Raw genomic sequence first — 57,671 nt, 5'->3', positions numbered from 1 at the left:
GCCACTGTGACTTGTTGTTTGGCCAGCGCCGCCACCAGACAAGTTGGGATCTGCGAAGCATCGGCAAAAGGCTCGTCATAAATACTGGCGAGTTTAGGCACCATATCCAGCGCATCCCGGCCAGACAAATACCACTCGGTGTGTTCTGTGCCCAGGTGCGCCGCCACAGCTTTAGCGAACTGTGCTTCGTTATAGGCCGGATCATCAAAACCTATCGAAAAAGTGCGCACTTTACGGCTGGACTGTGCCTGCATTAACGCCACTATGGTGCTTGAATCTATACCACCCGATAAAAATGCCCCAAGCGGCACATCGGCTACCATCTGTTGCCCTACAGCGTCTGACAACAAAGCATCAAGCTCATTCACCACTGCCGATGCCGGCGCTTTATTGGGGCTATTGATGCCCTCTGCACTGATGGCTGTCAGATCCCAATAGACTTTCTGTTGTTGTTTTCCCGTTGCCAGATCAAGTTCCAGCATGCTGCCGGGCGCCAGTTTGCTAATGCCCTGATAGATGGAATAAGGTGCCGGAATATAGTTGTGACGGAAATACAACACCAATGCATCGCGGTCGAGCTGGTGCAAAAAGCCCGGGTGACATTTCAGGGCTTTTAATTCAGAGCCAAACAAAAAGCTGTTGCCCTGCCAGCCGGCATAAAGTGGTTTTTCACCCAAACGGTCACGGGCCAGAATTAATTTTTGTCCGTTGTTGTCAAACACTGCCAGGGCAAACATGCCAATAGCACGCTTTAAGGTCTCTTCAACCCCCCAGTGTTCAAAACCCGCCAGCAGAGTTTCAGTGTCAGAATGGCCACGCCAGGCCGGTGCAGCACCAGCCTGCAACAGCGCCTGTCGCATCTGCAGATGGTTGTAGACTTCGCCGTTATACACCAACACATAACGACCAGCGTCTGATGTCATCGGCTGGTGCCCGGCGGCGGATAAATCAACGATGGCAAGTCGCCTGTGGCTTAAGCCCAGTCTTTTGCCGGGATCAATCCATACACCGCCATCATCTGGCCCCCGGTGCAAAATGGCGTCAGACATGCGTTGCAATATGTCTTCACTGGCCTGTTCGCCTGACCCCAGAGTGAAATAACCGGCAAATCCGCACAAAAGACTACAACTCCTGTAATTGTTGATAAAAAGCGTCATACCGTTGCCGGATCGCCGCTATAGAAAAATTGTCCATCACACGCTGGCGATTCGCCAACCCAATGGCATGGCGCCTTTCAGCGCTTTCATCGAGCATCACTTCCAGCTGTGCCGCTAAAGCTTCGGCATTATTGGCAGGAACCAGAGTCATACTGTCACCAGCCAGCAAAGCAACATCTCCGACATTTGTTGCCACTGCAGGCAGCGCCGCTGTCATAGCTTCCGCCAGCACATTGGGAAAACCTTCAGTACGTGAAGGCAAACAAAAAATATCTAAAGCGGCCAGACAAGCCGGAATATCATCACGTTCCCCCAACAACAACACATCATGTTGTAATTGTCCTTGCACCAGCAAGCTGGCAAGCTGCGGATTATGCTGGTCGCAGCCGCGGCCAATGATAACAAAGCGTGCGGCGGATGTCCGTTGCTTTAACAAAGTTGCAGCCTGTAATAACAAATCCTGACCTTTATCCGGATGATAACGGCCAACACAACCAATCAGCAGATCTTCTGCTGACCAGCCCGCCTCTGCCCTGAAGTCTATGTTTTGTTGTCTGGCCTTATCAAAGGCCTGAAAATCAAGGCCATTTGGGATCACCAGCATTTTGTCAGCCGCATAACCATAAGCGATATGACTGGCTTTGGCAGCCTCTGCCACACAGAGGATTTTATCGGGCACCCAAGCTGACAACCAGGCACAAAGTTTCATCACTCTGTGGGTCCAGGGGCGGCCAATAGGGGTAAAGGTGCCACGGATACCCCACACCAGCTTAGGGACACCAGCCAAACGTGCCGCAATACCCCCCAATAAATCGGCGTGGTACATCCAGGTTTGCACTACATCAGGTTTTATTTGTTTTAACAGCCTGACGAGACGAAATAACACAGTCAGACTACGCAGATTGGCGCCCATTTCCAGAGCTTCAACCCGCACGCCGTGACGTTTTAATTCAGCGCCAATAGGGCCAACCGTCTTGAGCGAAATGACTATCTGGCCTTCTGCCGGCTGGCTTTTGGCCAACAGCAGCCGGCACAACATGGTTTCAGCGCCACCGACATCTAATCCGGTAATGATATGTACAATCACGATACGACCACTTTTCCTGGCTGATGCAATTTTGAATATAAAAAACCGCAGAAATTAACAAAGATCAGTGGCACCAGCACCCAGGAAAATAACATCACCCTGTCGTAATAAGGAAAACCACTGCATAACAAACCAGCACCATTTGCCACAAAAAATATCTTCAGAATTTCGAACATCTGTTTGTCAGCAGCAACATAATAATAATAAGGCCGCAGCAACATCAGGAAAAACGGGATCACAGACAATAATAAAAACAAAGGTTTAAAACCTACAACATAATCGTCATTCACCATGTTAAAAGCGCGCACCATACTGGATAAATCACCTGGCAATAACTCCACAAAAGCGTTTGGCACTTCGAGCACATACAACATGACAATGCCACACCAGAAAAATACCAGTAGTTTTAGACTGGAAATCATCCGGTTCACCACCAGTACAGGAACATAAAACAATAACGACAAATGAAATAACGCTGCCAGACAAATCTTTAAGGTCGACATCAAAAAACGATGAGAGTTGAAATAAAAACCACTGAACATTAAAAACGCAAAACCCATGCCCTGGCGCAATACTAACGAACTTAACGACTGGTACATCGGATAATAAATCATCACAATAAACAGCAACACCACCAACAACTTAGCCTCGGACAGGTGATAAAAGGGCCTGATCAATGACAGATAAAACACAAAAAAACAGCTGGTCACAAAAAGCTCAAAACTCAGATATTTTGTATAAAACATCATCAGATAATAAAAACCAGGATCGGTGTTGTTCTGTAAGCCGTTGTATTTAATTATGTTTGCGAACTGTATTTGGTATATGCCCAGATCACCAAGTCCAAGGTTACCCAGATTACTACTCAGATAAAGGTAAAAAAACAGCGTATGGATACAAACGATCATCAGCATAACCGCTTTTACCAGACTGATTTTTAATGGTTCAGCTGTCGTCATTGCAACGGAATTCAAGCTTAACGACCTTTTAATTTGTTGAGTAAAAACCAAAAGCCATAATAGCCAATTCTCAGAAACCAGCCCAGCGCTGTTTTGACACTGGCCTGTGGTAAATAACACAACAAACACAGATTATGCAGACATAAAGCGCCTGCTCTTTTTCGAAGGCCGGCTCTGGAACTCAGACGTTCCAAGGCGGCGTCTTCATATTCGCGCACCACCAAATCAGATAAATGAATACAACCGCCGGCTTTGAGGATCTGCAGATAAGTCAGACCTTCACTGCCCCTTAACCGCGTTGGATAAGGGTGGGCAAGCATGGTTTGGCGTTTTACCACAGGTAAACATTCACCCGGTGTGCCGCCATTCAGCAAGGTTTTGAGGCTTATGTCTGTTGCCGGCACTTCAGCCCCAATCAGCTGTTGTTGCTTTTGATCCTGACAACGGAAAAACACCACATCATAGTGCTGTTGTTGCCGCAGCACTTCTATCATGGCCGGCACTGCGTCTTTGACAAACCAGTCGTCAGAATCCATAAAAATCAGCCAATCACCAGTTGCCAAAGCAGCACCGGCATTTTTCGCGCCGGCCACCCCCAGGTTGACTGGCAAGGTGCTGAATTTTATCCTGCCATCCTTGATCTCAGCTGAATAAGCCTGTTGTAACTGCTGCACAGTATCGTCAGTAGACGCATCGTCAATCACCACCAGCTCAGCTGCAATACCGGCATTTACCAGCGCCAGACTGCTTTGTAACGATTTATGCATCAAAGTTGCACGGTTAAACACAGGTGTCACAATAGAAATCTTCATCTGACCAACTCTTGCAAAACGTGCGCAGGGCCAAAGTTAACTTCGGCACAGGCCAGCGCCTTTGGATAATAAAGTTTTGCCAGCGCTTCGTCGGTCAGCGCCAGCAGATGATCAAAAATCTGTTGTTCATTGCAGGCCTGAAACAGCGGTAAAGGCGGTAAATGGCGAAGGTTGGCCGCATTCACAATCAGCGGTTTACCAAAATACAACGCATAAATGCCAACGGCCCCCATCCAGTGATTACCAACCTGATCAAAACAAATATCTGCCTGCTGATACAGTGCCAGCAGCTCTGGTAAGCTCATTTGTTGATGCCACACTACATAAGGGCTCAACCCCAGCTCGTCGCAGAGCGCCCGGCCATTCTGCACATCCGGGCCTTTCTCAAAAAAATGGATTTGCACTTGCGGGTATTGCTGCACAAAACGGGCAAGGGCCCGGATGATCAGATCATTGCCTTTGTTTTCACCACAAGCCTGCGCCGAAATGTCCTGATAATGAAAACGAACCGGACACAAAATTTGCAAAGCGCCTTGACGCGGCTTGTAACTGCGGTCAAAACCCTGCAGCGGTGTAAAAGAAACGTCCAGCCGCGGTATATAGTGCAAACCATGCTGCTGCAGTTGTTGCACCATCAGATCACCGGTTTGACTAAAACCAGGCGGGAAAAACAACAGCGTCTGACACTGAAGTGCACCCAGATAATTGCGCTGTACAATACGATTTATCAAACCATGTCTGAGCCAGGCCGGCAAATATTGCAAAAAGGACTTGGCTTTAAATTCTTCCGCCAGTGCATCAACCCTTTGTGGATTACAAAACCACTCCAGATCTGCCCCATAAGACAATAATAATTTTTGGGTTTGTGCACCAAACAGCGGCGCTAACGCAATAAACTGCCCACCCAAAAACACCGCTTTAATGTTCTGCCCCTGCAGTTGTGGTTTTAACCTGGTTTTTAACCACAATAAAAACAGTGACGGCAACAGCGACACCAATAACTGGCTTGGTAACACCATTTCTACTATCCAGTCCGGATAGGGGTAACTGATTTGCCGGTACTGATGTTCAGGTCTGGATAATTTATCTGTTGCAGGCACATCAACCAGATACAACACCTGCTGGCCCATTTCTTTTAAAGCCAGCGCATACATCATTGGCATTGCATTCATGGTGCCTAAAAACAACACGGCACCGGGCTTTGCCAGATCAATTTTTTCCATATTAAATTCCGAACCTATAACGCAGACGTGATCTGAGATCCGACGAACTGACACTGGCAACAACAATAGTCAGACACCACAACAGCACCACATAACCAAAATTCAGCACCCTGCTTCGCAGCTCAGGCTGAAGGTGTTGCAACAACACATTCAACAGCAGAGCCGGTAATAAAATGACGACAATATCCCGCCACAACCAGCTTTGATGCAAACCAGGTTTGTAACAACGATGCACCAGCGGTGTATAAACTAAAAACAGCAAAAACTGAATCACACACCAGGCGATGGCTGCGGCTTGTGCGCCGGCCTGACTTAAAGTCAGATAAAGGGCCAAAACCCACACCAGCACCATAATAAGTTGGGCACGCAGGTGAAGTTTCAACTCACCTCTGGCGTACTGCAGATAATAAACCTGACCGTTGAGCAGCATCAGAAAACTGCCCAGACAATACCATGGCAACAAATCCAGCATCAGCTGCGATAGCTCAGCTTCGCCTATCCAACTGAATAACAAAGGTTTGGCGGCAAAAATAATCACCAGCGCAGTACTGCCGGCCAGCACTGTCAGCCACTGTGTCATATTGCGGTATAAACGAAAATGTCCATCCAGATCATGCTGACAATAAGTTGCGGTTAAACGCGGTAAAATGGCCCCACTGAACATCACCCCCACCATCAATAAGCCTGAAGCCAAGGTTGCCGCCACTGTGACATCACCATAATCTCTAAGCGCCAGCATGGATGAAAGCGCCAGTTTATCCAGTTGCGTCATGGCCACACCTAACAACGACAACAAGGCAACAGACAACGAAAACCTTAAGGTTTGTTGTAAAGGTTGCCAGCTGAATGTCCAGTCGGTCATGCCCGACCACACCAGTTGGCGGGATTTTGCCAGCATCAGCACATACTCAACCACTGCGGCCAGCACCTGAACCACAAAAAACACCAGAATATTAAAACCAAACAGCATCATGATGGGGATAACCAGCACAAAACGCAGTGTGACTGCCAGACTATTCACCAGATTCAGCCACAACAAACGTTCAGCGCCAGTGATAATGCCGCGCATCAGACCATTGTTCCAGCGCAGCGCCAAAGCTATCGCCATACATTGCACAGCTGCAACCAGATCGTCTTTTGCCAGCGAAGAGTCCTGTAACCAATGCTCCACCACAAACCGGGCATTAAAAAATAACAACAAGCCGGCCAGCAAAGACACCAACACAAAAAACACCAGTACAGGCATTAACAACGAATAAAAATGATCTCTGGAAGAACTGGCGGTTAAAAACCGGGTGGTTTCGCGGCTGAGGGTGGGTGTGATGCCCATGTCCAGCAAATTAAACCAGAACATCAGCATGGTATAAAAGCCAATTAAACCAACACTTTCAGCGCCCAGCACATTTTCTGAATAAAACACCGGCAACATCAGAATGCCAAGCATGGCGCTGTACATCTGCCCCAGGGTATTAGCCACCAGGTTCAGACGAAGGGACACTTGTGTCATTGCTGGCTGGTCCGCTGTTTCAGCTGTTGTTCCAGTTGCAGCAAATCACGGGAGCGGGCTTTGATTCTGCGGGCAGGTTGACCGGCATAAACAGCAAAGGGCTCACAGTCGCGATTCACCAAACTTAAAGCTCCCACTGCTGCGCCTTCATGCAAGGTCACGCCGGGCAACACCACAGTGCCACAACCGATGATCACATGCTTGCCAATCACAACATCGGCGTGCTGCACAGCTTTAAACTCGTCAGGCACCATAGGGTTGGTCATAGTGGCGCCGGAATAATCGTCACTGGAGCTATAAATCGCAACGCGGGATGAAATATTGGCAAAATCAGCCAGATGGATACGGCCAGCACCTATCAGGCTGCTAAAAACCGCAATATGAATATAATCACCAAGTTCAATGCCGCCCTGACCTGCCGACAGCACCACAAAATCGTCTATCCGTACATTGTTGCCAATCCGGATACGGCCACAACCATAAAAACTGGCTTTGTCGGAAATAAACACATTGTCGCCGACAGCTGCAAAACCCATAGCGACAAGTTGTTCACGACTTAACAACGCCATCTCAGAGGCACTCCAGCACAAGTTTGGCGACAAAGTTAATTTCAGTTTCAGTTAAGTCGTAATAAAGCGGCAGACATAAAGTCCGGTTGGCGTAATCTTCCGACACAGGGCAAGACTGATAGCCTAAGGTCTGATATGTGGCTAACGTATTGATGGATGGTGCAAAATAACGCCGTGCTGTCACCTGATGTGCCGCCAGATGTTGCATCACCTTGCTTGCTGCCGCAGCAGTTGGGCACAAAATAGGGAAATAAGCACCATTGCTACTGGCGTTTTCGGCCCATAAGGGCGTTTGTAGATAAGGCGACAACAAACGCAGATATTGCTGATAATTTTGCTGCCGTTTTTCCAGAATTTGGTCAATATTATCCAGCACTGCCAGCCCCATGGCGGCATGCACTTCACTCATTTTGCAGTTAATGCCGGGGCCGGAAATAGTGCCGTCTTTGTTATCAATACCAAAATTAATCATCCGCTCAGCACGTTGATATGCATCAGCATCCCGGAAAATAACAGCACCACCTTCGACAGTGTGAAACACCTTGGTGGCATGAAAACTTAAAGTAGCAGCGTCACCAAAACTCAGCACACTGCGACCTGCCAGCTGAATACCAAAAGCATGAGCAGCGTCATAAATCACTTTCAGCTGGTGTTTTGCGCCTATCTGCTCAAAAGCATGCACATCACAAGGATTGCCATACACATGCACCGGCACTATAGCGCTGACCTCTGCACTCAGATCACTGCTCAGCATAGCGGCGGTTGCCGCCGGACTCAGATTAAAACTCTGGGCATCAATGTCGGCAAAACGTGGGGTAATACCTTCCCATAACAAAGAACTGCTGCTGGCAATAAAGGTAAAAGGCGTGGTAATAGCCTGCCCTTTGACATCCAGCGCGCGGTACGCCAGCTGCATCGCGAGCGTGCCGTTGGCCACCAACAATAAATTTTTAACACCAAGGTACTCTTCCAGCCGCACTTTTAATAACTGGCACAAAGGACCATTATTGGTCAGCCAGTTGCGATCAAAAGCCTGCTGTAAATACTGCTGATACTGCGCAAAAGGTGGCTGATAAGGCCGGTTTACCGGAATAGTCATTATTTCACCAACTCAGACAAGTACTGGCCATAACTGTTTTTTTGCATAGTCGCAGCCCTTGATAATAAAAACTCAGCACTGATCCAGCCCTGGTTGTAGGCAATTTCTTCCAGCGCCGCTATTTTAAAACCCTGACGGTGTTCAATGGTTTGCACAAACATACTGGCATCCAGCAAGCTCTCGTGTGTGCCGGTATCCAACCAGGCAAAACCACGGCCGAGCATCTCCATCTGCAAACTGCCTTGCTCCAGATACACCTGATTGACAGTGGTAATTTCCAGTTCACCCCGTGCCGACGGCTGAATGGACTTGGCAATTGCCGTCACCTGGTTGTCATAAAAATACAAACCTGTGGCTGCATAGTTAGATTTGGGTTTGGCTGGTTTTTCTTCAATAGATAATACTTTTTGGTTGGCATCAAACTCGACCACACCAAAACGTTCCGGATCTTTCACCTGATAACCAAAAATAGTGGCGCCATGGCTGCGCGATGCGGCTTTTTTCAGCTTGGGACTAAAACCCTGACCATAAAAAATATTGTCACCCAGCACCAGACAGACAGAATCATTGCCGATAAAGTCTTCACCCAGAATAAAAGCCTGGGCCAGACCGTCGGGGCTCGGTTGTACGGCGTAAGTTAAATGGATGCCAAAATTAGCACCATCACCAAGCAAACGCTGAAAACCGGCCTGATCTTCAGGTGTGGTAATAATTAAAATATCGCGGATGCCGGCCAGCATCAGCACCGACAACGGATAATAAATCATCGGCTTGTCGTAAATAGGTAACAGCTGTTTCGACACGCCCAGTGTAATTGGATATAAACGGCTGCCTGAGCCGCCTGCTAATACGATACCTTTCATTTGTTGCTCCCTGCCCCTAGTCGTTCCAGCTGATAACTACCATCCAGCACCGCCTGCCACCAACTCTGGTTATTTAAATACCACAACACAGTTTTACGCAGTCCGCTGTCGAAACTTTCTTCTGGTTTCCAACCAAGCTCGCGCTCAATTTTGCCGGCGTCTATGGCATAACGCAGATCATGGCCAGGTCTGTCCTGCACATAAGTGATGAGATCGCGATAATGCAACACACCGGCCGGCTTTTCTGGTGCCAGCTCTTCGAGCAGAGCACAGATACTCTGTACCACTTCGATATTCTGTTTTTCGTTATGGCCACCAATATTGTAGGTTTCGCCAACAACACCCCGGGTCACCACCTGATAAAGCGCTCTGGCATGATCTTCGACAAAAAGCCAATCACGCACCTGATTGCCTTTGCCATACACCGGCAATGCCTTGCCGGACAAAGCATTTAAAATCATCAGCGGGATCAGTTTTTCCGGAAAATGATAAGGCCCGTAGTTATTCGAACAGTTGGTCAGCACCACCGGCAAACCATAGGTGCGGTGCCAGGCCCGCACTAAATGGTCGCTGGCCGCTTTAGAGGCTGAATAAGGGCTGCTTGGGGCATAAGGTGTTTGTTCGGTAAACAAATCGTCGGTGCCGTGCAAATCGCCATAAACTTCGTCGGTGGAAATATGATGAAAACGAAAAACGTCTTTTTGCGGCTGTGGCAACTGTTGCCAATAATGACGGCAGGCTTCAAGTAAGGTATAGGTGCCGACAATATTGGTCTGAATAAAAGCAGAAGGTCCGTCAATAGAGCGGTCTACATGGCTTTCGGCCGCCAGATGCATCACCAGATCTGGCTGATGTTGCTCCAGCGCAGCCTGAACACCGGCCGCATCATTAATATCCAGCTGCACAAACTGATACCTTGGACTAGACGCAACAGTGTTCACCGACTCCAGATTGCCTGCATAAGTCAGTTTGTCGAGATTAATCACACTATCCGCTGTGTGTTCAATAATGTAACGGACCAAAGCCGATCCAATAAAGCCGGCTCCGCCGGTGACCAAAATTTTCATCATGTCTCTGTTTTATATCAGTATTAAGTTGGAATTCAGCCCGAAAATCACTCAGAGCCGCAGATCGCTGTCTTGTTGTGGCAGCAGATATTTTAAATCATAAAGAACATGCGACTTTTTACCAAAACTGCGGATGCCGGCCGCGCCAAGCTGTTTAAACTGCTGATGCGCTACGGCGAGGATCACCGCATCATAAGCACCTTGTTCGGGTGTGGATACTGGCGTCAGTTGATATTCGTGCTGAGCTTCTGCCGGGTCAATCCATGGGTCGTAAACATCAGCGGACATACCGTATTCGGTTAATTCGCTCAGAATATCAACCACTTTGGTATTACGGATATCAGGGCAGTTTTCTTTAAAAGTTAAACCCAGCACCAGCACTCTGGCTCCTGACACATTGATCTGCTGTTTGATCATTTGTTTCACAAGCTGAGCCACCACATATTTGCTCATACCATCATTGATACGGCGACCAGCAAGTATCACTTCCGGATGATAACCAATGGCTTGTGCTTTGTGCGTCAGGTAATAAGGGTCAACACCAATACAATGGCCACCAACCAGACCAGGTCTGAACGGCAGGAAATTCCACTTGGTGCCGGCTGCCAGCAACACTTCTTCAGTGTCGATGCCGAGTTTATTAAAAATCACCGCCAGTTCGTTAATTAACGCAATGTTTAAATCACGTTGGGTGTTTTCAATAACCTTGGCTGCTTCTGCCACTTTAATGCTGGATGCTTTATAAGTGCCGGCCAGAATAATGCTGCGATAGACAGAATCGACAAACTCAGCAATGTCAGGGGTTGAACCTGAGGTCACTTTTTTAATGCTGGTGACCCGGTGTTCTTTATCACCGGGGTTGATACGCTCCGGGCTGTAACCGGCAAAAAAATCGCGGTTAAACTTCAGACCGGAAATACGCTCAATCACCGGAATACAGTCTTCTTCAGTGGCACCAGGGTAAACAGTCGATTCATACACCACTATGTCGCCCGGCTTGATCACTTTACCCAGAGTTTCAGAGGCCTTCACCAGCGGTGTTAAATCAGGTTGGCGATGCTCATCAATAGGGGTTGGCACTGTCACTATATAAAAATTGGCTTGTTTTAACTGCTCCAGTTCACAACTGTAACTTAACAGTGCGGCAGCGCGCAGCTCGTCCGGGCTGACTTCGAGTGTGTGGTCTTGTCCACTTTTTAACTCGTCAATCCGGGCTTTATTAATATCAAAACCCAAAGTCGGGTATTTTTTACCAAACTCAACCGCCAGCGGCAAACCGACATAACCCAGGCCGATAACGGCAATTTTGACTTCTTTTATGGTATGCGTCATTCATAACATCCTATTTTGAAGTTGACTGATTAGCCCTACGCAACACCATCGACGACAGGACAACAATACAAAACAACATAAAACTGCCCAAAACTGAACCTAACACGATCACTGATCGCATAGGACCAGCTTTCAGATCAGGCCGGTAAGGTGGATCTATCAGTTTAAATACATAATCAGGCCGGACTGTTGCCATGGTCAACGTTTTGGTATTTTCTTCCAGCAAACCGAATAATAATTCACGAACTTCTGTCACCTGCGTTTCCTGCAGCTTCTTATCAAGATAAGCAATAGTGCTGGTTGCTTCTTTGATGTCATTTCGCCGCATAGCTTCATTTACTTCTGTCACAAAAGCCTGCAGCCATTGCTGAGCTAAATCCGGTGAAACAAATTCAAGCGAAACAGTAATAACGCCTGTTTGTTTTTCCTGAAAAATCACCAAACGTTTCATAAACTGATCGTAAATTTCGTTATTACCAGGCTCAGCGGCCCTCAGTTCCTTGGGTTCACGCACCCAACTTTTGGTTTTAATATCGTAAATCTCTTCGTCATAACTCAGCTCACCCGTTGTTGGGTTCCAGCCATTAGCGGCCATCAAAGCCACAGTCAGATTGTGTTTTTGATTAAACTCGGCGAAAAACTCACGGGATTTCATCAGTTGCAAAGCAATTTGCGATTTTTTCTCGCCACCACCACCCAGACTTAATCCGGCAATAGCCCCCAGGCTGCCAAGCTGCGACGACAGGCCACCACTTTTACCAACGGTTTCGTTGGCCGGCAGTAAAATGGTTTCTGAACGATACTGGTTGGGTAACTGCAAACTAAACCAAATAGCCAGTGCAGCTGCCAGACCACAACAAAATATCACCCACCACTTCAGGCGGAACATCACAGTCACAAACTGTCCCAGCTCCACCTGATCATTTTGTATATGCTGATTCAAAGATACTTTCCTTTGCCGTTAATTCGTCAGGTTATTGACTGCAGCCAACGCCACCACACTTTGCGAGATAATGGCTGTGACTTTGGTCCACAACGACAATCTGGTGGTGTAGTCAGTATCCAGCGGCACTACTATCGTATCGCCTGGCAACAGGGTCTGGTCGGCAACTGCAAACCAGGCGCCTCTGTTGGGTACAAAAACTGAACCATCGGCACGAATCACATAAACACGTTCATCATCCGCACGTTTACGGAAACCACCTGCAAGCTGCAGGTAATCATCCACAGTCATGCCGGCTTTAAATCTGTGACTGGAAGCATGCTGCACTTCACCAACCACTGATACTGTGGTCTGAATATAAGGCACAAAAAGCTCATCCCCTTCTTCCACCAGCAAATCAAATTGTGGTTCGGCGTTGGCAACGGCTTCCAAATCAATAACCAGACGGCCAATAGGTTTGGTTTTTTCAATTTCAGCAATCATCATAATGGCGTCTTCAGGTTTGGTTTGCGCCGTTTCTTCTTCTGCCGACAGGTTCTTGGCAGCAATATCTGAACGCAGTTGTTGCATCAGTTTGTTCAGCTGCATGGTTTCCTGCTCACGAATTTGCGCTCTGGTAAAAATAGCGCCGGAGGCATAAGCATCTGCGGTTAAACCACCGGCTCTTGCCATCACAGAAGATAATTTTTCACCTTGTTGAATGGTATAGGTACCAGGGAAACGAACCTGGCCTGAAATACGGATAGTACGTTCCACATTCCAGTCCGGTACTGCAAACACAGTTAACCTGTCCCGGCTTTGCATTGTTTGTTGTGTTACACCTTGCAACTGGTCAGCCAGATTGACCGAAATATGCTCAATACGCATACCGGACTGGTTTTCTTTTTGACTCATAGCCCTGGTGATCTCAGCTCTTTCCAGATAAGCACCATCATTCAGACCACCTGCAGCCAGAATGGCCTGCACTACAGTGCCATTTTGCACCAGTGGATATTCACCAGGCACCTTTACTTCACCATTCACTGTCAGCAGCTGAGTGGCAGCATTAAATTTGGCTTGTTGTTTTAAGCGTTGCAGCAACGGGTACAATAACTCGGTGCGGGTCAGATGAGCCGACATCTTTAACGCGTCAGCATCAACATAAAGTTTTTTAAACAAGTCAGACAGAATAAATTTCAGATAAGCCCTATGAGCCTCTTTCTGAGGTATTTTTTTCACTTCCGGTGCAACACCGGGTTTGGTTACCTGAGTTTCAATTTTCTCTGACAAAGCGGCAAAAGCCTGACTGCTGATATTAGCCACATCCAGCGCAAATGGCGGTGGTGCATTTTCATCCAGTTCACTTTCAGGCTTGGCAAACAGTTCTTTTTCTTTGTACTGCTTTTTCAGCTTGGTAAACACATAGGTATCCAGCTCAGGCCGGGCATAAGTTTCTTCACCATAATGAAACACCAGCACCAAATCGCGCGCCGATAAGGTCAGGTTGTCAGCACTGCCCGGATCGGTAATGGCTTTACCAAGGTTAAACTGCAATACTTTCAGTTCACCTAAGTCTGACGTTTCCCGCACTACCAGGGCATAATCCAGATCCACAGTTAAATGTAAATCTGACCACAGTGAATTTAACAGGTTGCTGACGCGCATGCCTTCATACCAGGCATATTGACCTGGCCGCACCACAGCACCAGCCATAGTGACCATGTTCTCTACCCTGTTGGAGGTCTGGCCAATACGCAATACATCACCATTTCGTACCAATACCTGCTGATCGGCAGCTTTGGTCAGGTCAAGATTTAATAAGGTGCGTACATTCATGTCGTTAAAGCGTTCAAGCACCACAGAGCGCGGGAAAGCGCCGGCCTTGCTGCCACCGGCCATCTCGACCAGTTGACCCACAGTGTCGCCACTTTTCACTTCATAAAGCGCCGGACGTTGGACCTCACCTGACACTTCTGCCATGGCCTTTACCGGTGCAATAAAAATAACATCACCACTTTGCAGTGGCACATCGGCTCTGGAATCACCACGCAATAACAAACTGTATAAATCAAACTGCGCCACTTCCACACCGGCACGTTTGACACTGATTTCGCGCAAGCTACCAATATCGCTGACACCGCCGGCGACAAAAAGCGCCTGAGTGACACTGGACAAAGCGGAAATGGTATAGCTGCCCGGATATTTGGCTTCACCTGAAACAAACACATTAATAGTACGGAGTTTGCCCATGCTGATTGCGGCTTCCACACCGATATTCTGCTGACTTAACCTGTCAGAAATCAGTGCTTTGGCTTTTTTAAAGGTTAAACCCGCCACATTAAGCGGTGTAAAACCAGGAATATGCACAGAGCCATCTCTGTTGATGGTGACTGTTTCTTCGGAACTTTGTTTGCCATACAGCTGGATCAATAACTCATCGTCCGGCCCCAGAATATAACTGTCCGGCACAGGCACATTATCCACGGGGGCAAAAGTGCTGATGGTAGAGTCAAAGAGTTTCAGACCATAACGCTCTGGTTTGTTTGGATCTTTTTCGTCTTGTTGGTCTTTGTCTTCTTCGTCAAAACGTTCAACAGGCTCAAGAGGATCCGGGATACTGTTTTTATCTTCGGCTTCCTGAAAGGTTTTGCTTTTACTGTCTTTGTTGTCCAGCACAGATAAATCAAAACCATATTGTTTGGCGATTTTTTGTTGTTCAGCTCTTGGCAATTTTTTTAATTGCGCCAGCATGGCAGGCGAAGGGGTCGCCGCAGCAGCCGGCAAAGTAAAAGCCGCCAACATCAAACATAACACCAGTTTTTTCACGAAATCCAACACTGTTTTACTCCAGCTTTTTTATATCCGTATGAGCGCACTATCGGTCTGAATAAATCAGTTTAAGGTGCGTGTCACAAGGGTTTACTGCACACAGGCAAGCTCAGAAAGGCCGCATATTCTACACAGGTTGTAAACCGTTAGGCGAGCCTTTTCCATGTTACTCTTTGTTATTGCGCATCAATTGTTAACACCAATTTAACCCACCCGACAGTTTGTTGTGTCATGCCACCACAACTACTGCGGATACTGCCGGACGCTGTCACCGCGCCCAATGGCGTAATAAGAAAAGCCCAGTTGTTGCATTTTGACCGGATCAAACAGATTACGGCCATCCACTATCACCGGCTGGCGCAAATTCTGTTTTAACTGGTCAAAATCCGGAGATCTGAAGGTTTTCCATTCGGTACAAATCACCAACACATCGGCTTGATGCAAGGCTGCCTCTTTGGTGCCAACCAGCTTTAAATCCGGCCTGATGCCATAAATGCGTTGGGTTTCTTCCATAGCTTCAGGGTCAAAAGCCTGTACCTTAGCGCCGGCAGCCCATAAAGCGTCCATCAGCTCCCGGCTTGGCGCTTCGCGCATATCATCGGTATTTGGTTTAAAACTTAAACCCCAGAGTGCAATAGTTTTCCCGGACAAATCGGCGCCAAAATGCTGTTGAAGTTTCTGAAACAACTTATGTTTCTGTTGGTTGTTCACCGCTTCGACCGACTTTAACAGCGTGGTGTTATAACCTGTTTGTTCCGCAGTACGGATTAATGCCTGTACGTCTTTTGGAAAACAAGAACCGCCATAACCACAACCAGGGTAAATAAAGTGGTAACCAATGCGGGGATCAGAACCAATACCATGGCGAACCTGCTCAATATCAGCACCAAGCAGCTCTGCCAGATTGGCCATTTCGTTCATAAAACTAATTTTGGTCGCCAACATACAGTTGGCGGCATATTTGGTCAGTTCTGCGCTGCGTACATCCATCACAATAATTTTGTCGTGATTACGGTTAAATGGTGCGTACAACTCACGTAAACTTTGTTCTGCCCATGGGTTATCTGTGCCCAGAATAATACGATCCGGCCGCTGACAATCTGCCACTGCAGCGCCTTCTTTTAAAAACTCCGGATTAGACACTACTGCAAACTGAATGTCGGCCTGGCGTTTTGCCAGACTGGCAGCTATCACCGCCTTGACTTTGTCACCCGTGCCCACAGGAACAGTCGATTTATTAATCACAATCTTCGGGCTGGTCATATGTTCGGCAATGCTAGAGGCCACTTTCAGCACATATTGCAGATCAGCAGAGCCATCTTCGTCCGGTGGTGTACCCACAGCAATAAACTGTAACTCGCCAAATTCCACACCAACAGCAGCATCAGTGGTGAACTCAAGTTGTCCTTGTGCCACGCCCTGTTGCACCAGTGCTGATAAACCAGGTTCAAAAATCGGAATAATGCCGGCTTTTAAATCGGCCACCCGTTTTGGATTCACATCAACACAACAAACTTTATGACCGGCTTCGGCCAGCACTGCGGCCTGCACCAAACCCACATACCCAATGCCAAAAACTGTGACTTTCATTCAATATCCCTTTTTGTGAGCTGTACAGAACCGAAGTGGCGGATCATTTTGTGTTATTGCGGATATACCAAGGCATTGCAATGGCAAGACCAGCAGTCAGTGTATGGCCTGGTACATACCCCAGCAGCCTTTCTGCTTTGCTGACATCTGCCTGAGAATGGCGTACATCACCGGCACGAAAATCGCGATACAGGGGTTCTTTGCCATAGTTGGCACCATTGGCGCTGAGCGTTTGCTGAATGGCCTGAAATAAATCATTTAATGTGGTTCTGTCACCCACTGCGACGTTAAACACTTCGCTTTTGCCAAGGGCTGTGGTGGCTGCCAGAATATTGGCCTGAACCGCATTGGCGACAAAACAAAAATCGCGGCTGGTTTCACCATCACCATTGATCGCAACATCTTCGTTCGCCAGCATGGCAGCTGTCCATTTGGGGATCACAGCGGCATAAGCGCCATTGGGGTCCTGCCTTGGGCCAAACACATTAAAATAACGCAGGCCTGTACTGTGAAAACCATAACAACGGGAAAATACATCGGCGTATAACTCATTCACATACTTGGTCACGGCATAAGGTGACAAAGGGTTGCCAATATTTTCTTCTACTTTGGGCAAAGCCGGATGATCGCCATAAGTAGAACTGGATGCAGCATAAACAAAACCTTGTACACCCGCTTCTTTGGCTGCCTGCAACATATTAAGAAAGCCGTTGATATTGGTGTTATTAGTGGCCAGCGGGTCGTTGATCGAACGTGGTACTGAACCTAAAGCCGCCTGGTGCAACACATAATCGACGCCGGCAACAGCAGCCTGACAGTCACTCAGTTCGCGGATGTCGCCTTCAATAAAACGAAACCCCTGCCACTGCGCCGGGCTGACTAAAGCCTGCACCTGCTGCAGATTATGTCTGTGGCCGGTGGCAAAATTATCAAGTCCAACGACCTTCTGATCCAGTTTTAATAATGTTTCTAATAAGTTAGAGCCAATAAAACCGGCACACCCCGTCACCAGCCAGGTTTTTGGCGTTGCTATCAGTTGCTGCTGACGTTGTTCAAATGTATTCATAACTCTCTCTGCTGTCCTTGTTGCTGTGCATTCAGTTGCTGTTTTTTTACCACATGAAGCTGAACACCCGGCACAGATAAACACAGTGGTGGCAAAACCACTGTGTCCTGCTCCACTGTAATTAATTATTTCACAAAATAAGCTTTGATAGCCTCAACAATGCGGCTACAAGCCTGACCATCACCATATGGATTATGGGCAAAACTCATGGTCTGATAATAATGACTATCGGTCATCAGTTTACTGACTTCATTAACAATTTTGTCTTTGTCAGTACCCACAAGTTTAACTGTGCCTGCGGCAACAGCTTCAGGCCGCTCTGTGGTGTCGCGCATCACCAGCACAGGTTTACCTAAAGAAGGCGCTTCCTCCTGAATACCACCTGAGTCGGTCAGTACCAGATAACTGCGGCTCATTAAATAGACAAAAGGTAAATAATCCTGAGGTTCGATCAGATGCACATTTGAAGCGTTGCTGAGTAAACGGAATACAGGTTCACGAACATTCGGGTTTAAATGTACCGGATACACAATGTCGGCATCAGGGAATTGTTCAGCAATAGCTTTTAGCGCAGCGCAGATGTTTTCAAAACCAGCACCAAAACTCTCACGGCGATGGCCTGTGACCAGAATCAGCCTGCGACCATCCTGACCATACGGAAATTTGCTGGCAAAATCGCCCGACAGCTGCGGGTCGGCATCAATTTTAGCGACCACCTGATGTAATGCGTCAATAACAGTATTGCCTGTGACAAAAACTTTAACCGGATCGACATTTTCAGCAAGCAGGTTATGCTGTGAGGTGGCGGTAGGGGCAAAGTGTAAAGTGGTAATAGCACCGGTTAAACGGCGGTTAGCCTCTTCCGGCCATGGGCTGTAAATATTGCCGGTACGCAAACCTGCTTCCACATGACCTACCGCTGTTTTTTCATAATAACAAGCCAGGGCAGCAGCAAAAGTGGTGCTGGTGTCGCCATGCACCAGAACTATGTCAGGCTGGAAATCTCGCAGCACAGGTTTGATGTTTAATAAAATACTGGTAGAGACATCATATAAATCCTGACCAGCTTTCATAATGGCCAAATCATATTCAGGCACAATATGAAACAGCTTCAGCACCTGGTCGAGCATTTCACGGTGTTGTCCTGTTACACAAACACGGCTGTCGATGGCGGGGTCTTGTTTTAATAAATTCACCAGCGGCGCCATTTTAATGGCTTCAGGCCGGGTTCCAAACACACTGAGTACCTTTAACATAAGCAGATTCCGTAGCTTAGCCGTAAATAATTTGCAGCTTATCAAACCTCAGCTGAAAGTAACAGCATTGTGCTCGCCGATACTGCAGCTAAACACAGCATTGGCAAGGCTTTTCAGCACAATAGCGGGGACAAAAGTTGGCATGGCATTGCCGGCAGACAGATAAAAGCTAAAGCTTAGGGATAAAAACAAATGGGCGACTGGCGGCGTAGTTTCGTATCTACAACTTTCGCTAAATTAGTCTCGACTTGATTTGACACAACAAGCGCAGGCATCAGCCATTTTGCTGACGATGCAGATTGAGTAATAACTCAGCTTCGGCACGCGGCAATTCACATTCCTGCATAATTTCTTCAAGGCCGGCGCCTAATTGCACCATTTTCATCGCCCTGCTATAGAGTTTGGATTCGGGATCCGCCAACTGAATTTTTTGCTGATGTTCTGACAACTGCTCAAGTTCGGATGCCAGCGTCTGCTGATGCAACTGCATTTGTTGTAACAGCCGTTCGGCAGTCAGAATACGTTGCCCCACACCAATAACACCATTTCTGAGTTCTTCTACTTCTGCACGGCTCAGATTCAGCGCTTGCTGCAACTCTTCCATGCGTGCGACCAACAACAGATGCTGTTGTTGTTGTATTCTGTGTTGCCAAAAAACAACAAAAACCAGCAGTATTGCTACTGCCGGTACTACGGCGAGAGTTAACCATTCGATAGGAAAAGACACGGGGAGGACCTGATTAAATACTGGTAATTTCGTCCCACTCTTCATCAGTCAGTAGTTTGTTCAGGTCAACCAGGATCAGCAATTCGCCATCGCGGTTTGATACACCCTGAATAAACTTAGCGCTTTCATCAGTGCCTACATTAGGTGCCGTGTCAATTTCTGAACCACGCAGATAAACAACTTCAGCCACGCTGTCGACCAAAATACCAATCACTTGTTTATCGGCTTCAATAATTACAATACGGCTGTTTTCAGTCACGTCTGTTGGCGGTAAACCAAAACGTGAACGGGTGTCAATGACTGTCACCACATTACCGCGCAGGTTGATAATACCAAGTACATAAGAAGGCGCACCAGGTACCGGAGCTATATCGGTGTAGCGCAATACTTCCTGCACCTGCATCACATTAATACCGTAGGTTTCTTCCTGCAGCTTAAAAGTCACCCATTGCAGCACGACATCATTCTGTTCTTTGGTATTGCCTGCTTGCGCCATTAAATTGCTCATGAATCGCTCCTCTCGCTTGGTCCGTGCTTAGTCTGAACTGCCTGCGCCCTGCGCGAGCAACGCAATCAAGGCATCTACATCTAACAAAGCACACATATGTTGTTTAATCAATCCGGCTAACCATGGGCGTTTCCCTTGCGCGGCGCGCCATTTTACGTCTTCTTGTTCTAAGGCCACTGTGTTGATCAAAGACTCACAGGCAATACCCCATGAACTTTTGCCCAGCATAATAACATATTGATAGTTTAGACTTTCTGCCAGTTGTTGGTCATACTTTTCTGGCATGACCCACATAGCGGTATCAACAACGTTGATTTTCTGCTCGCGGTATAACATCACGCCTTTATACCAAACAGGTTTACCAGGCAAAGTGTTGATACTGGTGATCTGATGGATGCCACCAAGCTCTTTTAGCGGTAATGCCACTTTTAAGCCGGCCACTTCAAAAAATAATGCCTGAAAACGCCCCTGCCGGTATTCTTTTACCACGGCTTGCACTGGCGGCATTGGCGGTGGAACTTCTTTTTTTGGTAACAACACCGGCGCCACTTTTGCCACTGGGACAACTGCGGCAGGTTTAACAATTTCAGCGGTAACTTTTGCTTCAGCTCTGGCTTTGGCCACTGCCGGAGCTACCTGCGCAGGTGCAGTAGTGACTGTCGACAACAGCTGATTCAGCTGCTGTTTTTTCACATCAACAACAGCAGTTTTTACCTCAGGCTCCTGCTCTTCCGTCAGCAGAGCAGCCAGATAATTGCGCATCACTTTATGACTGGCAACCAGATCACTCATGCACGGACTCCGGGCTCAGCTGCAATAAATAAGTCAGCAATGTATTGTAAGCAAAAACCCCACGGGATTTTGGCGCATACACTGGTGGCGGCGTTTGCGCCAGACTGGCATCACGCATCTTGGTGTCTATCGGAATAACTGCTGACCAAACCAAATCATGGTATTTGGCTTTCAGTTCTTTATATGCTTCCAATGACGCCTTGGTGCGCTTGTCGTACATGGTCGGCACTATGGTGAACTGGTAACCCGGCTGATTACTGCTTTGCATCAACTGCATCGTTGCCAGCATGCGATCCAGACCTTTCAGCGCCAAAAATTCGGTTTGCACCGGTATCAGAATTCTGTCGCAGGCCGCCATCGCATTGACCATCAACACCCCAATCACCGGCGGACAGTCAATTAACACATAATCATATTCGTCAGCAATTTTCGCCAGCGCCTTTTTTAAAATAAGGCCCATACCACCTTTATCACCTAACGATCTGTCGAGTGTGGCAAGCGCCATAGAAGATGGCAGAATATCCAGATTATTCATGCCACTTGGGCATAACGACTGCATAATTTCTTCTTTGCTGATCGTTTTGCCCCGGATAAAAATGTCATACACACTGTTTTCCAGCTCTTCAGCGTCAATACCAAAATAATAGGTTAACGAAGCATGTGGATCTGTGTCGATCAATAATACCCTGTTGCCACGCTCAGCCAGCAGCGCGCCTAAAGTGACAGTGGTGGTAGTTTTACCTACACCACCTTTTTGATTTGCAATAGTCCAAACGACCAATTAATTATTCCCGCTTTTTTGTTCAGTGTCGTCCGCCTTGGTTGGCGGCGCAGATGTAATTCTAATTCCACCATGAGGCAAACGAATGACATGGATGGTGCCATCTTCGGCCGGCAAAGTTGTGGCCTGTTGCAGCACTTTTTGCAGTTCAGCCGGCGTTGCCTCTGACGGTAACTGTTGTTGTACTTTGAGCGGCCTTGCTGCAAATTTGGAAATTGCAATCACCACCTTGCGGTTCTCTGCCCGCCCTTGTTCAGTGCTGTTGTCGGCAAAAGGAGCAAATTCACCATAACCTTCAGCGGCCAGCCGCTCAGGGCGCACGCCCAAACGTTGTAACTCGCGTAAAATGGCCGTTGCACGCGCCATCGACAGTTCCCAGTTTGACGGGAAAATCTCATTGCTCATCGGCTGATTGTCGGTATAACCGCGCACCCGCACTACATTAACGGTCTGGTTCAGAATACCCACAATCTCTTTTAATAACACTTCTGCGGTTGATGTTTGCACTGCACTGCCGCTTGGAAATAACAAACCGCTGTTAAGCTGAATGGTCAGCCAGTCTTCATCGTTTTCAACCTTGGCAACCCCCTGCTCTATCAGATTTGCCAGCGATTGAGTCAACTGTTCCTGTAGCGATACCAGCGGATTTCCAAACTTTGGATCCTGTTGGGTGGTCTGCTCTTTGGCATCAGCAACAATCTCAGGGCCTGTCGCAGTTTCTAATGATGAACCAAACTTCTGATAATCACTGCGCGGTTTGTTATCCGTTAGCACATCCGGCCCTTTCACGCCGGTTTCTGCCACTGGCGCTTTTTCAAATACCTGAGATAAGGTGGTAGAAATTGTTTTAAATTTTTCTTCTTTGGCAATAGCCAGTGAATACAACACCACAAAAAGCGCAAACATCAGCGTGACGTAATCTGCATACGAAACCAGCCAGCGGTCAAGCGGCTCCTGGTCCATTTGCTGATGACGCTCACGATAACGATACATAAATTCAACCAACCCGGTAAGCGGCAAGTTTGCGTTCAATTACCCGCGGATTTTCGCCATTGGCGATAGACACTACCCCTTCAACAATCAGCTCCTGATAGAGGGTGCGCTGAATAACCACGCTCTTGAGTTTGTTGGCAATAGGGATAAACACCAGATTAGCAAAGCCCACACCGTAGACTGTTGCGACAAAAGCAGTGGCAATACCATTGCCCAATAACTCTGGTTTGTCGATGTTTTGCATTGCCTGAATAAGGCCAAGCACAGCACCCAGTATGCCGATGGTTGGGCTATAACCGCCCATAGCTTCATAAATACGCGCCGAACGCATTAAACGTTCACGTTCAAGTGTTAATTCGGCATCCAGTGCATCTTGCAAAATGGCTGGCTCTACACCATCAACCAATAAATTCAATGCATTGTGTAAAAATGGGTCAGTTTCCTGCAGCGCTTCAGCTTCCAGTGATAAAAAACCATTACTGCGTGCTGCAGTACCCCAGTTGATCAAGCGCTCCACCGTGGCATTAAGCGGCACATACTGTGCACGGAACACCCAGGACAACATTTTGATCCCCACGGTAAACTGTGGCAAAGGTGTCTGAAATAGCACAGCACCTAAGGTTCCACCCAGCACTATGACCAGCGCAGGCATATCAAATAAGGTTGATAACTCACCACCATGCAAGGTATAGCCGCTGGCAATAGCTGCCAGGCCTAAAATCAGACCAGCAACAGAAAGTTTATCCATGACCTACTTCCGCCATTATTTTACCGGCGACATCAGGCAGACTTACTTCTACATCTGTTAAACCTGCGCTGGTAACAGCCTGCGGCATGCCATACACCACACAGCTGGCTTCGTCCTGCGCCCAGATTTTAGAACCAAATTGTTTCAGCAGACGACAGCCATCACGGCCATCCGAGCCCATGCCGGTCAGTACTATAGCAAGTACCTTGTCACTGAATACTTTTGCTGCGGTGCCAAAGGTGATGTCCACACTGGGTTTAAAAGTAATACGCGGTGAATCATCATCTTTAATACGTAATTTGGCCTGATTTTCCGAGCCTTCCACCAGCATTTGTTTACCACCTGGGGCCAGATAAGCAACACCTGGTTTTAACAGGTCGCCATCAACGGCTTCACGCACTTCAATTTTTGCCAGCGAATTTAACCGGCTGGCAAAAGCCCCGGTAAAAGCCGCAGGCATATGTTGTACCAAGACTATTGGCAATGGGAAATTGGCAGGAAGTGCGGTAATAATAGTCTGCAGCGCAACCGGACCTCCGGTGGAGGTGCCAATTGCCAACAATTTGTAATTTTTACCTGAAGCTTTAAAGGGCCGTTCCGGTGTTGCCTCTGAGCTTTCGTTACGTTCCGGACTTCTCAGTAACTCAGCGCGGGCTAATGGCGTACGGGCAAGCGGAGCCGGCGTAGTTCTTGCGGCAGGTGCGGCAGCAGGCGTTGTCGCTGCAGTTGTCGGGCGAACAAATAACCGCCGGCGTGCAACAGCCTTCACCCTTTGCCGCAGTACCTCAATGGCTTCGCCTTTGTCACGGGCAATATCTTCAAACTTTTTCGGCAGAAAATCGACAGCGCCAGCGTCCAATGCATCCAGTGTTGCTTTAGCGCCAGCATGGGTCAAAGAAGAGAACATCAGGATAGGCACCCTTTGTTGCTTCAGAATTTCCCGTACCGCCGCAATGCCGTCCATCACCGGCATCTCGACATCCATAGTGATAACGTCTGGTTTTAACTCCATCGCCTTTTCGACTGCTTCTTTACCGTTATTGGCTGTGCCAATCACGGTAATTTCCATGTCACCTGCCAGAATTTCAGTCAGACGACGACGGAAAAAGCTCGAATCATCTACCACTAATACCTTGATCGACATAGATGACTCGCTTATGAAGTTAAATTGTTAAACCGGTCAAACTTTATCTTTGATTTTTTCGCGTAATGTTTGAGTAAGTTTGGTACGTCAAGAATTAATGCAATACCACCGTCTGAGGTAATGGTTGCACCTGCCATGCCTGGTGTGCCTTGCAATAAAGCATCCAAAGGTTTAATAACCACTTCTTCCTGACCAACCAGAGAGTCCACGACAAAACCTACTTGTTGGGTACCCAGCTGCACTATCACTACATGACCCTGTTCCCTGCGTAGTTTCTGGTTTGAACCTCGCACCAGCCAGTGCTCGAGATAAAACAGCGGTATGGCTTTATTACGCACCACAATCGTCAGCTGACCATCCACAATATTTGTTTTGGATAAATCGAGGTGGAATATCTCGTTGACTGTTGCCAGCGGTAACGCAAAGGGTTGTTTTCCAACAATAACCATTAAAGTTGGCAGTATCGCCAGCGTTAAAGGCACTTTAATTTCCAGCAAGGTGCCCTGACCCAGCTTGGAATGAATATGCACTGTACCGTTTAATTGGTTGATTTTGGTTTTCACCACATCCATACCAACACCACGGCCGGAAATATCTGAAATTTGCTCTTTAGTAGAGAACCCAGGCGCAAAAATCAGGTTAAAAGCTTCGGTATCCGACATCCGTGCTGCTGCATCCGGATCTAACACCCCACGTTTGATGGCGATAGACTTCAGTTTTTCCGGATCCATACCAGCACCATCATCCTGAATGGTTAACAGTATATGGTCACCTGCCTGCTGCGCCGCCAGTTTGACCAAACCAGTACGGGGTTTGCCATTTTTGGCACGCACATCAGGCATTTCAATACCATGGTCAACCGAGTTACGCACTAAGTGCACCAGCGGATCGGCTAAGGCTTCAACCAGGTTTTTATCTAAATCTGTTTCTTCACCTTCAAGCTCAAGGTTAATTTCTTTTTGTAACGAACGGGCTAAATCACGCACAACCCTGGGGAAACGACCAAACACCTTTTTGATAGGCTGCATCCGGGTTTTCATTACAGCGCCTTGCAGATCGGCTGTCACTACATCCAGATTTGAAATGGCTTTGCTCATTTCTTCATTCTGAGCAACAGTTGACAGACTAACCAGACGGTTACGCACCAGCACCAGCTCACCAACCATGTTCATGATTTGGTCAAGACGTTTGGTGTCAACCCGCACTGTAGTGTCAGCGGCTGCGCCTTTGCTGTCGTCACCATCTTTGTCTTTTGCAATCACAGGTGGCGCTTTTACTACTTCGGCAGCCTTGGCAGGCTCAACAGCTTTAGCAACAGGCGCTGCAGCTTTTGCAACTGGCGCAGCTGTTGGCGCTGCAGCCTTAGCGATATCAACGGAGCCTACCGGCGCTTTGCCTTTGCCATGTAATTCGTCTAATAAAGATTCAAACTCATCATCACTAATGTCATCTGCAGCTTTGGCAGCTGCAGGTTGTGCCGGCGCAGCTGCCGGCGCTTTTGCCGCAGGCGCAACATCATGGCTGGCTGGCACAAAAGACCCCTTGCCGTGCAGCTGATCCAGAATGGCCTCAAATTCATCATCAGTGATGTCATCAGACGCCGAAGCAGTAATGACAGGCGCTGCAACAGGTTTTGCTACAACCGGCTCTGAGCGGCCTGGAGCTGCAGTGCCATGCAGTTCGTCGAGCAGACGTTCAAATTCGTCTTCAGAAATATCATCAATAGCATCGGATGCTGTTTCTGCGCCGCCTTCAACTTCAAGTGAGACTGCAGCGTCAAATGTATCCATGCTCATTTCAGGTTCAGCCACAGCGACCACAGGTGCTGCAACTGCATCTTCCGACTCAGGTTCACTCAGACGGTGTAAGGCATGCAATAATTCAGGAGAAGCAGGTTCGAGCGGTTGCCGGTTCTGTACATTGGCAAACATTTCATTAATAGCATCCAATGCCTGCAGAATGACATCCATCAGTTCGGATGTGACACGTCTTTTACCGGTACGCAAAATATCAAATACGTTTTCCGCACCATGACATGCATCCACCAGTTCTGTCAGCGACAAAAATCCGGCACCACCTTTTACCGTATGAAAACCACGAAATATTGCATTTAATAAGCTGGCATCGTCGGGATTATTTTCTAGTTCGACCAACTGCTCCTGCAACAGCTCAAGGATCTCGCCGGCTTCGACTAGGAAATCCTGTAAAATGTCCTCATCTAAATCAAAGCCCATGCTACCGCACCTCTCTTAAAAACCTAAACTCGATAATAAATCATCAACGTCGTCCTGGCCGTGCACCACATCGTCACGCAACTGGGCGTCAATAATAGGGCCTTCAGCTTCATGGCCTGCTTTTGGTTTTTTCGCAACCACAGGAGCAGGTTTGTCCAGTACAGGTAAATTTTGATGACCAAATGCAGTTAACAGCCCAATCAGACTGTCTTCGACTTCACGAACCAGCTCAATAACACGACGTAATATTTGTCCGGTCAGGTCCTGATAATCCTGAGCCATCAATACTTCCGTCAAGGATGTTTGTAAGGCTGTGGCATCCGCAGAAGCTTGATTCAAAAAACCGTTTAGACTATGACATAACTCTTTGAATTCACCAACTTTCATATCCCGACTCATCAGTCGTTGCCAGCCTGGCAGTATGTGCGAAATACCGGAATTCAATTTATCGGCAATAGGAAGACAAGACTCGACTGCATCCATGGTTTTATTGGCGGCCTGCTCTGTCATGTCAATCACATGATTCAGGCGGCGTTTTGCATCAGGAATGTCTTCGGTGAGTAAATTATCAATGGCAGGGTCAACCTGAAAACTTTTCAGGGAATCATGTAACTGACGGGTAAGTTTACCCACTTCGGCGAACAACTCGGAGGAGCCGGGCACTGCAAGCCCCTGCACAAGTTCATTTGCAGCTTCCTGCTGCTCCATTTCCAACAACTGCACAAGCTCACGAGCCTGTTCCAAGGTGATCATAGGTGCCGTAATTGCAGACATGGCGCCACTCCTTTGTCAGATACGGTTAACCTAAGCGTTCAAAAACTTTCGACAACTTCTCTTGTAAAGTGGCTGCAGTAAATGGTTTGACGATATAACCGTTCACACCGGCCTGGGCGGCTGCAATAATTTGTTCTTTTTTTGCTTCCGCAGTCACCATCAGCACCGGGATATGTTTCAGTCGGGCATCGGCTCGAATAGCTCGCAGCAAATCAATACCTTGCATGCCCGGCATATTCCAGTCAGTCACGACAAAATCGAAATCGCCGTTTTGCAACATAGGAAGTGCAGTGCTGCCATCATCTGCTTCCGAAACATTGGTAAAGCCAAGATCGCGTAACAGATTTTTGATGATGCGTCTCATAGTAGAAAAATCGTCTACCACAAGAATTTTCATATTCTTATCCAAAATCCCCTCCGACGAGATACCTCAATGGTTATTCTCAAGTATTACAACCAGTCTTGCATCCGGGCTCTTAACCGCACCAGCGCCTGACTATGGATTTGACTGACACGAGATTCGCTGACGCTTAACACTTCGCCAATCTCTTTCAGATTAAGTTCGTCATTATAATATAGCGACAATACTATTGCTTCCCGCTCAGGTAAGCTACTGATATTTTTTATTAAAGCCTGCTGAAACGAATCATTAGCCTGCTCTTCATATAAATGATCATTTTCACGATCATCTGCAGTCACTAATGCATCGTCGGTGATACCTAAATCTTCGATACCAATGATGCGACCACTGCTGACGTCACTCAGCATGTGGTGGTATTCATCTAAAGTTATATCAAGTTTTTCAGCAACTTCAACATCTTTTACGTCTCGTCCGAGTTCTGCTTCGAGTTCGGCTATTGTTTCAGCAATCAGACGCGCATTACGGTGCACTGAACGGGGCGTCCAATCGCCACGGCGAATTTCATCAAGCATAGAACCGCGGATACGGATACCGGCAAAGGTTTCAAAACTGGCACCTTTAGTGCCATCAAAATTTTTGGCCGCCTCAATCAAACCTATCATACCGGCCTGAATTAAATCATCTACCTGAACACTGGCGGGTAACCGCGCCAACAGGTGGTATGCAATACGTTTAACCAGCGGAGCGTGCTTCTCCACCAGCAGTTGCATCTGATTAGCAGCACCGTAGGCTGCGAGGCGATTATTCACGCCATACCCCGTGGTTCATGTTGCGATTGCACAAGTTGCTCAAGGAAAAACTCCAGATGACCCGAAGCACTTGGTGGCACAGGCCACTGCACGGCACGGGTGGCCAGTGTTTTGACTGCCAGCGATGCCGGCGTTTTTGGAAAGGCTTCAATAAAGGCTTTTTGTTTTCTGGCGGCTTTTCGCACATTTTCATCAAATGGAATAGTAGCCACCAGCTCAAGAGTGACATCAAGAAACCTATCTGTCACCCGGCTTAATTTGGCAAAAAGCTCCTGCCCTTCTTTTAAACTGCGCACCATATTGGCGACAATTTTAAACTTTTGCACTGCGTGCTCCCGGCTCAGGATTTTCATCAAGGCATAAGCATCAGTGATAGAAGAAGGTTCGTCACAAACCACCACCAACACATCCTGCGAAGCGCGGGAAAAACTTAACACCATATCTGAGATACCGGCAGCAGTGTCCACCAACAACACATCAAAAGAAGTTTTTAATTCACTAAAAGCGCGGATAAGGCCAGCATGCTCGGCCGGGCTGAGCTCCGTCATCGACTGAGTACCCGAAGTGGCAGGCACAATTTTGATGCCAAAAGGTCCGGTTACCAAAATATCGTCAAGTTCAGCTTCACCGGATAACACGTGGGATAAATTGCGTTCGACTCTCAGGCCAAGCATGACGTCACAATTGGCTAAACCAAGGTCGGCGTCCAGCACCAACACTTTTTTACCCATTTGTGCCATTGCCATGGCAAGGTTCAGTGTGACGTTGGTTTTACCCACCCCACCTTTACCGCCAGTGACCGCTATTACTTTGACCATACGCTGTTTCATTCTTCTCAGGCCACTGGCTTGATCGTAAGTTAATTCATGATTATGCATAGGTTGCTTCCGTCCGGGTCAAACCATCCTGATACCACTGATGTCCCGAACAATTGTGGGCCATGCGTAATTGTTCTGCCTGCGTCACCATTGCTGTTGCTTCAGCAATATCGATATCTTCCGGAACCCGTTGACCGTTGGTCAAATAACTGACAGGTAACGCATTTTGAATAGCAACGTTGATAATTTCACCCAGACTTAAGCATTCATCAAGTTTGGTGAAAATACAACCTGCCAGTGAAATTCGTTTAAAGTGGTCAACAGTTTCCTGCATAACCCTTGCTTGTGATGTTGCTGACAATACCAGATAACTCTTTATTTTGACACGCGAATTATGTACCAGAGCCGACAGATTTTCCGCCAGACGAACGTCACGCTGACTCATGCCTGCGGTGTCGATTAAAATTAACTTACGTTGTTGTAACTGAGTTAACAATAATGTCAGCTCTTCGTGATCTTTGGCCTGTTTCACCGGACAACCGATAATACGGCCAAAAGTAGCTAACTGTTCAAAAGCGCCAATACGGAAAGTATCAGTGGTAATCAGCGCCACCTGGTCTGCACCATGACGTTTGGCAAACTGAGCAGCCAGTTTGGCAACAGTGGTGGTTTTACCAACACCTGTCGGACCGACCAAAGCTATGACACCGCCACGACGCATAATGTCGTCGTTGGTGGTCGTCAGTTGACCGGCCAGCAATTCCAGCGCACAGCTCCATGCGTCACGGTCGCTGATATCTTCCGGCATAAAACAGGCAAGCTGGTCAGCCATGGCTTCAGATAAACCCAGCTGCATCAGCTGTTCAATCACTAAAGCCCGCACCGGCTCGCGTCTTGCGAGGTCTTGCCACATCAAACCTGACACCTGATGCTGCAGCAATTGTTTCATCGACTGCATTTCCTGGCGCATCACGTCAAATTGTTGCTGCATCAGACTGGCTTGTTGTTTTTGTTGTGCTGATAATTCCTGCAGATTTGGCCCTGGAACGACAGAATTCTGACGTTCAGCAGCAAGTACAGTTGGTTTTATCGAGTTTTGACGTTGCGGCTGTGTCATACCAGCCCGATGTTGCGCCAGCGGATTGACGCTGGCTGACTGTGCTTCCGGCGCTGCTTTTTGTTGTTTAATCATCTGGCGGGCCAATAAAGCGCGCAGCGAGTCGGCAGGTTCGGCTTCTTCTTCATCATCACCGACCCGGATATCCAGGCGGGGGCTGCCGGCAACTTTAACGGCGGCAATAGCTTCTGGTGCTGCGGCCTGCGCTTTGGCTGGCGCGGCTTCCGGGTCAACAGCTGCAACAATTTCAACACCACCTGCCACTTTTTTGTTGGACAAAATAATGGCATCCGGACCCAGAAACTCTTTAACCTCAGTTAAAGCTGTCCGCATATCTTTGGCTACAAAACGTTTAATTTTCATCTTTTAACTCCTAACCCGCCTGTCCTACCACACTGACGATCCGGACCTGTTTGTCATCCGGAATTTCCTGATAGGACAATACCCGCAGTCCTGGAATAGTGTATTTCACAAATCGTGCCATCACTGAGCGCAGTATGCCGGAAGTTAATAAAACCGCTGGTTCACCACTCAGCTCCTGCTGCTGACTGGCTTCTTTAAGCGAATTCTGGATACGTTCAGCAAGGCCAGGTTCAATACCGGAACCGTCATTACCAGCCGCCTGCATCGACTGATGTAACATCTGTTCAAGCTCAGGAGCAAAAGTCATCACAGCAATTTCAGTCGCTGAACCTGCCACTTCCTGCACTATTAAACGACGCAGCGCTATACGACAGGCGGCAGTCAACACGTCGATATCCTGACTGCGGGCGCCATAATCGACCAGCGTCTGCACTATGGTACGCATATCGCGAATAGGCACACCTTCATGCAACAGGTTTTGCAACACTTTCACCACTGCTGTCAGTGGCATGGTATCCGGCACCAGTCCTTCCACCAACTTGGGAGAGGTTTTTGCCAGCATATCCAGCAGATTCTGTACTTCTTCATGGCCCAGTAAACTGGCGGCATTGTTACTTAAAATCTGACTTAAATGAGTTGCCACTACAGTTGCGGCATCCACCACTGTATAACCCAGAGTTTGTGCATGCTCGCGCTGATTTTTCGGGATCCAGACCGCTTCCAGGCCAAAGGCCGGGTCGCGGGTAGCTATGCCTTTGACTGTGCCAAACACCTGCCCCGGGTTAATGGCCAGCTCGTTGTCATGGCGAAGCTCAGAACTACCACTGGTGACTCCCATTAAAGTAACCCTGTAGGTGTTGGGTTCCAGGTCCAGATTGTCGCGGATATGCACCGCAGGCACCAGAAAACCCAGTTCTTGTGATAGTTTTTTTCTAACCCCTTTAATACGGGTCAACAGCTCCCCGCCCTGAGATTTATCCACCAGCGGAATTAAGCGGTAACCCACTTCGAGGCCGATAATATCGACCGGCTGGACATCGTCCCAGCTGATTTCTTTTTGCGGCTGAATATCTGCACCAGCACCAGGCACCAGTTCGGCTTTGCCGCGGCCGACCAATTCACTTGCAGGGTTTTTCTTCTGATGTTGCAGGAAATACGCAGCGCCACCGACAACAGCAGCCAGAGACAGGAAGGCAAAATGCGGCATACCTGGCACTATGCCCATAATAAATAACAAAGTCGCAGCAACAGTCAGCACTTTAATATTGCCAAGCTGACCCGACATCTGCTCGCCCATATTGGTGTCTTTATTCTGGCGCGTCACAATAATGGCGGTACCAATAGACAACAATAAACCAGGGATCTGTGCCACTAAACCATCACCTATGGTCAGCAAGGTGTAAATTTCTAAAGATTCACTAAAAGGCAAATCGTGTTGGATCATGCCGATAAACAAACCACCAATCAGGTTGATACCCACAATAACTAAACCTGCAATGGCATCACCCTTCACAAACTTGGTGGCACCGTCCATAGAACCATAAAAGTCCGCTTCAGCCGTCACTTCATCCCGGCGTTTACGCGCCTGATCCTGATCGATAAAACCTGAGTTTAAATCGGCATCTATCGCCATTTGTTTACCTGGCATAGCGTCCAGCGTAAAACGGGCCGTCACTTCAGCAATACGGCCTGCACCTTTGGTCACCACCACAAAGTTGATGATAATAAGGATTAAAAACACCACAATACCGACTGCAAAGTTGCCGCCGATCACCACGTGACCAAAAGATTCAATGACAGCACCGGCCGCGCCAGGGCCATTATGACCTTCCAGCAATACCACCCTGGTACTGGCCACGTTCAGTGCCAGCCGCAAAATAGTGGCCACCAACAAAACAGAAGGGAAAATGGCAAATTCCAGCGGTTTTCTGACGTAAATAGTCACCAGTAACACCACCAGCGCCAGCGCAATATTAAAAGAGAACAACACATCAAGCAGTATCGGTGGCATTGGCAATACCACCATGGCCAGTGCCGCCATAATTAACAGGGGGGTGGCAATGCCTTTGGCATGTTGCAGGTGACTGCGGTCAAATTTGCTGAACGCTGAAGGTAGTTGCATAAAAAGCCTGATAAAAAATTGACGCTATAGCAGGCTTAGGCAAAAACTGTTCCAGTTGCTCTGGTTTTGCAGTGAATACGGAATAACAGATGATAAAACAGCCGTTTAATGGCGGTATCCTTCCGGAATTGGCAAATCTTTTGCCAGTGGTTTTGGTTTTTGGCCTTTACCACGTTTGTATACTTTGAGCTGGAACACATAAGCCAGCACCTGAGCAACGGCAGCAAAGAGTTGATCCGGGATCGGATGATCCAGTTCAGTGGTGAAATAAATGGAACGGGCCAGTGCCGGTGACTGCACTATCGGCACCTTGTTGGCGTCAGCAATCTGACGGATATAAAGCGCAACGTCATCAACACCTTTAGCAACTACAACGGGGGCACGATGTTTACCATGTTCGTATTTAAGCGCCACTGAATAGTGAGTCGGGTTCGTAACGACCACATCGGCTGTTGGCACGGCCTGCATCATACGACGACGTGACATCTGAATTTGCATGCGGCGAATACGGCCTTTAATTTCCGGATTACCTTCAGAGTTTTTAAATTCGTCTTTCACTTCCTGCTTGGTCATCATCATTTGTTTATGATGATTCCAGCTTTGATAAGGGGCATCGACAACAGCAATAATGATCATGCTGGCGCAAAGTCCAAAAAACATCCAGCCCAGCAGATACATAGCGTCCGACATATCGTCGTAATCACTCATCAGTGACAACGCCATAATGTCGTCAAAATAAATATTCAGCAGCATATAAGCAAAACCTGCCACCACCGCCACTTTCAGAATACTTTTTAACAGTTCAACCAAAGATTGCAGACCAAACATGCGTTTTAAACCCGCCATAGGGTTCATTTTGGCGGGTCTGAAACTGGCACCATACCAGGTAAAATTAAAACCACCCAACAAAGTGTTGCCAATAAAAGCAGCAATAACGATGACCACAAACAATTTTAACAAAGGGGGGGCCACTGCAAACAAAGCAGCGCTCATAGCGGTAAACATCGAATTGGGTTCAAACATATCTTTGGCATCCAGCGACAACAAGCGCCGGCACACCTGCAGTGTGGTATTGGCAAGTTCGCTGCCAAAAATCAGAATACCCAGACTAGACCCCATCAGCACAAATGCAGTACCAAGTTCTTTGGAGCGGGCTATGTTGCCTTTTTTCGCCGCATCCTCGAGCTTTTTACTCGTGGGGTCTTCGGTTTTTTCCATATCGGTATCAGCTGCCATCTGTCCTCCTAGCAGCCAATCAGCTTGCAGGTATATTCAATACCATGCTGCCATTGCAGGTTAAAGTGATAAGCAAAGGTGTCCATGGTCAGCCACATGATCAGCAAACCTGAAATCATAGTGACCGGAAAACCAATAGAAAAAATATTTAGCTGAGGGGCTGCGCGCGTCATAATGCCAAAAGCCAGATTCACCAGCAGCATGGCCGTGACAGGCGCCAGCACTATGGCAAGCGATGCCGAAAAAATCCACATGCCAAATTCGGCCACAGTCCAATAATGCGACACATCCCACCAGCCCCCATCAATAGGTAAAGAGGTGAAGCTGAACACCACCATCTGAAACATAATAAGATGGCCGTCGTACACCCAAAATAACAAAGTCGCCAGAATAAGGTAAAACTGACCAATAGAGGGCACACTGACACCACTGGAAGGGTCGATCATCGACGCAAAGGCAAGACCGGTCTGAGTGGCCAGAATTTGACCTGCCTGAATAAAGGTTGTGATAAACATCAAAGAGATAAAGCCAATCGCCATGCCAATAATCATTTGCTGCAACACCTGAATGATGGTGTTAAAGGACATTAAATTCACGTCCGTTGCAGGCGGGATCACCGGCATAATAATCAGCGTAAACATCACCGCCAGGCCCATTTTTATCCGGGTTGGCACAGTTTTAGCGCCCAAACCTGCCATCAATGAAAACATCGCCGCTATCCGGGTCAGCGGCAGCAGAAAATCTGCGATAGCCTGCATCAGCGTTTGCAGCGGAAATTCCATCTCAGCTCACCACTGTCGGAATACTGAGAAACAAACCTGTGGTGTAGTCCATCAAAGTTTGTGTCATCCAGTGACCGCCGTACATCAGCGCCAGCAAAGTCACAATCAGACGGGGCAAAAAACTTAAGGTTTGTTCGTTAATGGACGTTGCCGCCTGAAACACCGCCACCACCAAACCTATCGCCAGCGACGGCAGAATAATGACGCTGACCATCAGAATCACCATATAAAGTGCATCGTTTAGCACATCAACAAATATTTCCGGTGTCATATTAAGTCCCTACCCCATAACTGGTGGCTAAAGTGCCCATCACCAACAACCAGCCATCAACCAATACAAACATCATCAGTTTGAACGGCAGCGCCACTATCATTGGTGACAACATCATCATACCCATGGCCATCAGCACACTGGCAACCACCAGATCGATGATCAAAAACGGGATAAAAATCATAAAACCAATCTGGAAGGCGGTTTTCAGCTCACTGGTAACAAAAGCCGGAATAACGATGGTAATGGGATAATCTTTGTTATTTGCCACCGGCGGATGGCCGGCAATATCGGCAAAGGTTTCCAAATCTTTTATCCTGGTTTGTTGCAGCATAAAGGCTTTCACCGGAATAATTGCGGCATCCAACGCCTGTAATGAAGTGATATTTTCCGCCAGATAAGGTTGCACTGCAGTGTCGTTCACCTGCTTAAACACCGGCGCCATAATAAAAAAGGTCATAAACATGGTGATGCCAATCAACACCTGATTCGACGGGCTTTGCATCAAACCCATGGCCTGACGCAAAATGGCCAGCACAATAATAATACGGGTGAAACAGGTCATCATAATGATCATCGACGGCAGGAAACTCAGCGCCGTCATCATCGCCAGGACCTGCAGCGTTACGCTGTACTCCTGCGACCCATCGGGATTGGTGGTAATTTGCAGCGCCGACATAGCACCATTGTCAGCAAAAGCTGCCGGGCTTAGCAGCACCAGCAGCAGAACAAAACATCTGAACATGACATCAATCTATTTTTTCAGGAACGACTGTAACTGCGTATGAAAGTCTGATGCCAACTTTTCTTCGGGGAGTGGATTTTCTAATTCAAACAGGAAGTTTACGTTGTTTGGCGTGACGCCAATCACCCGTTGTTTTCCTTGTATTTCAATAACTAAGATGCGTTCTCTTGGACCAACACTCAAGGTAGAAACAATACGAAAATGTTTTGCCCCAGGTAACCTGAACTGCATTTTTTTATAGGCAAAAGCCAGCATCAGCACCAGGCCTATCACCAGCGCCAAAGAAATGACGATCTGGCCAACACCGGGTAAATTGGCTGACGCTTTGCTGACTTCTTTGGTTGCTGCAGCTGCTGCCGGTGCCTGCTCTGCCACCTGTGCCAGCAACTGCAAAGGCAATAACGATGCGCCTACAACCAGTGCGGTATAACAACAGCGCATTAGCGTAACTTCTTAATCCGTTCAATCTGACTGATCACGTCAGTTAAACGAATACCAAATTTGTCGTTGACCACAACAACTTCACCGTGGGCAATCAGAGTACCGTTCACCAGCACATCCAAAGGCTCACCGGCCACCCGTTCCAGCTCTACCACTGAACCCTGGTTTAACTGCAGCAGGTTACGGATACTGATTTTGGCGCGGCCCACTTCCATCGAAATGGTGACAGGAATATCTAAAATAGTATCCAGTTTGCGTTTTTCATCAGCCGAAATCGGCGCCCTTTCTTCCTGTAACTCTTCCAGCTCAACCGGCAGAGCACCATCACCTTCTGTCGTGCCTTCGGCTTCGGCTAAAGCCGCAGCCCATTCGTCCATGGTGTCTTTATCGTCAGCCATTACCATCTGTCCTCTGGTTGTTCAGATAAGATCAAATCTGCTTCTAATTCACTGATATCAGCGTCGCTGTCTAAACGGCGACCGCCTTTGGTAAATACATGCATTTCAGATTTAACCGACTCTGGTCGTTTAATTTTTTCAATTATTTTTAATGCCACATTGTCACGGGAGCGACCCATTTTGGCGCGGTATGTTGGCAGATCTTCAATCAACACCGTAATGTGTTCCGGTATTTCCACCGGAATAATATCGCCAGGCTGCATATTCATCACCTGTTCCAGCGTCAGCTCAACATCCATCATTTTGGTACTGAGATTCACCTTCACATCCATAATTTCGTCACGCAGCGCCTTACTCCAGCGCAGGTCAGTGTCTTCTTTGTCACTTTGTACACCGGCATCCAGCAGTTCGCGGATAGGCTCCAGCATTGAATATGGCAAAGCTACGTGGAAATCACCGCCACCACCATCCAGCTCAATATGGAAGGAGCTGATCACCACCACTTCAGTTGGACTGACAATGTTGGCCATCGCCGGGTTAACTTCAGAGTCCAGATATTCAAAAGACACGTCCATCACTGGCGCCCAGGCTTCTTTGTAATCTTCAAAGATGAGCTTTAACAACATCTGAATGATACGGCGTTCGGTTGGGGTAAATTCACGGCCTTCAATTTTGGCGTGATAACGGCCATCACCACCAAAGAAGTTGTCTACCAGAATAAAGACTAACCGCGCTTCCATGGTAATAAGGCCAGTACCTTTCAGTGGACGGAAGCGCACCATATTTAAGCTGGTCGGTACAAACAAGGTGTGCACATATTCACCAAACTTGATCATCTGCACACCGTTGATCGACACTTCGGCGGTGCGGCGCATCATATTAAACAAGCTGATACGCATATGCCGGGCAAAACGCTCGTTCACCATTTCCAGTGTTGGCATCCGGCCACGGACGATACGGTCCTGCGAAGAAAAATCATATTCAAGAGCCGAACGACCACCGGGGCCGGAACCGTCCTCTATTTCTTCTTCTTCGACGTCATCAACACCATGCAATAGCGCGTCAATTTCGTCTTGTGACAGTAAATCAGTCAAGTTGGTTACCCTCTGTCTGCATACTCAGACTTATTGCATTACAAAGCCGGTAAACAGCACTTCTTCCACTATAGGACTACCGGCAACCCCAATCAGCGCTTCCTGCACATCTTTTAGTGCCGCTGCTTTTAAGGTGTCTTTGCCGGCTGCAGTCACCAAATCATCTGCATTGGCTTTACTAAAAGTTCTGAGCATGGTGCTTTCCATTAACGGAATATGCTGTTTGGCAATTTCTTCATTGTTAGTGCCGCGCACCAGCACCTGCACCTTGATCTGTACCAGCCGGTCACGCGCGGCACCCGGCACGTTAAATACAAATGGCCGTGGCATTGACACATAGAGTGCCGTGCCTACTTCACCGGCCGGATCTTTTGCCGCAGCTTCACCTTCAGCAGCCGGCGCTTCTGTAGCTGTTGCAGGTGCAGCGGCAGGTTCATCACCACCACTAAATGCAAAATAGCCACCCACACCAGCCCCAAGTACCACCACTGCCGCGGCAATGATGATCATTTTTTTCTTTTTTGCTCCGCCATCGGCGATTTGCAGATCTTTTTCAGCAGCCATTTGAACTCCGGTTCAGTTGCGGTTTTTTACTATTATTTACCGCTTGTCCTGACAAACGCAATCAACATCGTGCCAGAAGGCTGTTCCACCGCCAGTTAAGCGTAATAATCCACCATCCGGTCCGATACTGCGACTTGTACCTGTTGCATCAGCGCTTCTTCTTCCTGCCCTGCGGCGACCGGCTTATTGTGGCCTGTTGCTGCACTGCGTTCATCTTCGCGGCCCTGTTGTTCACGCTGCTGTTGATGGACCTGACCATCCGTCAGCGCCATACCCTGTTCCTGCAACAGTTCTTTTAATCTTGGCATTTGTTGCTCAAGCGCTTCTTTGGCGGCACTTTGTTGCACCACAAACTGCACCGACAACTGCTCTTGCTGCAGATTTATTTTAATTTGTACTGAGCCAAGCTCTTCAGGGGCCAATCGGATATCTGCACTTTGAATTTTTTGATTGACCTGAAACATCACCCGCTCTTTGAGCTGATTAGCCGCTGTAGGCTCCAGTAATGATAAAGTGGGCAGCGTCTGGATCTGACTATCTGCCTGACGCGCCGCTAAAATCTGGCTGAAGCTGCTTTGGGCATGATGGCCGGATTGTCCACCCGACTGCGAACCTGATTGGTTCAAACCGCTGCTACCCAAAGCTTTTTCAGTGGCACCTAAAGAAACGGCAAGCGCAGGTTGCTCATGTGTCACAAGTCCTGGCTGCGCCACAATCATGTCAGATATTGGGCTGTCGGCTGGCTGCCCCCCCTGCTGTCCCGGTAATTGTTGGTTTTCTGTTTGTTGTTGTTTTTGCTGCTGGGCTAAAGCTGCATTGGCCGATTTTTGAAATTCAGCAAAACTGGGCGCTGCTGTTTTATTGTTATTTTTATTCGGCCCAGACTCCAGCTGAAGAGCCGGCGTCAGCAGAGCTCCTGATAAATCGGCTTGTTCAGCGTTTATCTGAGCTGACTCTGGGGCTGTTGAATCGGACAATCCGCTCACCGCTGGCCGCGCTGCGTGCGCAGCAGCATTGGCATCGTGTTGGGGCAACAACTGTGCTGCGCTGAGCTGGGCTGTTTTGCCGCTGTCCTGTGCTGTTACAGCGGCTTTGCCTTCAACAAGGTCGCCATGCAAACCAGCCTGTTCAGCTGATGCAAGCTGCTGTTTTGTAGCAGCATTTTTATCCTCAGCAGCAACTTGCGACAAAGCCGGTTTATCAGCAGCATCTGTTGTCAGCTTGTCCGTGGAGGTTTTGTCCTGCTGTTGTGGCAATAACTGCGGTAATGCTTCGCTTTGGGCACTGCTGGCTTTATCCGGTGACATGCTGTTGTCTGCAGCATTCAGTTGTCCCCCAGCGAAGGCCTGGCTTGCATCTGCCAGTCCCTGTTGTTTGGTGGCGGCTTGGGTTGCGGCCTGAGTGGCTGAGTCTGATGCTTGTGTGCCGGTGTTATTACCCTGACCTTGTAACAAGGGTTCAATTGGCAACACAGCCTGATCTTCGGTCAGCAATAAAAGGTTGTTGTTAACATCCTTATCTGCATTTAGCGTGGTCAGTGCTGCCAGTTCAGCTGTGCTCAGCTGCACTGCCTGATCTTTTTGCGCCGGCGCAGCACCAAGCTCAGCGGCATAATCACGGGCTTTGCCAATTAACTGAAATAAAGATCCGCTGTCATCAGATGCAAGATGGTTGGTATTTGTGTCTGAGTTTTCATCAATACTTACAGCAGTTTCATCCAGATCTGTTTGTGCGCCGGGTTGCAAAATTGCTGGGCTTTCTATGCTTTTTACACCCGCAACACCCTCTGAGTTTTCTGCACCGGCAGCAAGTTCAGCGTTTTGTGTTGTGCCTTGCACACTATCGCTCAGCATGGCGGCAACTTCCTGCCCTGTTAGCAGTATACTCTGGGTGATCTCTGCCCCCTGCTCCGGCTCTGTGGCTTGTTGCAGTTTTTCTTCAAATACGTCACCAAAACCTTTGTCACCACAGCCACCTTCAGTGCTACGCACCTTGGCCGTTGTTGGTTTTGCTGCATCTAAGTCACTGCTTAACAAAGAAAACTGCATGTCGATACTCATCTGAACTCCCGTTTTCCTGATTTGGTTGCCTATTGCCGCCAGGAGCCTGTGACATCAGGCTGTACCGACAGCGACAAACACCCTGAGCTCAGGCACAGTTGCTGAACTGATATTTGCTGTACAAATTCCTATTCAAAAATCGCGCCAGAGCTTGGCAAGCTTGCTGAATTAACCGGCTTCACTATGCAAATTACGGAAAAACTGCTGGGTGGCAATTTCATCCAGCATTTTTTGTTCTTGTTTTTGTGCTTTGATGGCGATTTTTTCCAGCTCTTTTTCTATCAATAAATCAATGGCTTTGCGTTTACGTTGCATCAAAATCCAGTTTACCCTGCGGGTTTCCGCCACTTTTTTGGCTTGTTGCACCTGCATATTCTGCTGCTCCAGCGCCTGATCCAGTTTGGTAATAAAATTCAGATACTGGTTAAACTGCCGGCTTTGCACACCCTGCATACCGCGCTGTTGGCTCTGGCGGATATAGTCGGTGCGGTAATTGGCCAGGCCGTCATATTTGTCTTGTTGGTTGTTGGCAAACTGCTGCGCCTGAATAAACAGCGCCTGCAATTTGTCTTCTTTTTCGCGTTGTACTTTGGCCAATAACTGTAATTGCGGTAACGCCATGCTCAGACTCCTCTGCCTTGTGGGATCAGCGCCGATAACAGGCTCAGGCTTTCGTCATAAGGCACCACCTCTGTCATGCCCTGCTGCAGGAATTTATTAATTTTTGGCATCAGACTGATGGCCAGATCCAACATTGGATCCGAACCTTTGACATAAGCACCGATGGCAATTAAATCTTTGCTTTGGCTATAACTGGCATACAACTGTTTAATGGCGCGCGCCAGCAACTGATGTTCATTGCTGGTAACAGCCGGCATCACCCTGCTGATAGATTTTTCAATATCGATGGCCGGAAAATGGCCGCTGTCAGCCAGTTGACGGGATAAAACGATGTGACCGTCCAGAATAGCGCGGGCAGCATCAGCTATAGGGTCCTGTAAATCGTCACCTTCCGAAAGTACGGTATAAAAAGCCGTGATAGAACCTTGTCCTTCAGCACCATTGCCAGCCCTCTCCACCAGCGCCGGCAATTTGGCAAACACTGATGGCGGATAACCTTTAGTGGCCGGCGGCTCACCAACAGCCAGCGCAATTTCACGCTGCGCCTGAGCATAACGGGTGACAGAATCGAGCAGCAGCAACACATCCAGACCCTGGTCACGGAAATATTCCGCCACCTGCACCGCTGTTTCACAACCTTTCAGGCGCATCAAAGGTGACACATCAGCAGGAGCTGCCACCACAACGGCTCTTCTGCGGCCTTCATCACCAAGAATTTCATCAATAAATTCTTTCACTTCACGGCCACGTTCCCCCACCAGCCCAACCACTATCACATCAGCAGCGGTACCGCGCGTCATCATGCCGAGTAACACTGATTTACCCACACCAGAACCGGCAAACAAGCCCATGCGCTGGCCTTTGCCAACAGTGATAATACTGTTGATAGCACGCACGCCAACGTCCAGCGGCTGTTTTATCGGACGGCGTTGCAGCGGGTTAATAGGCGCTTTTTTGCCTGTGCTGTATTCATTGGCAAGCACAGGTCCACGGCCATCCAGCGGTTTACCGGCACCGTCAATCACCCGGCCTAACAAAGCCATGCTGAGCGGCACCCCTTTATAATCAACCAAAGGGGTAACCCGGGCGCCAGGCACGACACCTGTCACATCATCTTTGGGCATCAGGAAAATACGATCTTTGGCAAAACCGACCACTTCAGCTTGTAACTGGCCAGCGGCTGTTTCCACTTCGCAGGTTTGACCTATAGCAGCGCTCAGGCCAGTGGCTTCAAGGGTTAAACCAACCACCCGCACCAGGCGGCCGGCCACCACAGCTTTATTGGCTTTAATATATTGTTGTTGTTGCAGCAGGCGCTCTGCCAGACTTGAAGTACTCATGCAAATCCTTGCAGTGGGGGATCACTGCGTCAATCTTCCGCCGGTGCTGACGGGCTTTGTACAGGCTCCTGCAAAAAGTGCTCCAAGCTACTTTGCAATCTTAATTTAAGGCTGCGATCGACTGTAGATTCAGCAGACTCCACCCGGCAATCGCCCGGGTTAAAAGAGGGTTCTGCCCTTAACTGCCATTGCCTTTCCAGCAAATCCTGTTCGCTGTAATGACTGCGTACCACAGCTAAATCGTCCGGATGTAATTTGATGGTGAGTTTTTCTGCCTGATAAGGCAAAGACTCCACCGCCTGGCGCAGGCTTTGTAATATCAGTTGTGGATTGGTTTTGACTTCCACACCTATCACTGCTTCGGCCATAGCCAGACTCAAAGTTAACAGCGCTTGTTCCACTTGTGCATCAACTTTTTCCAGCGGTTTTTGTAACTGTTCAATCAGGTTTTGCAGCTGTGCCAGTTGTTCACGGATCAGACCTTCACCTTCCTGCAAACCTTGTTTTTTGCCTTCGGCCTGGCCTTGTTGTAAGCCATCCTGATAACCCTGCTCCCGGCCTTGTGCATAACCCTGGCTAAAACCTTCTTCTTTACCCTGGGCTGCGCCGTCTTCGTAAGCTGCCTGACGGATTTCATCAATATCTTCAGCCGTCAGCGGTTTGACAGTTAACTCTTCCGGCGCCTTGTGTTGTGGCCGGCCTGGTTCTGGTTTGGTTTTATAAAAAGCATTGGTTTTAAACTGGGTTGCCGGTGATTGCACTGCAGGTTTGACGGGTGCTGACGCAGCATTCTGCTGCACAGTGGCGTCGGTCTGGCCGTCTTGCTGCTCTGGCAGCTGCCACTCTTTCAGAATATCCATCACCCCTTCATCGGGTTTAAATGGGCGGTTTTGCTGGAATAAATTTGTGCTCATGGCAAACAACTCAATCAATACATAAAGCAAAGTATGGTGTCAGGCCCTCGCCATCGCCACTGCGATTTTAACGGCCTGACAGCGGGCTGTTACAGGAAGTCTTCGCCACCACCGCCGCCCAACATAATTTCGCCGGCATCGGCCAGACGACGGGCGGTCGACAGAATTTCTTTTTGCGCCGTTTCCACTTCGCTGACCCGCACCGGACCCATGGCTTCGAGATCGTCTGCCAGCATCTCGGCGGCACGTTTGGACATATTTTTCAGAATTTTCTCTTTTAAATTGTCGTCTGTGCCTTTGAGTGCTTTCATCAGCACATCCTGCTGAACTTCACGCAGGATAGCCTGAATAGCCCTGTCGTCCACTTCCAGCAGGTTTTCGAACACAAACATTAAGTCCTGGATTTGTTGTGCCATTTCTTCGTCGTGCTCGCGGATAGAATCCATCAGCTGGCCTTCGATATTGGTATCGAGGTAGTTCATAATGTCGGCCGCTGCTTTTAAGCCGCCCATTTTTGCGGCCTGAGCACCAGCCTGACCGGCAAACTGTTTCTCCATAATTTCGTTTAATTCTTGTAAGGCCGCAGGTTGTACTTCTTCCAGGTTGGCAATACGCATGGTTAAATCCAGCCGCACTTTTTCCGGGAACTGCGACAAAATCTCCGCCGACTGCTCAGGCTCCAGGTAAGACAATACAATGGTCTGAATTTGCGGGTGTTCGTTGCGGATGATGTTGGCCACCTGCTTGGAATCCATCCATTTCAGTGAATCCAGACCTTTGGCACCACCACCTAAGATGATCTGGTCAATCAGGTTCGAGGCTTTTTCTTCACCCAAAGCCGCTGTTAAAGCACGGCGAATAAAGTCTTCACTCTGGAAGCCAATGGTGCTGAAGTTCTGAATTTGTTCGATAAACAAACGGTGCACCGCAGAAATTTTGGCCTGGTTCAGATCTTCAATCTGCGCCATCGCCATACCCACTTTTTGCACTTGTTTGGGTTCGAGATGTTTTAAGATCTGCGCTGCGTCTTCTTCCGATAAACTCAGCAGCAGGATGGCGGCTTTTTCCACGCCATCTAATTTGCCGACATCAAAGGCCGGTTTGTTCTCTACATTACTCATCTTCAGCCAACCAATTTTTCACGACCAGTGAGGACAGTTCTGGTTCGTTCGCCACCAGCGCACGCACCGCCTTTAATAAGTCTTCATCACCATGCAGGTCCGGTAACATCAGGGTGCCGTCCGGCGCAAAACCTACCGACTTGACGTCAAACTCTTTGCTCAGCATGTCGATGGTATCATCACCCAAATCCAGACCGCGTGACAGTGAATGTTCGTCATAAGACTCTGAGGTGTCTTCAGGGTAAATCAGTTTTTTCAGCATTGGCCGCACTATCGCCATAATCAGCACAATAATCACCAGCGCCCCCAGGCCTAAACGCACCACGCGCATAAACCATTCCTGCTCGTAAATAGGCACTTCAGTCGCAGCGGCCACAGTTTCACGGGTGAAAGGCACAGACACCACTTCAATAGTGTCGCCGCGTTGTACGTCAAAACCAATACCACCCTGTAACAAACGGCGGATATTCTGAATTTCGGCCTGAGTACGGGGTTCAGCTTTGGCAGCTTCTTCACCTGCCGCCGGTGTCATTTTATAGTCGACAGCCACTGACACACTTAAGCGTTTAATCACACCCGATTGTTGGGTGGAGTGGCTGATGGTGGTATCCAGCTCGTAATTACGGGTTTGTTCTTTGCTGTTACGGCCAGGCACAACAGGGTTACTGCCATCAGCAGCTTTTTCCGGGATATTGGAATCCAGCGGTGGCTGATTCGACAACGCGCCCGGAATACCCATAGAACCGCCGCCAACACTGTTTTCTTCAATGGTCATTTCACTGCGAACAGCAGGCAAATCAGGGTTAAAACGTTTTTGTGTTTGTTCAGTGGTGGTGAAATCCATCTGTAAATCAACCTGGGCGGTGTAGTTATCAATACCAAGCACCGGGATCAGGATGGAGTCAATTTTCTGGCGGTATTCTTCTTCACGTTTTTGCTCTACTTCATATTCACGGCGGGAACGGGCTGAGCTGGCATCCTGCGAACCACTGTTCAGCAAACGGCCGTTTTGATCTGTCACTGTCACCTTGGCAGGTTCCAGCCCTTGTACTGCAGAAGCCACTAAATCAACAATGGCATCCACTTCACTGTCTTTAATGGTTTTGCCGCCACGGGCTGTGATCATCACTGTTGCCGAAGGTTGTTTTTCAGTGCGGGCAAAAATGTTTTCTTTAGGAATAGCCAATAATACTCTTGCGCGTGACACACTCTGGAACTCTTCAATGGTTCTGGCCAGTTGCTGTTCACGACTATGTTTTAATCTTTCCATTTCCAGACGCTGACTGACACCAAAACCACTGTCTTGCATCAGGATTTCTTCACCTGAACTGGCGTCTTTTTGCAAACCGGCACGGCTTAAGCCCAAACGGATATCCTGATATTTATCACCAGGAATTGAAATGACATTGCCTTCAAGTTTGTATTCAATTTTTTGTGCATCCAGATAATCCAGATGCTGAATCAGTTCAGAAGTTTCAAAGGTGCCCAGTGGCCGCATTTCAGGTTCGCGCGCCCACAAAATAATTAAAATGGCAATGGCAATACAAATGGTCAGCGCGACAATCAAGGTCATCTGCCGCACTATATCCATACCACCCATAGAGCCTAAAAAACCCGACTTTTGCTCTTGCTGGGTATTATCGTCCGGCTGGGCACCAAAGTCGTTGCTGCTTAAAGTGAGTTCTGTTGAAGTCGATTCAGCCACAGTCATGTCCTCCCATTACACCGGCATTGCCATGATTTCTTTATAAGCTTCCACCAGCTTATTGCGCACCTGCACCGTCGCTTCAAAAGCAACAGAAGCTTTTTGCCCGGCAATCATGGCCTCTGCCAGCGATATTTTTGGATCGCCCATCTCAACAGCAGTCGCCATGGTATTGGAGGTTTTTTGTAAAGAATTGACGTTATCAAGCGCCTGTTTAAACAAGTCGCCAAACTCAGACTGACTGGTATTGTTCAGCTGTATATCGCGGGGTTGAATGTCGTTGGATAAACTGCGGGCCTGCTGCGCGTAAGCCTGCATTTCCTGAAATAAAGCGGCGCCTTTGATATCCATGATTAATTACCTGTTACAACAGCCTGAAGCCGGAATAACAGTATTAAGCACAAGGCGTGCCACAATTTAGTTGCTATTTATCAATTGGTTACATCAATTCATTCGATGTCAAAATGCTGACACCATGGAGAAACGCTGGAAAGACAAACAAAAAATGAAGGCGCTTTTTCTTTTTGCTGGGCAATGTTGTGTTGCTGTTGTGTTTCAGCAGCAACAGAATGCCGGAGCTGATGCTCCGGCATTCTTATCCTGAGTATTTTGTTCAGGCCGGTAACTGAATACCTGACTCACGCATCCGCGCCAGTTTGTACCTTAAAGTACGGGCACTGATGCCAAGTTTTTCCGCCACTTCTTTGCGTCTGTTAGCACAGGCTTTCATCGTTTCCAGAATAATACGATGTTCCTGCTCGTACACTTCTGATTTAAAAAGGCTTAAATCCGGATCCAACAGCGCGGCTTGTGTTGCCTGCGCTGCCTGTGTTGCTGAAGGTTCCTGAAATTGCTGACTAAATTCAGTGCTTTCCAACAGAATATCGTCGGCGGTGATCTCGCTGCCGCTGTGCACTATCAAAGCCCTTTGCATCACATTATCAAGCTCACGCACATTGCCGGGCCAGCTGTGTTGCAACAACTTACGCTGTGCCGTTGGTGTTAACTCAGGGGTGGCAGTGCCGTTTTGCTGACAATGCCGTTCCAGCAAATGACGGCAAAGTGGCAAAATATCTTCCGGCCTGTCGGCAAGCGCCGACCAGGTCAGCGGGAATACATTGAGCCGGTAAAACAAATCTTCGCGAAACAAACCTTGTGCCACGGCCTGGCGTAAATCGCGGTTACTGGTGGCTATCACCCGCACATCCAGCTTAATGGTTTTGCGTGAACCTAAACGTTCTACTTCACGCTCCTGCAATACCCGCAGCAACTTGGCTTGCAGGTTTAAATCCATTTCGCTGATTTCATCCAGCAAAATTGTGCCTTGTTGTGCCTGCTCAAACTTGCCCGGGCAAGCGGCAATAGCGCCGGTAAAGGCCCCTTTTTCGTAACCAAACAAAGTAGATTCCAGCATATTTTCCGGAATAGCAGCGCAGTTAATCGCAATAAAAGGCCCGTCGTGCCGTGGCGACTGCTGGTGAATATAACGCGCCAGCACTTCTTTGCCTGAGCCGCTTGGGCCAAGCACCATCACGCTGGCGTCAGAGCGCGCCACTTTGGCAGCCAGTTTGACCAGCTGCTGACTGACAGGCGCTGCCACTATCGGCTCAAAAGCCGGGGTTTCGTCAGGCTGAACATAACGGCCCACCATATTCACCAGCACTTCAGGTGAAAAAGGTTTAGCCAGATAATCGACAGCACCTAACCGGATAGCCTGCACGGCATCATTGACAGTGGCATAAGCCGTCATCATCAGCACCGGCAAACTGGGGTAATTCAGTTTGACTGATTTAAGTAAATCCAGCCCCGACATGCCCTGCATCTGCACGTCGCTCACCACCAGGCGGATCTTATGTTGTTTTAACAGCTGCATCGCCTGCTCGGCGCTGTCGGCTGCTATCACCTGATATTGCGCCAGCTGCAGCGTGTCACAGAGCGCTTCGCGTAAACCGGCGTCGTCTTCGACCACCAGAATTTTAGTGTGTTGCATCAGAGAGCTCCTCGCTTTGGCCTGGTTGTTTCATATCTGTTGTAAACAACAGCGGCAAAATCATTTCAAATCGGGCACCACCTGCTTTGCCGTCGACACAACGTACAGAGCCGTGGTGTGAATGGGCAACAGCCTGCACCACAGCAAGGCCTAAGCCTGTGCCACTGGAGCGGGTGGTAAAAAAGGGTTCAAAAATTTGTTGTTGCAGCGCTTTAGGCACGCCCGGGCCTGAGTCTTCCACTGCCAGCACCAGATACTGGCCGTCTTTGGCCGGCAGCGCAGACAACTCAATACGGGCGCCTGGTCCTGCATGTTGCAATGCATTCTGAATTAAATTGCCAAGGGCGCCACAAAGGGCTGAGTGATTGCCAAGCACAGTCAAATCGGGCTCTGGTAATTCCAGAACTATACTGCCCTGCTCTTGCTGCACTAAGGTTTCCACTGAATTGTGTACTTCATTGAGCAGCTGTTGCATCGACAAAGGCGCCACCTGCTGTTCGCGGCCAGAGCGGGCAAATAACAATAAATCATTCACTTGCTGCTCTAAATCCTGCAAGCGGTTCAGTAGTTTTTGCTGAAACTGCACTCTGGCCTCTGGCGCCAGTTTTTGGCTATTGAGGTTTTGTGCATATAACATGGCGCTTGATAACGGGGTGCGGATCTGATGGGCCAAAGACGCCATCATTTTGCCAAGACCTGATAAACGTTGCAGGTGGGCAATACGACTTTGTAACTGCCTGGTTTCGGTGAGATCTGTCAGAACTATTAACTGTCCTGCGCCGCCTTCCAGCGCACTGATCGCCAGCTGCACCCGACGGCCATCATGCAGCGACACTTCCAGACCATCGTCACTGCGTGGGCGGAAACTGCGGGTGATCACATCCAGCCAGCGTTGCCAAATTAAAGGTTCGCCCAGCATATCAATAGCCACCGGATTGGCATGTTGTACATAACCACGGCTGTCCAGCACTACAACGCCGGTAGGCAGCGCCTGCAGAATATGTTGTAAGCGCTTGAGTTCAGCCTGCTCAGCCTGCACCTTCGCCTGTTGTGGCGAAAAATCGGCAAACAAGGCTGTTGCCGCTGCTGATACAAGTTCGGTTTGGTAAAAAGGACGGGGAAACAAAGCAGTGACTGTTGGGTGCACAATGTCCGGTACCGCATCAGCTGCCGTAGCAACAATGCCGTTTTGTGCAATAGAGCCTGCATTAAACAAAGTTTTGGCCCTAGCCACTTCGGCAGGACCTGTAGCCGCCAGCTCAAACAGCGGCTGATAGGCGCCGGTGCAGCCTAAATCATTGCTGACCAGCGCAACAGTGGCGATGCTTTGCATACAAATCCCCGTCAGTTAAAAATACTAACGGAGATAAGCACAAAGTGTGCCACCAAAAATAACAATTCAAATCAATTGGTTAGATTGAATTTTTTCAGCCAATATTTTGACAACACTGTTACTCTTCGGTATTCAGTTCGTCGCGGACCAGATTATATTTACGCATTTTTTCCACTAAAGTGGTGCGGCGTAAACATAAAATATCGGCAGCTCTGGCCACCACATATTCGTGTCTTTCCAGCGCCTGACTTATCAGAGAAATTTCCAGATCGGCCAAAAACTGTTTTAAATCCAAACCTTCATCCGGCAATAAATCCATTGAAGCCTGCGCCAAACCAAACTCCGCTGTATGGTCTTCATCATCCTGTTCAAACTGAAACAGCTCGTTGATGGCGTCTCTTTCCTGCAAGGCTTCCGGGTAATGCGGCACATAAGTTTCCACATCCAGATGCCGGTATTTTTGTGGCAATTCAGCCACATCAATGACCTGCTGCGGATACATAATACTCAGGCGCTCCACCAGATTGGCCAGTTCACGCACATTGCCCGGCCAGGCATGGAGTTTCAGGCTGGCCACTGCCCTTTCGGTAAATTTAATAGCGGCCTGACCTTGCTGCTCTAATCTTTGTTGTAATTCCTGCAACAACAAAGGCAAATCTTCGGCCCGCTCTTTTAAAGCCGGCGTGTCAATAGGAAACACATTCAACCGGTAGAACAAATCTTCACGAAACCGGCCGTCCGCTATCATATCCTCGAGCTGGCGGTGAGTGGCGGCAATAATACGTACATCGGCTTTAATAGGCTGACTGCCACCAACCCGCTCGTAAGTGCGCTCCTGCAACACCCGCAGTAATTTCACCTGCATCGGCAAGGGCATATCACCAATTTCATCTAAAAACAGCGTGCCGCCCTGCGCCAGTTCAAAACGGCCTTTGCGGGTGGAAATAGCGCCGGTAAAAGCGCCTTTTTCATGGCCAAACAATTCACTTTCTAAAAGCTCTGCCGGTATAGCACCACAGTTAATAGGCACAAAAGGGCCGTCACTGCGATGGGACAACACATGAATATTACGGGCTACCACTTCTTTACCTGTACCGGATTCACCTAATATCAACACGTTAGCGTCGGTTCTTGCGACTTGCTGTATTAAAAAACGCACCTGCTGCATCTGCGAAGAAGCACCCACCATACCGACAAAACGCGCCTGCACTTCATGCTGGCGCTGACCCGGCAATAATCTGTGGTATTCCTGACAATCACGCAGATGTTGGGTCAGGGAAGCATAAGCAAAAGGTTCGGTCAGCAGGCCGACGACATTGGCATGTTTCAGCAGAGATTTAAGGGTTTCACCCAACAATAAAAAAGCAGCTTGCGGATGCTGCTCTATCAACTGTTCGTGTTGTTGATTGGTTAAAGCCCCCAGCAACACCACGGCTTTTGCATCCTGAGCAAGCGCTTGTTGCAGTTCAGATTCGCTGACCAGCTGATGCGGCTCAGCAACAAATGTCAGAATAATACTCAGACGCTGGGCACGTTGTTCCTGCTGATCAAGGATATAAAGCTTCGGGGTCATGGCGCTGCACTGCTCTTTGCTTTTTTTTCATTCTTGCAAAGGCCATGCATGCTTGCAAGGTAAAACGCTAATTTTTTGACACTGGTGTCAAAAAATTAGCGTTTGTGCATTAGAAAAAACAATTATGCTAATAATTTCAACGACTGCTCTGCTGAAATCCGGCCTTGTATCGTCACAGCAACTGCAGCTTGTTCACGAATTCCGACGGCAACTTGTTGTGAAACCGCACTGGCATAATCCAAATCTTCAATTCTGCTGCGGCTAGCTGCCACATTTTCATTCTGGTTGGCTAAACCCCGGGCTGCAGATGCAAAGGTATTGATACCTGCGCCTAAATCGGCGCGGGCAGAGTTCACCTCTTTACTGACTCCCCGAATCGCAGTCTGCGCCGCGCTACGTCCAGCTTCTGTATTAAAATCAATAGCATCCAGCCCATTGCTACTGACAACATTGTCAAGACCCGGCGTGCTCAGGTTCAGCAGATTGTCGCCATTACTAAAAGCAATTTGTTTATTTTGAGCAAACAGTTTTACACCACCAAAGCTGGTATCACTGATTTGTTGTTGCATCGATTTGCTGATTTGTGCAGCTTGTTCAGCAATAGCTGCACGATCTGCACTGCTAAGCGCACCGTTTCCTGCCTGCACTGTCAGCGTCTCAAGCTCAGCTAAACCTTCACTAACACCCGCCAGCGCCTGATCAGCGACATTGGCCAGCGACATGCCGTCATACAAATTACGCATGCCCTGACTGGTACTGTTGGCCTCTGCCGTCAGCCGGTCGATCATTTGTAAACCTGCAGCATCATCTGCTGCACTATTGACTCTTTTGGCACTGGCCAGCTGTTTTAACAGATTGGTGGATTGCAGATTGCTCTGTTGCAGATTATTTTGCCGGATTTGCTCAGCCGGATTGGTGTTGATTTTCAAAGCCCAGCTCCTTTATTTCAGTGATGCCTGATATTCAGTATAAGCCGCTTCCGCCTGATCTTCCAAAGCCTGCGGACTGCAGCAAATTACAACGACAACAGCACCAGGAAAAACCGGATTTGCTATGGCCTCAATGCTATTTCAGCGCTTAGGTTTGTAGCCTTATAAGTTTTCTAATAGACTGATTTAAAATCAAATAACCTAAAGCCCGCGCAAAATGGAAAATATCTTACAGTATTTAGGCCGCTCATCTGAGATGTTGGATGATGATCTGCACGCTCATCACCAGAGATTAACCAGCTTGCTTGGTCACTCGTCTTGCCTGGTGTTAGGCGCTGCCGGCTCTATTGGTCAGGCTGTCACCCGCCTTCTGATGCGTTATGCACCGGCTAAATTGCACCTGGTCGATATCAGCGAAAATAATCTGGTGGAGCTGGTACGCGACCTGCGCAGTTGTTATCAACACTTTCCTGCCAATTTTCAGGCCTTAGCGCTGGATATTGGCTCTGTGGCTTATGACAGGTTTATCAGCAGCGATGGCAAATACGACTATGTGCTGAATCTGTCAGCGCTGAAACATGTCCGCAGTGAAAAAGATGTTTTTACCCTGATGCGTATGATTGACGTCAATATCCTCAATACCGAAAAAACCATCAGGCAATCGATTCAGTCCGGCGTCAAAAAATACTTTTGTGTCTCCACCGACAAAGCGTCTAATCCGGTCAATATGATGGGAGCGTCCAAACGTATTATGGAACTGGTGCTGTTAAGCTACAGCGACAAAATAAATATCTCCAGCGCCCGTTTTGCCAATGTGGCTTTTTCGGACGGCTCTTTATTACACGGCTTCAGGCAAAGACTGCATAAACGCCAGCCTCTGGCCGCGCCAAGCGATATCAGACGTTATTTTATTACCGATCATGAAGCCGCTGTGCTTTGTATTATGTCCTGTTGTTTTGGCCAGAACCGTGATGTGTATTTTCCGAAACTGAATGAAAGTCAGCTGATCAGCATGACAGACATTGCAGAAAAATTTCTGAAAAACCATGGATATAACCCCAAACTTTGCAGCACCGAACAAGAAGCCAGAACACTGATGGCAACACTGCCAGAGCAAGGGCTCTGGCCTTGTGTTTTTAGTACATCTGACACTACAGGCGAAAAAGAAGCTGAAGAATTTTATGAACAGCAAGACCAGCCTGATTTTCAAAGTTATCAGCAAATTGGTGTGTTACATCAGCAACTACAAGATCATCAGCAAAAGCTGGCACAGTTTTCTGAACAAATTCAACAGATAAAGGCTCAAGCTGTCTGGCATAAGGCCGATATAGTTAAACTCTTTATGGCCACTTTACCGGGTTTTGACCATATGGAAACGGGCAAATATCTGGATGGAAAAATGTAATGACAAGCACCAAGGCGCTGCTGAGCTTTATCCGCGACATCTATCAGAACAAAGGGCCCATTCCGCTACATGCACCACAGTTTGATGTGACAGAAAAAGCCAGACTGATGGACTGTATCGACAGCACCTTTGTGTCCAGTGTTGGCCCTTTTGTGGATCAGTTTGAAAAAGATATGGCCAGCTATTGCCAAAGCAGCCGAGCCGTTGCCACTGTAAATGGCACTGCTGCCTTGCAGGCTGCTTTACATCTGGCCGGTGTTGGCCGCAATGATATTGTCATTACCCAGGCTTTAACCTTTGTCGCCACCTGTAATGCCCTGCATTTTTTGGGCGCCACAGCGGCTTTTGTTGATGTGTCACCCATCAGCCTGGGTTTATGTCCGGATGCACTACAACTGTTTTTAACAAGCCAGTGTGGCAAAAATACCAAAGGGGACACTGTGCTGTTAAACACAGGTCAACGTATTGGCGCTGTTGTGCCTATGCATACCTTTGGTCATCCGGTGCAACTTGATGAAATTGTTGCTATTTGTAGTGAATGGCAATTACCGCTGGTAGAGGACGCTGCTGAAAGTCTGGGCTCGTTTTACCGGGGCAGGCACACTGGTACCTTTGGCCGGTTTGGCGCTTTAAGTTTTAACGGCAATAAAATCATCACCACAGGTGGTGGTGGTATGGTGCTTTGCCAGAACAGCGCAGATGGGGCCCATTGCAAACATGTCACGACCACTGCCAAGGTGGCGCACCCTTATCGGTTTTTTCATGACGAAGTGGCGTTTAACTTCAGAATGCCAAATTTAAATGCCGCTTTGGGTTGTGCACAACTGGAAAAATTACCGGCTTATCTCGCCAATAAAAGAGCTTTGGCGGCGCAATATCAGGCATTTTTGCAGGGCAGCGATTACCAGTTTGTTTGTGAACCTGAATATGCCAGCTCGAATTATTGGTTAAACGCTGTAATTTGTGCTGATGAACAGCAACAACAACTGTTGCTAAAACAAAGCAATGACAGCGGCATTATGACCAGGCCCGTCTGGGAACTGATGCATCATTTGCCGATGTTTAAAGATTGCCCGAGAGGAAACCTTGGCCACAGCGAATGGCTGGCTAAACGACTGGTGAATCTGCCAAGTTCAGTCACACCTGAGGTGCCGGCATGAGAAAAATTGCTGTTTTTACCGGCGCCCGTTCTGAATATGGTTTGTTGTATCCGCTGCTGACTGAAATACAGGCAAGTACCGAACTTGAACTGCAACTGATTGTATCCGCCATGCACCTGTCACCTGATTATGGTTATACAGTGCAGACTATTGAACAAGATGGTTTTGCCATTGCCGCCCGTATTGAAACTTTATTATCGTCGGACAGCCCGGTAGGTACTTTAAAAAGTCTGGGGCTTGGCATTATTGGTTATGCCGACGCGCTGGAACGCCTGAAACCTGACATGCTGGTGCTGCTCGGTGACAGATACGAAGCCTTAGGTATGGCGCAAGCTGCACTTATTATGCAAATTCCCATTCTGCATCTGCATGGCGGGGAAATTACCCAGGGTGCTTATGATGACGCCATTCGTCATGCCATCAGCAAAATGAGCACTTATCACGCCACCTCCTGCCCACAACACAGACAAAGAGTGATACAGCTGGGGGAAGAGCCAGCACGGGTTTTTCATGTCGGCGCTATTGGTCTGGATAACATCAGGGGCAAAACGCGGAACAGCAGGCCTGAAACCTTAGCTTTTTTGGGTCTGGACCCTGCAGCTGAATTTATCTTTTTAACCTACCACCCGGTCACGGCTGGTGATGAGCCGCCAGCAGAGAGTATTGACGCCTTGATCAGCGCACTTGACAGCCAGCAGCAATACCATGTGGTGGCGAGTTACCCCAATGCCGACAACGGCGGCAAGGTGATTATCAGCGCGTTACAGCAATGGCAAGCCAACAACAGCAGAGTGAAAACTATCGCCTCTTTGGGCCATCATTATCTGGATGTGGTGTCCCATGCCGCGCTGGTGATTGGCAACTCCTCCAGCGGCATTATTGAAATACCTTCTCTGGCCGTACCTGTGGTGAATGTTGGTATACGCCAGCAAGGCCGCGAGTGCTCAAAACATATTATTCATTGCCCACCCGAACCTGTGGCCATCCGCACTGCAATACAACAGGCAATTGCGACTAAAGATCGGCTACAAACCGCCGATAACCCTTATGACGCAGGACAGACCAGCCAGACGGTCGCCCGGTTATTGGCGGTATTACCACTGACTGCGCAAAAAAAGTTTTTTGACCTTAACTAAGAGCGCAGATGCTGATGAGCAAAACCCTGATCATTGCCGAAGCCGGCGTTAACCATAATGGCTGTCTGAACATGGCCTTGCAGCTGGTCGAAGCGGCCAGTGCAGCAGGCGCCGATGTGGTGAAGTTTCAAACTTTCAATGCCGAACAACTGGTCACGAACAGAGCCAAAAAAGCGGAATATCAGGCAGAAAACACACAAAATAATGGCAATCAGCTGGAAATGCTAAAGCAGCTGCAACTAAGCCATGCTGATCATTTGACACTGATGCAAAGGTGTGACGAACTTGGTATCCGTTTTATGTCAACGGCCTTTGACAACGACAGCCTGCAGTTTTTAGCCGGATTACAACTAAAAATCATGAAAATTCCATCCGGTGAAATTACCAATGCGCCACTGTTGCTGCAGTATGCCCGTACCGGCGCCGATATTATTTTATCAACGGGTGTCAGTACCTTAGACGAAGTCCGTGAGGCTTTGGGCGTATTGGCTTTTGGCATGACAACATCAGACACTGTAATGCCACAAGGCCGTGCCGATTTTAGCAAAGCCTTTGCATCCGAAGCGGGTCAGCAGCAGCTGAAAAACAAAGTAACTTTATTACATTGCACCACTGAATACCCCGCCCCTTTTGCCGACATCAATTTAAAAGCGATGGACAATTTACGGCAAGAATTTGGCCTGGCTGTGGGTTATTCGGATCACAGTCAGGGCATTTTAGTGCCTGTTGCTGCGGTAGCCCGCGATGCCACTGTGATTGAAAAACATTTTACCCTTGATAAAAACCTGCCGGGGCCAGACCATCAGGCATCCCTGGAGCCGGATGAACTCAAAGCCATGGTGGACAACATTCGCCAGGTCGAACTGGTACTGGGCCATGGCCGCAAAGAACCGGCACCTTCTGAATTAAAAAACCGCCAGCTTATCCGCAAATCTCTGGTTGCAGCACGGCCATTAAGTGCCGGCGCACAGTTCAGCGCCCAGGATTTAGTTTGCAAAAGACCCGGGGATGGCAAAAGCCCGTTCGATTATTGGCAGTTGCTTGGCCGCACCATCAGCAGGGATTATCAGCATGACGAACTTATTGAAGACTAAAGCGCTGGTGATGATTGGCGCCGGCGGCCATGCCAGAGTGCTGCTGGATATACTGGCGCGCCAGGCACAGCTGCCTGCGGCAATTTTTTGCGCAGAAACTGCCAGCTTGCCAGCGCCATTTTCTGCCATA

54 protein-coding genes (2 of these 54 cut by a window edge) are annotated in these 57,671 nt (G+C 48.3%); 5 read left to right on the top strand and 49 right to left on the bottom strand.

Translation table 11 applies throughout. The features are described 5' to 3' along the window. The 49 genes from asnB to RCH83_RS06990 all read right to left on the bottom strand — a co-directional run. Positions 1-1,118: the 5' portion of an asparagine synthase (glutamine-hydrolyzing) gene (gene asnB / locus RCH83_RS07230; protein ID WP_306520489.1), read on the bottom strand. Its footprint begins 841 nt before the window's first position; 1,118 of the gene's 1,959 nt are visible here — the first part of the coding sequence; its start codon is at positions 1,116-1,118; its stop codon lies off the left edge, out of view. Positions 1,119-1,122: 4 nt separating this feature from the next. After that, positions 1,123-2,244, bottom strand: a complete 1,122-nt coding sequence (locus RCH83_RS07225; protein ID WP_306520487.1) for a glycosyltransferase — start codon at positions 2,242-2,244, stop codon at positions 1,123-1,125. After that, positions 2,241-3,203: an EpsG family protein gene (locus RCH83_RS07220; protein ID WP_306520485.1), complete on the bottom strand. Its 963-nt coding sequence runs from the start codon at positions 3,201-3,203 to the stop codon at positions 2,241-2,243. The genes RCH83_RS07225 and RCH83_RS07220 overlap by 4 nt, the downstream gene beginning before the upstream one ends. A gap of 17 nt (positions 3,204-3,220) precedes the next feature. Continuing rightward, the gene (locus RCH83_RS07215; protein ID WP_306520483.1) at positions 3,221-4,015 is read right to left on the bottom strand and encodes a glycosyltransferase family 2 protein; all 795 of its coding nucleotides are present in this window, start codon (positions 4,013-4,015) and stop codon (positions 3,221-3,223) included. Continuing rightward, complete coding sequence (locus RCH83_RS07210; RefSeq protein ID WP_306520481.1) at positions 4,012-5,238, bottom strand: glycosyltransferase; 1,227 nt, start codon at positions 5,236-5,238, stop codon at positions 4,012-4,014. Before RCH83_RS07210 ends, RCH83_RS07215 begins: the two co-directional genes overlap by 4 nt. Before the next feature lies 1 nt (position 5,239). Further along, complete coding sequence (locus RCH83_RS07205) at positions 5,240-6,745, bottom strand: lipopolysaccharide biosynthesis protein (RefSeq protein WP_306520479.1); 1,506 nt, start codon at positions 6,743-6,745, stop codon at positions 5,240-5,242. After that, positions 6,742-7,314, bottom strand: a complete 573-nt coding sequence (locus RCH83_RS07200) for an acyltransferase (RefSeq protein ID WP_306520477.1) — start codon at positions 7,312-7,314, stop codon at positions 6,742-6,744. Before RCH83_RS07200 ends, RCH83_RS07205 begins: the two co-directional genes overlap by 4 nt. Position 7,315: 1 nt before the next feature. Then, positions 7,316-8,413: a DegT/DnrJ/EryC1/StrS aminotransferase family protein gene (locus RCH83_RS07195; protein ID WP_306520475.1), complete on the bottom strand. Its 1,098-nt coding sequence runs from the start codon at positions 8,411-8,413 to the stop codon at positions 7,316-7,318. Next, positions 8,413-9,276: a glucose-1-phosphate thymidylyltransferase RfbA gene (gene rfbA / locus RCH83_RS07190; RefSeq protein WP_306520473.1), complete on the bottom strand. Its 864-nt coding sequence runs from the start codon at positions 9,274-9,276 to the stop codon at positions 8,413-8,415. Before rfbA ends, RCH83_RS07195 begins: the two co-directional genes overlap by 1 nt. Then, positions 9,273-10,343 (bottom strand): dTDP-glucose 4,6-dehydratase, encoded by a 1,071-nt coding sequence (gene rfbB, locus RCH83_RS07185; protein ID WP_373689756.1) that lies wholly within the window; start codon positions 10,341-10,343, stop codon positions 9,273-9,275. The genes rfbA and rfbB overlap by 4 nt, the downstream gene beginning before the upstream one ends. A 51-nt stretch (positions 10,344-10,394) precedes the next feature. Continuing rightward, positions 10,395-11,675 carry a Vi polysaccharide biosynthesis UDP-N-acetylglucosamine C-6 dehydrogenase TviB gene (gene tviB / locus RCH83_RS07180; RefSeq protein ID WP_306520469.1) on the bottom strand — a complete coding sequence of 427 codons (1,281 nt, stop codon included), beginning with the start codon at positions 11,673-11,675 and terminating at the stop codon, positions 10,395-10,397. A gap of 10 nt (positions 11,676-11,685) precedes the next feature. Continuing rightward, complete coding sequence (locus tag RCH83_RS07175; protein WP_306520467.1) at positions 11,686-12,618, bottom strand: Wzz/FepE/Etk N-terminal domain-containing protein; 933 nt, start codon at positions 12,616-12,618, stop codon at positions 11,686-11,688. 18 nt (positions 12,619-12,636) lie between these two features. Continuing rightward, on the bottom strand, positions 12,637-15,435 hold the full coding sequence (locus tag RCH83_RS07170) for an SLBB domain-containing protein (protein ID WP_306520465.1): 2,799 nt from the start codon (positions 15,433-15,435) through the stop codon (positions 12,637-12,639). A gap of 234 nt (positions 15,436-15,669) precedes the next feature. After that, a complete protein-coding gene (locus tag RCH83_RS07165; RefSeq protein WP_306520463.1) occupies positions 15,670-17,016 on the bottom strand; it encodes a UDP-glucose/GDP-mannose dehydrogenase family protein in 1,347 nt (448 codons plus the stop codon). A 43-nt stretch (positions 17,017-17,059) separates the two neighbouring features. Next, complete coding sequence (locus RCH83_RS07160) at positions 17,060-18,082, bottom strand: SDR family oxidoreductase (RefSeq protein ID WP_306520461.1); 1,023 nt, start codon at positions 18,080-18,082, stop codon at positions 17,060-17,062. A 125-nt stretch (positions 18,083-18,207) separates the two neighbouring features. After that, a complete protein-coding gene (gene wecB, locus RCH83_RS07155) occupies positions 18,208-19,338 on the bottom strand; it encodes a non-hydrolyzing UDP-N-acetylglucosamine 2-epimerase (RefSeq protein ID WP_306520459.1) in 1,131 nt (376 codons plus the stop codon). A gap of 274 nt (positions 19,339-19,612) precedes the next feature. Then, on the bottom strand, positions 19,613-20,065 hold the full coding sequence (locus tag RCH83_RS07150) for a DUF2802 domain-containing protein (RefSeq protein ID WP_306520457.1): 453 nt from the start codon (positions 20,063-20,065) through the stop codon (positions 19,613-19,615). Between the two features lie 13 nt (positions 20,066-20,078). Beyond that, the gene (locus tag RCH83_RS07145; protein WP_373689755.1) at positions 20,079-20,573 is read right to left on the bottom strand and encodes a chemotaxis protein CheW; all 495 of its coding nucleotides are present in this window, start codon (positions 20,571-20,573) and stop codon (positions 20,079-20,081) included. Positions 20,574-20,600: 27 nt separating this feature from the next. Then, positions 20,601-21,365, bottom strand: a complete 765-nt coding sequence (locus RCH83_RS07140) for a chemotaxis protein CheW (RefSeq protein WP_306520455.1) — start codon at positions 21,363-21,365, stop codon at positions 20,601-20,603. Beyond that, positions 21,358-22,146: a ParA family protein gene (locus RCH83_RS07135; RefSeq protein WP_306520453.1), complete on the bottom strand. Its 789-nt coding sequence runs from the start codon at positions 22,144-22,146 to the stop codon at positions 21,358-21,360. Before RCH83_RS07135 ends, RCH83_RS07140 begins: the two co-directional genes overlap by 8 nt. Next, positions 22,147-23,139, bottom strand: a complete 993-nt coding sequence (locus tag RCH83_RS07130; RefSeq protein ID WP_306520451.1) for an OmpA family protein — start codon at positions 23,137-23,139, stop codon at positions 22,147-22,149. It abuts the gene before it with no gap. Between the two features lie 4 nt (positions 23,140-23,143). After that, on the bottom strand, positions 23,144-23,887 hold the full coding sequence (locus RCH83_RS07125; RefSeq protein WP_306520449.1) for a flagellar motor protein: 744 nt from the start codon (positions 23,885-23,887) through the stop codon (positions 23,144-23,146). Then, a complete protein-coding gene (locus RCH83_RS07120) occupies positions 23,880-25,031 on the bottom strand; it encodes a chemotaxis response regulator protein-glutamate methylesterase (protein ID WP_306520447.1) in 1,152 nt (383 codons plus the stop codon). The genes RCH83_RS07125 and RCH83_RS07120 overlap by 8 nt, the downstream gene beginning before the upstream one ends. A gap of 11 nt (positions 25,032-25,042) precedes the next feature. Next, entirely contained in the window at positions 25,043-27,265 is a 2,223-nt protein-coding gene (locus tag RCH83_RS07115) for a chemotaxis protein CheA (protein WP_306520445.1), read from the bottom strand. Positions 27,266-27,280: 15 nt separating this feature from the next. Further along, positions 27,281-28,039 (bottom strand): protein phosphatase CheZ, encoded by a 759-nt coding sequence (locus tag RCH83_RS07110; RefSeq protein ID WP_306520443.1) that lies wholly within the window; start codon positions 28,037-28,039, stop codon positions 27,281-27,283. Between the two features lie 25 nt (positions 28,040-28,064). Then, on the bottom strand, positions 28,065-28,448 hold the full coding sequence (gene cheY, locus RCH83_RS07105; protein ID WP_260657704.1) for a chemotaxis response regulator CheY: 384 nt from the start codon (positions 28,446-28,448) through the stop codon (positions 28,065-28,067). A gap of 41 nt (positions 28,449-28,489) precedes the next feature. Then, complete coding sequence (locus RCH83_RS07100; protein ID WP_306520441.1) at positions 28,490-29,209, bottom strand: RNA polymerase sigma factor FliA; 720 nt, start codon at positions 29,207-29,209, stop codon at positions 28,490-28,492. After that, on the bottom strand, positions 29,206-30,039 hold the full coding sequence (locus RCH83_RS07095; RefSeq protein WP_306520563.1) for a MinD/ParA family protein: 834 nt from the start codon (positions 30,037-30,039) through the stop codon (positions 29,206-29,208). The genes RCH83_RS07100 and RCH83_RS07095 overlap by 4 nt, the downstream gene beginning before the upstream one ends. 40 nt (positions 30,040-30,079) lie before the next feature. Then, the gene (gene flhF, locus RCH83_RS07090) at positions 30,080-31,507 is read right to left on the bottom strand and encodes a flagellar biosynthesis protein FlhF (RefSeq protein WP_306520439.1); all 1,428 of its coding nucleotides are present in this window, start codon (positions 31,505-31,507) and stop codon (positions 30,080-30,082) included. 10 nt (positions 31,508-31,517) lie between these two features. Continuing rightward, positions 31,518-33,629, bottom strand: a complete 2,112-nt coding sequence (flhA, locus tag RCH83_RS07085) for a flagellar biosynthesis protein FlhA (RefSeq protein ID WP_306520437.1) — start codon at positions 33,627-33,629, stop codon at positions 31,518-31,520. Between the two features lie 105 nt (positions 33,630-33,734). After that, positions 33,735-34,865 (bottom strand): flagellar biosynthesis protein FlhB, encoded by a 1,131-nt coding sequence (flhB, locus tag RCH83_RS07080; protein ID WP_306520435.1) that lies wholly within the window; start codon positions 34,863-34,865, stop codon positions 33,735-33,737. 8 nt (positions 34,866-34,873) lie between these two features. Next, positions 34,874-35,647, bottom strand: coding sequence for a flagellar biosynthetic protein FliR (gene fliR / locus RCH83_RS07075; protein ID WP_306520433.1), 774 nt, complete (start codon positions 35,645-35,647; stop codon positions 34,874-34,876). Position 35,648: 1 nt separating this feature from the next. Then, on the bottom strand, positions 35,649-35,918 hold the full coding sequence (gene fliQ / locus RCH83_RS07070; protein WP_306520431.1) for a flagellar biosynthesis protein FliQ: 270 nt from the start codon (positions 35,916-35,918) through the stop codon (positions 35,649-35,651). Position 35,919: 1 nt separating this feature from the next. Next, on the bottom strand, positions 35,920-36,663 hold the full coding sequence (fliP, locus tag RCH83_RS07065; protein WP_306520429.1) for a flagellar type III secretion system pore protein FliP: 744 nt from the start codon (positions 36,661-36,663) through the stop codon (positions 35,920-35,922). Positions 36,664-36,672: 9 nt separating this feature from the next. Further along, complete coding sequence (gene fliO / locus RCH83_RS07060) at positions 36,673-37,104, bottom strand: flagellar biosynthetic protein FliO (protein WP_306520427.1); 432 nt, start codon at positions 37,102-37,104, stop codon at positions 36,673-36,675. After that, positions 37,104-37,502: a flagellar motor switch protein FliN gene (fliN, locus tag RCH83_RS07055; protein ID WP_306520425.1), complete on the bottom strand. Its 399-nt coding sequence runs from the start codon at positions 37,500-37,502 to the stop codon at positions 37,104-37,106. Before fliN ends, fliO begins: the two co-directional genes overlap by 1 nt. Continuing rightward, positions 37,502-38,596 carry a flagellar motor switch protein FliM gene (gene fliM / locus RCH83_RS07050; protein WP_260657694.1) on the bottom strand — a complete coding sequence of 365 codons (1,095 nt, stop codon included), beginning with the start codon at positions 38,594-38,596 and terminating at the stop codon, positions 37,502-37,504. The genes fliN and fliM overlap by 1 nt, the downstream gene beginning before the upstream one ends. A gap of 30 nt (positions 38,597-38,626) precedes the next feature. Continuing rightward, the gene (gene fliL, locus RCH83_RS07045) at positions 38,627-39,160 is read right to left on the bottom strand and encodes a flagellar basal body-associated protein FliL (RefSeq protein WP_306520423.1); all 534 of its coding nucleotides are present in this window, start codon (positions 39,158-39,160) and stop codon (positions 38,627-38,629) included. Between the two features lie 95 nt (positions 39,161-39,255). Further along, positions 39,256-41,220 (bottom strand): flagellar hook-length control protein FliK, encoded by a 1,965-nt coding sequence (locus RCH83_RS07040; RefSeq protein WP_306520421.1) that lies wholly within the window; start codon positions 41,218-41,220, stop codon positions 39,256-39,258. Positions 41,221-41,388: 168 nt separating this feature from the next. Next, positions 41,389-41,841: a flagellar export protein FliJ gene (gene fliJ / locus RCH83_RS07035; RefSeq protein ID WP_306520419.1), complete on the bottom strand. Its 453-nt coding sequence runs from the start codon at positions 41,839-41,841 to the stop codon at positions 41,389-41,391. 2 nt (positions 41,842-41,843) lie between these two features. Further along, positions 41,844-43,181 carry a flagellar protein export ATPase FliI gene (fliI, locus tag RCH83_RS07030; RefSeq protein WP_306520417.1) on the bottom strand — a complete coding sequence of 446 codons (1,338 nt, stop codon included), beginning with the start codon at positions 43,179-43,181 and terminating at the stop codon, positions 41,844-41,846. Positions 43,182-43,210: 29 nt separating this feature from the next. Continuing rightward, a complete protein-coding gene (gene fliH / locus RCH83_RS07025) occupies positions 43,211-44,095 on the bottom strand; it encodes a flagellar assembly protein FliH (protein WP_306520415.1) in 885 nt (294 codons plus the stop codon). Between the two features lie 89 nt (positions 44,096-44,184). Continuing rightward, the gene (fliG, locus tag RCH83_RS07020; protein ID WP_306520413.1) at positions 44,185-45,216 is read right to left on the bottom strand and encodes a flagellar motor switch protein FliG; all 1,032 of its coding nucleotides are present in this window, start codon (positions 45,214-45,216) and stop codon (positions 44,185-44,187) included. After that, a complete protein-coding gene (gene fliF, locus RCH83_RS07015) occupies positions 45,209-46,927 on the bottom strand; it encodes a flagellar basal-body MS-ring/collar protein FliF (RefSeq protein WP_306520411.1) in 1,719 nt (572 codons plus the stop codon). Before fliF ends, fliG begins: the two co-directional genes overlap by 8 nt. Positions 46,928-46,936: 9 nt before the next feature. Then, the gene (fliE, locus tag RCH83_RS07010) at positions 46,937-47,272 is read right to left on the bottom strand and encodes a flagellar hook-basal body complex protein FliE (protein ID WP_306520409.1); all 336 of its coding nucleotides are present in this window, start codon (positions 47,270-47,272) and stop codon (positions 46,937-46,939) included. A gap of 262 nt (positions 47,273-47,534) precedes the next feature. Continuing rightward, on the bottom strand, positions 47,535-48,911 hold the full coding sequence (locus tag RCH83_RS07005) for a sigma-54 dependent transcriptional regulator (RefSeq protein WP_306520407.1): 1,377 nt from the start codon (positions 48,909-48,911) through the stop codon (positions 47,535-47,537). Then, positions 48,898-50,244: a PAS domain-containing sensor histidine kinase gene (locus RCH83_RS07000; RefSeq protein ID WP_306520405.1), complete on the bottom strand. Its 1,347-nt coding sequence runs from the start codon at positions 50,242-50,244 to the stop codon at positions 48,898-48,900. The genes RCH83_RS07005 and RCH83_RS07000 overlap by 14 nt, the downstream gene beginning before the upstream one ends. Before the next feature lie 118 nt (positions 50,245-50,362). After that, positions 50,363-51,817 carry a sigma-54-dependent Fis family transcriptional regulator gene (locus tag RCH83_RS06995; protein WP_306520403.1) on the bottom strand — a complete coding sequence of 485 codons (1,455 nt, stop codon included), beginning with the start codon at positions 51,815-51,817 and terminating at the stop codon, positions 50,363-50,365. 122 nt (positions 51,818-51,939) lie between these two features. Beyond that, entirely contained in the window at positions 51,940-52,746 is an 807-nt protein-coding gene (locus RCH83_RS06990; RefSeq protein WP_306520401.1) for a flagellin, read from the bottom strand. 217 nt (positions 52,747-52,963) lie between these two features. On the opposite strand from RCH83_RS06990, the gene RCH83_RS06985 reads away from it, so the two are divergent. The 5 genes in view from RCH83_RS06985 to RCH83_RS06965 are tightly spaced (at most 14 nt apart) and all read left to right on the top strand, a layout consistent with a single transcriptional unit that may run on beyond the window. Continuing rightward, positions 52,964-54,151: a UDP-N-acetylglucosamine 4,6-dehydratase gene (locus RCH83_RS06985; protein ID WP_306520399.1), complete on the top strand. Its 1,188-nt coding sequence runs from the start codon at positions 52,964-52,966 to the stop codon at positions 54,149-54,151. After that, on the top strand, positions 54,151-55,311 hold the full coding sequence (locus tag RCH83_RS06980; protein ID WP_306520397.1) for a LegC family aminotransferase: 1,161 nt from the start codon (positions 54,151-54,153) through the stop codon (positions 55,309-55,311). The genes RCH83_RS06985 and RCH83_RS06980 overlap by 1 nt, the downstream gene beginning before the upstream one ends. Then, the gene (gene neuC / locus RCH83_RS06975; protein ID WP_306520395.1) at positions 55,308-56,447 is read left to right on the top strand and encodes a UDP-N-acetylglucosamine 2-epimerase; all 1,140 of its coding nucleotides are present in this window, start codon (positions 55,308-55,310) and stop codon (positions 56,445-56,447) included. The genes RCH83_RS06980 and neuC overlap by 4 nt, the downstream gene beginning before the upstream one ends. Positions 56,448-56,461: 14 nt before the next feature. Continuing rightward, positions 56,462-57,541, top strand: coding sequence for an N-acetylneuraminate synthase (gene neuB / locus RCH83_RS06970; protein WP_306520393.1), 1,080 nt, complete (start codon positions 56,462-56,464; stop codon positions 57,539-57,541). Next, a protein-coding gene (locus RCH83_RS06965) for an acetyltransferase (protein ID WP_306520391.1) crosses the window boundary here: on the top strand, positions 57,519-57,671 show its beginning. 498 nt of this gene lie beyond the right edge of the window; the window shows 153 of its 651 coding nt (coding positions 1-153); the start codon lies at positions 57,519-57,521; its stop codon lies off the right edge, out of view. Before neuB ends, RCH83_RS06965 begins: the two co-directional genes overlap by 23 nt.

It is taken from the genome of Rheinheimera sp., assembly GCF_030824435.1.
In the GTDB taxonomy this organism is placed as follows: domain Bacteria; phylum Pseudomonadota; class Gammaproteobacteria; order Enterobacterales; family Alteromonadaceae; genus Pararheinheimera.
The sequence above is the reverse complement of the archived record's forward strand: the minus strand, read 5'-3'. Positions and strand labels throughout refer to the sequence as shown.

What these genes read in the sequence shown, in the direction of transcription:
- RCH83_RS07220 (WP_306520485.1), bottom strand. Translation starts at nt 3,203, where the DNA reads ATGACGACAGCTGAACCATTAAAAATCAGTCTGGTAAAAGCGGTTATG.
- RCH83_RS07215 (WP_306520483.1), bottom strand. Translation starts at nt 4,015, where the DNA reads ATGAAGATTTCTATTGTGACACCTGTGTTTAACCGTGCAACTTTGATG.
- RCH83_RS07210 (WP_306520481.1), bottom strand. Translation starts at nt 5,238, where the DNA reads ATGGAAAAAATTGATCTGGCAAAGCCCGGTGCCGTGTTGTTTTTAGGC.
- RCH83_RS07205 (WP_306520479.1), bottom strand. Translation starts at nt 6,745, where the DNA reads ATGACACAAGTGTCCCTTCGTCTGAACCTGGTGGCTAATACCCTGGGG.
- RCH83_RS07200 (WP_306520477.1), bottom strand. Translation starts at nt 7,314, where the DNA reads ATGGCGTTGTTAAGTCGTGAACAACTTGTCGCTATGGGTTTTGCAGCT.
- RCH83_RS07195 (WP_306520475.1), bottom strand. Translation starts at nt 8,413, where the DNA reads ATGACTATTCCGGTAAACCGGCCTTATCAGCCACCTTTTGCGCAGTAT.
- rfbA (WP_306520473.1), bottom strand. Translation starts at nt 9,276, where the DNA reads ATGAAAGGTATCGTATTAGCAGGCGGCTCAGGCAGCCGTTTATATCCA.
- rfbB (WP_373689756.1), bottom strand. Translation starts at nt 10,343, where the DNA reads ATGAAAATTTTGGTCACCGGCGGAGCCGGCTTTATTGGATCGGCTTTG.
- tviB (WP_306520469.1), bottom strand. Translation starts at nt 11,675, where the DNA reads ATGACGCATACCATAAAAGAAGTCAAAATTGCCGTTATCGGCCTGGGT.
- RCH83_RS07165 (WP_306520463.1), bottom strand. Translation starts at nt 17,016, where the DNA reads ATGAAAGTCACAGTTTTTGGCATTGGGTATGTGGGTTTGGTGCAGGCC.
- RCH83_RS07160 (WP_306520461.1), bottom strand. Translation starts at nt 18,082, where the DNA reads ATGAATACATTTGAACAACGTCAGCAGCAACTGATAGCAACGCCAAAA.
- wecB (WP_306520459.1), bottom strand. Translation starts at nt 19,338, where the DNA reads ATGTTAAAGGTACTCAGTGTGTTTGGAACCCGGCCTGAAGCCATTAAA.
- RCH83_RS07145 (WP_373689755.1), bottom strand. Translation starts at nt 20,573, where the DNA reads ATGAGCAATTTAATGGCGCAAGCAGGCAATACCAAAGAACAGAATGAT.
- RCH83_RS07140 (WP_306520455.1), bottom strand. Translation starts at nt 21,365, where the DNA reads ATGAGTGATCTGGTTGCCAGTCATAAAGTGATGCGCAATTATCTGGCT.
- RCH83_RS07130 (WP_306520451.1), bottom strand. Translation starts at nt 23,139, where the DNA reads ATGTATCGTTATCGTGAGCGTCATCAGCAAATGGACCAGGAGCCGCTT.
- RCH83_RS07125 (WP_306520449.1), bottom strand. Translation starts at nt 23,887, where the DNA reads ATGGATAAACTTTCTGTTGCTGGTCTGATTTTAGGCCTGGCAGCTATT.
- RCH83_RS07120 (WP_306520447.1), bottom strand. Translation starts at nt 25,031, where the DNA reads ATGTCGATCAAGGTATTAGTGGTAGATGATTCGAGCTTTTTCCGTCGT.
- RCH83_RS07115 (WP_306520445.1), bottom strand. Translation starts at nt 27,265, where the DNA reads ATGGGCTTTGATTTAGATGAGGACATTTTACAGGATTTCCTAGTCGAA.
- RCH83_RS07110 (WP_306520443.1), bottom strand. Translation starts at nt 28,039, where the DNA reads ATGTCTGCAATTACGGCACCTATGATCACCTTGGAACAGGCTCGTGAG.
- RCH83_RS07095 (WP_306520563.1), bottom strand. Translation starts at nt 30,039, where the DNA reads ATGAAACAGCGTATGGTCAAAGTAATAGCGGTCACTGGCGGTAAAGGT.
- flhF (WP_306520439.1), bottom strand. Translation starts at nt 31,507, where the DNA reads ATGAAAATTAAACGTTTTGTAGCCAAAGATATGCGGACAGCTTTAACT.
- flhA (WP_306520437.1), bottom strand. Translation starts at nt 33,629, where the DNA reads ATGCAACTACCTTCAGCGTTCAGCAAATTTGACCGCAGTCACCTGCAA.
- flhB (WP_306520435.1), bottom strand. Translation starts at nt 34,865, where the DNA reads ATGGCAGCTGATACCGATATGGAAAAAACCGAAGACCCCACGAGTAAA.
- fliR (WP_306520433.1), bottom strand. Translation starts at nt 35,647, where the DNA reads ATGGAATTTCCGCTGCAAACGCTGATGCAGGCTATCGCAGATTTTCTG.
- fliQ (WP_306520431.1), bottom strand. Translation starts at nt 35,918, where the DNA reads ATGACACCGGAAATATTTGTTGATGTGCTAAACGATGCACTTTATATG.
- fliP (WP_306520429.1), bottom strand. Translation starts at nt 36,663, where the DNA reads ATGTTCAGATGTTTTGTTCTGCTGCTGGTGCTGCTAAGCCCGGCAGCT.
- fliO (WP_306520427.1), bottom strand. Translation starts at nt 37,104, where the DNA reads ATGCGCTGTTGTTATACCGCACTGGTTGTAGGCGCATCGTTATTGCCT.
- fliN (WP_306520425.1), bottom strand. Translation starts at nt 37,502, where the DNA reads ATGGCTGACGATAAAGACACCATGGACGAATGGGCTGCGGCTTTAGCC.
- fliL (WP_306520423.1), bottom strand. Translation starts at nt 39,160, where the DNA reads ATGGCTGCTGAAAAAGATCTGCAAATCGCCGATGGCGGAGCAAAAAAG.
- RCH83_RS07040 (WP_306520421.1), bottom strand. Translation starts at nt 41,220, where the DNA reads ATGAGTATCGACATGCAGTTTTCTTTGTTAAGCAGTGACTTAGATGCA.
- fliJ (WP_306520419.1), bottom strand. Translation starts at nt 41,841, where the DNA reads ATGGCGTTACCGCAATTACAGTTATTGGCCAAAGTACAACGCGAAAAA.
- fliI (WP_306520417.1), bottom strand. Translation starts at nt 43,181, where the DNA reads ATGAGTACTTCAAGTCTGGCAGAGCGCCTGCTGCAACAACAACAATAT.
- fliH (WP_306520415.1), bottom strand. Translation starts at nt 44,095, where the DNA reads ATGAGCACAAATTTATTCCAGCAAAACCGCCCATTTAAACCCGATGAA.
- fliG (WP_306520413.1), bottom strand. Translation starts at nt 45,216, where the DNA reads ATGAGTAATGTAGAGAACAAACCGGCCTTTGATGTCGGCAAATTAGAT.
- fliF (WP_306520411.1), bottom strand. Translation starts at nt 46,927, where the DNA reads ATGACTGTGGCTGAATCGACTTCAACAGAACTCACTTTAAGCAGCAAC.
- fliE (WP_306520409.1), bottom strand. Translation starts at nt 47,272, where the DNA reads ATGGATATCAAAGGCGCCGCTTTATTTCAGGAAATGCAGGCTTACGCG.
- RCH83_RS07005 (WP_306520407.1), bottom strand. Translation starts at nt 48,911, where the DNA reads ATGCAACACACTAAAATTCTGGTGGTCGAAGACGACGCCGGTTTACGC.
- RCH83_RS07000 (WP_306520405.1), bottom strand. Translation starts at nt 50,244, where the DNA reads ATGCAAAGCATCGCCACTGTTGCGCTGGTCAGCAATGATTTAGGCTGC.
- RCH83_RS06995 (WP_306520403.1), bottom strand. Translation starts at nt 51,817, where the DNA reads ATGACCCCGAAGCTTTATATCCTTGATCAGCAGGAACAACGTGCCCAG.
- RCH83_RS06985 (WP_306520399.1), top strand. Translation starts at nt 52,964, where the DNA reads ATGGAAAATATCTTACAGTATTTAGGCCGCTCATCTGAGATGTTGGAT.
- RCH83_RS06980 (WP_306520397.1), top strand. Translation starts at nt 54,151, where the DNA reads ATGACAAGCACCAAGGCGCTGCTGAGCTTTATCCGCGACATCTATCAG.
- neuC (WP_306520395.1), top strand. Translation starts at nt 55,308, where the DNA reads ATGAGAAAAATTGCTGTTTTTACCGGCGCCCGTTCTGAATATGGTTTG.
- neuB (WP_306520393.1), top strand. Translation starts at nt 56,462, where the DNA reads ATGAGCAAAACCCTGATCATTGCCGAAGCCGGCGTTAACCATAATGGC.